We start from the raw sequence: 56,670 nt of genomic DNA on the forward strand, positions 1-56,670 counted from the left end.
GCGGCCTTGGCGCCAGCGGTTATCGACTGGCCCTGGAGGCCGCACTAGAGCAGCTTGAAACACAGGCAACGACTTGAACTACAAGCGTTAAGCGCCCCTGACCGACCCTTGGGAGTTGATGATTCATGGATATCCGTAAAGTTAAGAAACTGATCGAATTGCTGGAAGAGTCCGGCATCGACGAGCTCGAGATCAAGGAAGGCGAAGAGTCCGTACGTATCAGCCGCCACAGCAAGACGCCAGCTCAACAGTACTACGCACCGGCTCCAATGCACGCTCCGGCTCCAGCGCCTGCCGCTGCCGCCCCGGTTGCCGCCGCTCCTGCCGCTGCAGCCGCGCCTGTGCTGAACGGCACCGTTGCCCGCTCGCCGATGGTGGGTACTTTCTATCGCAAATCTTCGCCAAGCTCGCCGTCCTTCGTTGAAGTCGGCCAGACCGTGAAGAAAGGCGACACCCTGTGCATCGTTGAAGCGATGAAGATGATGAACCACATCGAAGCTGAAACCAGCGGTGTGATCGAATCCATCCTCGTCGAAGACGGCCAGCCGGTTGAGTACGACCAACCGCTGTTCACCATCGTTTGAACCGCGGAGAAACTTTGATGACTGCGAAGTTGGAAAAAGTTCTGATCGCCAACCGCGGTGAGATTGCCCTGCGGATCCTGCGTGCCTGTAAGGAAATGGGCATCAAGACTGTCGCCGTTTACTCCAAGGCCGACAAGGAGCTGATGCACCTGGGCCTGGCAGACGAATCCGTCTGCATCGGTCCGGCGTCGGCCGCCCATTCTTACCTGCACATTCCGGCAATCATCGCCGCAGCTGAAGTGACCGGTGCTACCGCCATTCACCCAGGCTACGGTTTCCTCGCGGAAAACGCTGATTTTGCTGAACAGGTCGAGAACTCCGGCTTCGCCTTCATCGGTCCGAAAGCCGACACCATTCGCCTGATGGGCGACAAGGTATCGGCCAAGCACGCGATGATCGCTGCTGGCGTTCCAACCGTTCCGGGTTCTGACGGCCCGCTGCCGGAAGACGAAGAAACCGCCCTGCGCATCGGTCGCGAAGTCGGTTACCCGGTGATCATCAAGGCCGCTGGCGGCGGCGGTGGTCGCGGCATGCGCGTTGTGCATAAAGAGGAAGACCTGATCTCCTCGGCGAAACTGACCCGTTCCGAAGCTGGCGCGGCGTTCGGCAACCCGATGGTCTATCTGGAAAAATTCCTGACCAACCCACGTCACGTGGAAGTTCAGGTGCTTTCCGATGGCCAGGGCCACGCCATCCATCTGGGCGACCGCGACTGCTCGCTGCAACGTCGTCACCAGAAGGTTCTCGAAGAAGCACCGGCACCGGGCATCGACGAGAAAGCTCGCCAGGAAGTCCTCGCACGCTGCGTTAAAGCCTGCATCGACATCAACTACCGTGGCGCGGGCACCTTCGAGTTCCTGTACGAGAACGGCGCGTTCTATTTCATCGAAATGAACACCCGCGTTCAGGTCGAGCACCCGGTTACCGAAATGGTCACTGGCATCGACATCGTCAAGGAGATGCTCAGCATCGCCGCTGGCAACAAGCTGTCGTACACCCAGGAAGACGTCGTCATCCGCGGTCACGCACTTGAATGCCGGATCAACGCCGAAGACCCGAAAACCTTCATGCCAAGCCCAGGCACGGTCAAGCACTTCCACGCTCCAGGCGGCAACGGCGTTCGCGTCGATTCGCACCTGTACAGTGGTTATGCCGTTCCGCCGAACTACGATTCGTTGATCGGCAAGCTGATCACCTACGGCGCAACCCGTGACGAAGCCCTGGCGCGCATGCGCAATGCGCTGGACGAAATCGTGGTCGACGGGATCAAGACCAACATCCCGCTGCACCGCGACCTGGTCCGCGACGAAGGCTTCTGCAAAGGTGGAATCAACATCCACTACCTGGAACACAAGCTGGCTGGCGACAAGCACTAAGCTTTAGCTGGTAATCAACCAAGCCGCCTTCGGGCGGCTTTGTTGTTTTTGATCAAAAGATCGCAGCCTTCGGCAGCTCCTACGGGAGTTCACATTCCTCTGTAAGAGCTGCCGAAGGCTCGGGCCGCGTTAGGACGATCTTTTGATTTTTTCAGATGGTCGTCATCGGCCCCGCGCTCGCGTAAACTTGCGCGCTTCTCGCAGCCCGCTAGGCTGCAATCAATATTTTTCAAAGGTGCCCGCCATGCCTTGGCTGCAAGTCCGTCTCGCCATCAGCCCAGAACAAGCCGAAACCTACGAAGACGCTTTCCTTGAAGTGGGCGCCGTGTCGGTGACCTTCATGGACGCTGAAGATCAGCCGATTTTCGAACCGGAACTCAACACCACGCCACTGTGGTCGCACACGCACCTGCTGGCCCTGTTCGAAGGCGGCACTGAAGCGGCGAGCGTGCTGGCGCATCTTGAATTGCTGACCGGCAGCCCATTGCCCGAGCATCACAGCGAAGTCATCGAAGACCAGGACTGGGAGCGCAGCTGGATGGACGGTTTCCAGCCGATGCGTTTTGGCCAGCGCCTGTGGATTGTCCCGAGCTGGCACGCCGCACCCGAGCCTGACGCGGTGAACCTGTTGCTGGATCCGGGCCTGGCGTTTGGCACCGGCACACACCCGACCACCGCACTGTGCCTGGAGTGGCTCGATGGTCAGGACCTGAAGGATTGCAACGTGCTCGACTTCGGTTGCGGCTCGGGCATCCTGGCGATCGCCGCCCTGTTGCTGGGCGCCAGGGAAGCCGTAGGCACTGACATCGACGTGCAGGCGCTGGAAGCTTCCCGGGACAATGCGGGGCGCAACAACATTGCCGAAGCGTTGTTCCCGTTGTATTTGCCAGAAGATCTGCCGCAGGTGAAGGCCGACGTATTGGTCGCCAATATCCTCGCCGGGCCGCTGGTTTCCCTGGCGCCGCAACTGTCCAGCCTGGTCAAGCCGGGTGGCCGCCTGGCGCTGTCGGGCATCCTCGCCGAGCAGGGCGAAGACGTCGCCAGGGCCTACGCCCAGGACTTCGACCTGGACCCGATCGCCAATCGCGATGGCTGGGTGCGCATCACTGGCCGTCGGCGCTAGAATGGGCGCCTGCATTCATCGGATCGCCGCATGACCGACAGCTTCGTCACCCAGTGTCCGCATTGCCAAAAGAGCTTCCGCGTCAGCCATGCCCAGTTGAGCGTGGCCCGCGGAGTGGTTCGTTGCGGGTCATGCCTGCAGGTTTTTAATGCCGCCAAGCAGCTGCTGGAGCAACACGCCGGCAAGGAGCCTGTTGCCTCCACATCCCCAGTCATCGTCGAGCCGCCAGAGCAACGGGCCATCAGCCTGAAGCAATGGACGGCCGCCGAGCTGGACCTGGACAGCATGGACCTCGACGAAGAACTCGCGCGCCTGGAGCAGCGGGAGATCCAGCCGACCACCGAATTCGGCCGGCACCGCGAAGATTCACTGAGTGCGCGACGCGACAGCGCCGATCATGAGCAAGCCCCCTGGGCCGATAGCCTGTACAGCGAATCGGCGGCCGAGCGGGCACAGGCCAGCCAGGTCGAGGAAGCGGCCGCGGTGGTGCCGTTTACTCCACTCAAGCCAGCCCGTACCGAACCCTCGCTGACCCTGGAGCTGGTCGAGCTCGACGATGAGCCGCGCCCTCCCCTGGTGCGCCAGGAACTGGTGCTGGAGCCGCCACCCGCGCCGGAACGTCTGTCCCTGTCCGCGGTGGATGACCTGGATGACGACCTGCCTTCGATCGAGCCGTTGCGTAAAAAGCGCAGCGAACCGGCAGTGCGCGCCGAGGTGCTGCAGGACCTGACCGACGACCCGCTGCAACTGGACTGGCAAAAACGTCGTTCGCCCTGGGGCCGCCGTTTCATCTGGATGCTATTGGTGGCGCTCGCCGCGCTTGCGCTGGGCGGCCAGTACGTTGCGTATCATTTCGAAGAACTCGCGCGTCAGGACCAGTACCGTCCCTGGTTCCAGCAGCTGTGCCCGCAAATCGGTTGCACCGTGCCGTCCAAGGTCGACATCGCGAAAATCAAGAGCAGCAACCTGGTCGTGCGCAGCCACCCGGAATTCAGCGGTGCCCTGGTGGTCGATGCGATCATCTACAATCGCGCGCCGTTCTCCCAGCCATTCCCCCTGCTGGAGCTGCGTTTTGCCGACCTCAACGGTCACCTGATCGCCAGGCGTCAGTTCAAACCCGGCGAATACCTCAATGGCGATCTCGAAGGCATGGCGGAAATGCCGCCGCAGACGCCCATCCACATCGCGCTGGATATTCTCGATCCAGGCTCCAAAGCGGTGAACTACAGCCTGAGTTTTCATTCGCCCGAGTGAAACGCTTCACTGATCCGCGATTGACGACGGATTTCTGACTGAGCGTGCCTGGACCAAACCGCTGGCGATAACAGAATAACTGTTCAGATTTTGTTCAATTCAGCCTTTATCCAGTCATCGAGAGCGGGTATCATGCCAACCCTTTTTCGAACTCTCATGATCCGGCCCCACAACAGGGAAGTCCTATGTCGGCGGTACGCATCGGTCCATATACATTGCACAACGGCTTGATTCTCGCCCCCATGGCGGGCGTCACAGACCAACCCTTTCGTCAGCTGTGCAAGCGACTGGGCGCCGGGCTGGTAGTTTCAGAAATGGTCACCAGCGACATGAGCTTGTGGAACACCCGCAAGTCCCGCATGCGCATGATCCACGAAGGTGATCCCGAGCCCCGCTCGGTACAGATCGCCGGTGGCGATGCGCAGATGCTGGCAGATGCGGCACGGGCCAACGTCGAACTGGGCGCACAGATTATTGACATCAACATGGGCTGCCCGGCCAAGAAGGTCTGCAACAAGGCCGCCGGCTCCGCACTGTTGAAGGATGAAGCATTGGTGACCGAGATCCTGCGGGCCGTCGTGGCCGCAGTCGATGTGCCGGTCACCCTGAAGATCCGCACCGGCTGGGACCGGGACAACAAGAACGGCCTGACGGTGGCGAAGATCGCCGAGCAGGCAGGAATCACGGCGCTGGCGGTGCATGGCCGCACCCGTGCCGACCTGTACACCGGTGAAGCCGAGTACGACACCATTGCCGCGATCAAGCAGGCGGTGTCGATCCCGGTGTTTGCCAACGGCGATATCGATTCGCCGGAAAAGGCCCGGTATGTGCTCGACGCCACCGGTGCCGATGGCCTGCTGGTAGGGCGGGCTGCCCAGGGGCGGCCATGGATTTTTCGCGAGATCGATCATTACCTGCGCACCGGTGAAAAACTTCCGGCGCTGGAACTGATCGAGGTGGAACGCATACTGCTAGAGCATTTGGCCGCGCTGCACGTTTTCTATGGAGACGTCATGGGTGTGCGCATTGCTCGCAAGCATGTGGGCTGGTATCTCGCAACCTTGCCGGGCGCCAGGGAGTTTCGCGCCCACTTCAATCGTTTGGAAGATACGGAAGCACAATGCGCCAACGTTCAGGGCTTCTTCGCCGAACGTTACAAGAGCCTGACAGGGGACGGAGAAGGGGTGGCCGCATGACGATGATGACCGAGACTTTAGTGAGTGGAACAACACCCGTGAGCGACAACGTGAATTTGAAACAGCACCTCAATACGCCTAGCGAAGAAGGCCAGACCCTTCGCGGGAGTGTCGAGAAGGCGCTGCACAATTATTTCGCCCACCTTGAGGGCGCTGCAGTCACGGATGTGTACAACCTGGTGCTCTCCGAAGTCGAGGCTCCCCTGCTCGAGTGCGTGATGAACTACGTCAAGGGCAACCAGACCAAGGCCAGCGAACTGCTCGGACTGAACCGGGGCACGCTGCGCAAGAAACTCAAGCAGTACGATTTGCTGTAAGCATTCAATCAAACCAGAAAGGCGCCCGCGTAAAAACGGTCGCCTTTTTTGCTGACTCCTTTGCTTTTGATGGAAATTGAGATGACCGACCAGACTACCCGCCTGCCGATCCGCCGCGCCTTGATCAGCGTTTCCGACAAGACCGGGATCCTCGAATTCGCCAAGGAGCTTGAAGCCTTGGGCGTCGAGATCCTCTCCACCGGCGGAACGTTCAAGCTGCTGCGCGACAACGGTGTTGCCGCAGTGGAAGTCGCGGATTACACCGGTTTCGCAGAAATGATGGACGGTCGGGTGAAAACCCTGCACCCGAAAATCCACGGCGGGATCCTCGGTCGTCGCGGCATCGATGACGCCATCATGAACGAGCACGGCATCAAGCCGATCGATCTGGTAGCCGTCAACCTGTACCCGTTCGAAGCCACCATCAACAAGCCAGGCTGCGACCTGCCGACCGCCATCGAAAACATCGACATCGGCGGCCCGACCATGGTCCGTTCCGCGGCAAAAAACCACAAAGATGTAGCGATCGTGGTGAATGCCAGCGACTACGCCAGCGTGCTCGAAGGTCTCAAGGCCGGCGGCCTGACCTACGCCCAGCGTTTCGACCTGATGCTCAAGGCCTTCGAACACACGGCCGCCTATGACGGCATGATCGCCAACTACATGGGCACCGTAAACCAGGCTGCCGATACGCTGAGCACTGAAGGTCGCAGCGAATTCCCGCGCACTTTCAACAGCCAGTTCGTCAAGGCCCAGGAAATGCGCTACGGCGAGAACCCGCACCAGAGCGCGGCGTTCTACGTGGAAGCCAAGCCTGCCGAAGTCGGCATCGCCACCGCGACCCAACTGCAAGGTAAAGAGCTGTCGTACAACAACGTGGCGGACACCGACGCCGCGCTGGAATGCGTGAAGAGTTTCGTCAAACCAGCCTGTGTGATCGTCAAGCACGCCAACCCGTGCGGCGTGGCCGTAAGCCCCGACGCCGAAGGCGGTATCCGCCAGGCCTACGAGCTGGCCTATGCCACTGATACCGAGTCTGCGTTCGGCGGCATCATTGCCTTCAACCGCGAACTGGATGCTGAAACGGCCAAGGCCATCGTCGAGCGTCAGTTCGTCGAAGTGATCATTGCCCCGTCCGTCAGCGAAGAAGCTCGCGCCATCGTCGCCGCCAAAGCCAACGTGCGCCTGCTGGCCTGTGGCGAGTGGTCGGCCGATCGCGCTGCTGCGTGGGATTACAAGCGCGTCAATGGCGGCCTGCTGGTGCAGAGCCGTGACATCGGCATGATCGGCAGCGAAGACCTGAAAGTGGTGACCAAGCGCGCACCGACCGAACAGGAAATCAACGACCTGATCTTCGCCTGGAAAGTCGCCAAGTACGTCAAATCCAACGCCATTGTGTACGCCAAGAACCGCCAGACCATCGGCGTCGGCGCTGGCCAGATGAGCCGCGTGAACTCCGCGCGAATCGCCGCGATCAAGGCTGAACACGCGGGTTTGCAAGTGCAGGGTTCGGTGATGGCATCGGACGCGTTCTTCCCGTTCCGCGATGGCCTGGACAATGCGGCCAAGGCCGGTGTCACTGCGGTGATCCAGCCAGGCGGCTCGATGCGCGACGCAGAAGTGATTGCCGCCGCTGATGAAGCCGGCATCGCCATGGTGTTCACCGGCATGCGCCACTTCCGTCACTAACCAGACAACGGCCGCACTGAAACCGGCATCTGCTGCGTTGGAGGCTACCTTGATGATGCTCATTGCCAAAAGGCAACTCCGCTCATCAAGGTAGCCTCCGCCTTGCATCTACCGGCTTCATTGCGACCTCCTGCAGCGCGAAGCGCTTCAGGTTCTAAAACAGAATTAGCTTCATCCGAGGTTTTTGAAATGAATGTTTTGATCATTGGCAGCGGTGGCCGTGAACACGCCCTGGCCTGGAAAGTGGCTCAGGATCCGCGCGTGCAGAAGGTTTTTGTTGCGCCTGGCAACGCCGGCACCGCGATTGAAGCCAAGTGCGAAAACGTTGCGATCGATGTGCTGGCCCTTGAACAGCTTGCCGACTTCGCCGAGAAAAATGTCTCACTGACTATCGTAGGCCCGGAAGTGCCACTGGTGGCCGGCGTGGTCGATCTGTTCCGCACACGCGGCCTCGACTGCTTCGGCCCGACCGCTGGCGCAGCCCAGCTGGAAGGCTCCAAGGCGTTCACCAAGGACTTCCTGGCTCGCCACAAGATCCCGACAGCCGACTATCAGAACTTCACCGAGATCGAGCCTGCCCTGGCTTACCTGCGTGAAAAAGGTGCGCCGATCGTCATCAAGGCCGACGGCCTGGCGGCCGGTAAAGGCGTGATCGTCGCCATGACCCTGGCCGAAGCCGAGGACGCCGTACGCGACATGCTCGCTGGCAATGCCTTCGGCGACGCTGGCTCCCGCGTAGTCATCGAAGAGTTCCTGGACGGTGAAGAAGCCAGCTTCATCGTCATGGTTGACGGCAAGAACGTACTGCCAATGGCCACCAGCCAGGATCACAAACGCGTCGGCGATGGCGATACCGGCCCGAACACAGGCGGCATGGGTGCCTACTCCCCTGCCCCGGTGGTCACCAGCGAAGTGCACCAACGCGTAATGGATCTGGTGATCTGGCCGACCGTTCGCGGCATGGCCGATGAAGGCAACGTTTACACGGGCTTCCTGTACGCCGGCCTGATGATAGACAAAGCCGGCAACCCTAAAGTCATCGAATTCAACTGCCGTTTCGGCGACCCTGAGACCCAGCCGGTCATGCTGCGCCTGCAGTCGAGCCTGGTGTTGCTGGTCGAAGCCGCCCTGGCGCAAGCGCTGGACAAGGTAGAAGCACAGTGGGATCCACGTCCGAGCGTCGGCATCGTGCTGGCAGCGGGCGGCTATCCTGGTGATTACGCCAAAGGCGTGGCCATCAATGGCCTGGACGCTGCCGCGGCACTGGAAGGCAAGGTCTTCCACGCCGGTACAGCGCTCAAGGATGGACAAGTGGTCACCGCCGGTGGTCGAGTGCTCTGTGCGACCGCCATGGGCGCCAGTGTCGATGCGGCTCAACAGCAGGCTTACCAGCTGGCAGCCAAAATCGATTGGGAAGGCAGCTTCTATCGCAAGGACATCGGCTACCGCGCCATTGCCCGTGAGCGTGGCGAAAATCAGGAATAGTCGATCCATTCGGTCGGGCAAGGGCCTCAAGCCCTTGCCGGACTATTCCGGCGCCGCGCATAGTTATATTCTGGCATCAACCTACGAAGGGATTTCGCCGTGCGCTGGCTCAGGATTGCCGTAAGTCTCACCGTCACTCTGCTGACCTTGCTCTGCATGCTCCCGGCCCAGGCCGCGCAAGGCAGTGGCTGGGCCGTATTGCTCGACGAGCAGGGCAACCTGCAGTTGAGCGACATCCGTTCCGCCCGTTATACCAATCAGTTCAGCCCTATCGAACTTGAACGCCTGACGGCGGCCGAGCCCGGTGGCGCGCTCTGGCTACGCTTCAGGCTGGCCCCCGGCAAACACGAGCAGGTGCTGAAGATATTCGCTCCGGACCTCGAAAACCTCAAACTCTACGTGCTGGACGGCGACAAGCTCATCGACCAGACCCAGGCCGGCGCCGATCAGCCGCAAGCTGAGCGGCGAATGGCTGGCAGTGATGTCCTGTTGCCGCTGCCACAAAGCAATAACACCCTGGATGTCTACCTGCGCCTGGTTTCCGATCACCAGATGCGCCCCTACATCACCCTGCAATCGGCTATCAGCACCGCCGCCAACCAGACCCAGACACTGATCTACGGCCTGCTGTTCGGTTGCATCGCCATGCTGATCCTGCACAACCTCATCCGTTACGCCTACACGCGATCACGCAGCAGTCTTTGGCTGGCCGGGTGCGAGGCCTTGTTGATGCTCAGCCTGGCCCTGTTGCTGAATCTTGCCGGCCCCTGGTTGCCAGCCTGGCACGCCATCCAGACGCCCGGAGCGTATCTGGCCCTGCTGCTGACCGCGCCCTGCGGACTGATGTTTGCCTATCGCTTTTTTGCCCCCCTGGGCTCGCACCCGCTCAATAAACTGCTACAGGGGGAAATGCTGTTCATCATCGCCTGCGGCCTGTTGCTGTTGTTCGTCAACACGCTGCCGCTGAACATCATTACCTATGGGCTGGTCGCCCTCGCCGGCCTGAGCATGTTGTTCGCCGGGGCCTGGCACCTGCAAAAAGGCTATCGCCCGGCGCGCTTTTTCGTGGTGGCCATGGTGGCGTTCAACCTCGGCACCTTGATCATCCTCCCGGCACTGCTGGGGCTGACACTGGTGGAACCCCAGGGCCTTATCACCACGCTGCTGGCGTTCATCTGCCTCAGTGGCCTGTTGATGAGCATCGCCCTGAGCGAGCGCCAGCGCAGCATCACCGAAAGCCGTTTCAGCATCAGCCGCGACCTGGCTGCCAGCAATGCCGAGATCAATGCCAAGGCCGAGTTCCTCGCCAAGATCAGTCACGAAATCCGTACGCCCATGAATGGTGTACTGGGCATGACCGAACTGCTGCTGGGCACCCCGCTTTCAGTCAAACAACGCGACTACGTCCAGACAATCCACAGCGCCGGCAACGAACTGCTCACACTGATCAACGAGATTCTCGACATCTCCAAACTCGAATCCGGGCAGATTGAACTGGACGATGTGCAGTTCGACCTCAACGCGCTGATCGAGGACTGCCTGAGCATCTTCCGCGCCAAGGCCGAGCAACAGAACGTCGAGCTGATCAGCTTTATCCAGCCGCAAGTCCCGCGGGTCATCAGCGGTGACCCGACGCGCCTGCGCCAGACCCTGCTGAGCTTGCTGGAAAACGCCCTGAAAAAAACCGACGAAGGCGAAATCCTGATCGTTGTGGCATTGGATGAACGCAGCGCCAAACCGCGGTTGCGCATTGCCGTGCAGGACAGTGGCGAGCCGATGGACGCCGAGGAGCGCGACGCACTGATGCACGCCGAACTCCACAGCAAGCATTTCCTGTCGGCCAACCGTGTGGGGGGCAACCTGGGTCTGGTGATCGCCCGTCAACTGATCCGGCTGATGCATGGCGAGTTCGGCATCAAGAGCGGCAACAGCCAGGGCAGCACCTTGTGGCTGACCTTGCCGCTGGATCCAGATCGCCTGGAACACCCCACCTCCGATCTCGATGGCCCTCTTCAGGGTGCGCGGGTGCTGGTCGTCGACGACAACGACACGTGCCGCAAGGTACTGGTGCAACAATGCACCGCCTGGGGCCTGAACGTCAGTGCGGTGCCGTCCGGCAAGGAAGCGCTGGCACTGTTGCGCACCAAGGCGCACCTGCGGGATTATTTCGATGTAGTGCTGCTGGACCAGAACATGCCTGGCATGACCGGCATGCAACTGGCGGCAAAGATCAAGGAAGACCCGAGCCTCAACCACGACATCCTGCTGATCATGCTGACCGGCATCAGCAACGCGCCCAGCAAGATTATCGCGCGCAATTCCGGGATCAAGCGCATCCTCGCCAAGCCGGTAGCCGGCTATACGCTCAAGACCACCCTGGCCGACGAACTTAACCAGCGTAACAAAGGCCTGGCGACCCCCTACCCGTTACCAACGGGGCCGACCCTGCCGGTCAAGGTGCCGGGGGATTTCCGTATCCTGGTGGCCGAGGACAACAGCATTTCCACCAAGGTGATTCGCGGAATGCTGGGCAAACTCAATCTGCAGCCCGACACCGCCAGCAATGGCGAAGAAGCGCTTCAGGCCATGAAGGCCCAGCGGTATGACCTGGTGCTGATGGACTGCGAAATGCCGATTCTCGACGGTTTCTCCGCCACCCAGCAACTACGCGCCTGGGAAGTCGGCAACCAGCGCGTGCGCACCCCTGTGGTCGCCCTGACGGCGCACATACTGGCCGAACACAAGGAGCGGGCGCGCCAGGCCGGCATGGATGGACACATGGCCAAGCCGGTGGAGCTCTCCCAATTGCGCGAACTGATCGAGCACTGGGTCGCCCAGCGAGATGAACAGAACCGCGCGGCGACGCAATCCAGCTGAGCCGACAGACACTGCAACGCCTGTTAGACTTCCCTTCGACTTTTCCCTGCAGTGAGCTCGCACCATGCTCCATGTGTTGTTCAGTGTGTACCTGAAGATGCTGGTGCTCTACAGCCCGTTCTTCGTACTGTCCTGCTTCATCAGCCTGACGCGCGGCTACTCGCGAAAAGAACAACGCCGCCTGGCCTGGAAAGTGGCGACCGCCACGCTGGTTTCGAGTGTGCTGCTGTACTTGTTCGGCCGGGTGATTTTCGATGTGTTCGGCATCACGGTGGATGCCTTTCGCATCGGCGCCGGCAGCGTGCTGTTCATCTCGGCATTGGGCATGGCGCAGGGCAAATCGGTGGTGCAGACTGACAACGTGCAACAGGACGTGACCATCGTCCCGCTCACCATTCCCCTGACGGTCGGCCCCGGGACTATCGGCGCGCTGTTGGTCATGGGCGTCAGCCAGCCGCATTGGGACGACAAGCTGACGGCAATCGTCAGTATCGCCCTGGCCAGTTTCACTGTGGGCGTGGTGCTTTTCCTGTCGAACCGCATCGAGAGAATCCTGGGCGACCAGGGGCTGCAGATTGTCAGCCGCTTGATGGGGTTGTTCGTGTGTGCGCTGGCGGCGCAAATCATCTTTACCGGGATCCGAGGGTACCTGGTGCCCTGAACACAGGCCCCCTCAAAACCTGGCGATTACTTGATTTCGACCAGCTTGTCTCCGTAACTGCGCGGCGTATACACCCATGACAAACCCTGGGCTCGAGGGAACACGCGAGTCGTCGAAGAACCAATCAATACCATTGTTCGCATATCAACCTGATCCGCAGTCAACTGCCCCAGGGTAGTCACCCGCAACGTTTGACCGGGCCGCCCGATATCTCGCCCCAGCACGACCGGCGTCTCGGCAATGCGGTACTGCGCCACGATCTCAAGGGCACGCCCCAGCTGCCAGGGGCGTGATCGTGAAATCGGGTTGTAAAATGCCATGGCCAGGTCGGCTTGAGCGGTCAGCGCCAGGCGCTTCTCGATGATTTCCCATGGTTTGAGATTGTCCGACAGCGACAGTACACAGAAGTCATGCCCCAGCGGAGCACCTGCCTGGGCAGCGGTAGCCAGTGACGCTGAAACGCCGGGAAGAATTTCCAGGTCAACGCTGTGCCATGCGGGGTCACGGGATTCATGCAGCGCTTCAAGCACCGCCGCGGCCATCGCAAATACCCCTGGGTCACCAGAAGACACCACGACCACGCTGCGACCTTGCGCCGCCAACTCAAAGGCATGTCGCGCTCGCTGCATTTCCTCACGGTTGTCGGTGCAGTGCAGCACTTGATCGGCGCGGAACGGCCCCGCCATGCGCACATAGGTTTCATAACCTAGAACATCATTGGCGCGGGTCAATTCCAGCTTCACTGCAGGCACCATCAAATCCGCAGCGCCCGGGCCAAGCCCGATGACGGCCAGGCGCCCCCGTGCACGACCAATGCGCGAGGGGTCCAACGGGTGTTCGGCGACGGCAACCGTGATCCCGTTATCGCCATGGACGGTCAGCGGTGGCGACGTTAGCTCGGCCAACTGCTCGCAAACAGTGTCCGCCCTGGAAAACCGCAGTGGCACATTGAGTTCGACGGCGGCGTCACGAAGCGCCTGGCTGGCCATCTGCTGTTCACTGGCCAACAAACAGGCCAGCGAGTGCACGGCAATGTTCGCGTTGTGCAGGCGCTTGCGAATGGCATCGGCCAGGTCTGCGACCTCTTCGTTCACCAGCACCAGCACGCTCTTGGGATAAATCAGCAGCTCATTGGCGGATGGCTCGCGCTCGGTACTCCCGACATGAATGGCCAGACGCGCCTGCTGATCCTGGGCCAACTGCGCTTGCGCCAGCCACGGCGCATCGCCTTCAATTCGAACCGGCTCACCGCCGAGCAAATCGGAAACAAAGCGTTTACCGAGCTCCAGATCGCCCAAGGTGTAGCCGCTGGGCGGGTTCAGCAAACAGGTGCCAAAGCGCAGTTCGCCGCTGGTAGTGATGGCCGCCGCGATCCCCAGGCTTTCAGCAATTTCGCGGGCCAATACGTTGACACCGCCCAGGCCACCCAACAGCGGCACCACGGCGCTGGCGTCTTCAGCCACGACCAGTACCGGCGGTTCCACGCCTTTTTCCAGGAGCAGCGGCGCCAGCGTACGGATCACGATACCGGCGGCGCACAGCGCAATGATCGGTGTGTTCGTCGTGTAGAGTTCGCGCAGGGTAGCGCCGAACTCCTGATACACGACGTCTGCGCCCTCGACCCTTGTGGACAGTCCGTAGATCAGGGCGCCGGGCAGGGATCGCTGAATCAGGCGTGCAGTCGCGAGGCTGCCATTACCTAGAATGACGATTGCAGGAACGGATCGACTCATCAGCCCTGCCACCTTTCACCCGGAACGATGATCAATGAGAAGTACGGCGAAGACATCGGCTCGACCTGATCCAGCGGTACTATCTTCTGGTTAGCCATGGTGGCGCGCTCAACGTACAGCGCCCGCTCTGCGAGGCCCAGCTCGCCCAGTACTTCTCGAACCTTGGGAAAGTTGCGCCCCAGTTTCATGATCACTGCCGCGTCAGCGTCGGCCAGGCGGCGCTTGAGATCTTCACGGGGCAACACGCCGGACAACACCGACAGGCTCTGATTTCGATAGACCAGAGGGGCACCGAGTACCGACGCGCCTCCCAGCATCGAGCAGACACCCGGCACCACTTCGGCTTCGTAGCGCTCGGCCAGGCGGTCGTGCAGGTACATGTACGAACCGTAGAAGAACGGGTCGCCTTCACAGATCACCGCCACATCTCGCCCGGCATCCAGGTGCTCGGCCAACTCTTGCGCAGCGGTGTCGTAGAAGTCGCTGATCACTTGCTCATAGGACAACGGTGCCGGCAATGCTTCGGTGGTCACCGGGTACACCAGCGGCAGCAGTGTTTGTGCATCCTGCAGGTGCGCCTCAATGATACCGAACGCATTGCCCTTCTTGCCCTTGGCGACGAAGTACGCGACCACAGGCGATTCGCGTAACAGGCGCAGGGCTTTGACCGTGATCAGTTCCGGATCACCCGGGCCGACGCCCAGGCCAATCAAACGTCCAGATGGCTGCATCATTCGATCTCCGTAGCCAGGGCATTGACGGCGGCGGCAGCCATGGCGCTGCCTCCCAGCCGCCCTTGCATGATCACGAACGGTACGCCTCGGCTGTCGGCGGCAAGCGCTGCCTTGGATTCGGCTGCGCCCACGAAACCTACCGGAAAGCCCAGAATCAGCGCCGGTTTCGGCGCGCCGGCATCGAGCATTTCCAGCAAGTAGAACAAGGCCGTCGGCGCGTTACCGATGACGACCACGCTGCCTTCCAGATGCGGGCGCCACAACTCGAGCGCAGCAGCGGAACGGGTGTTGCCCAACTCACGCGCCAGCTCTGGCACGCTGTCATCGCGCAACGTACAGATCACCTGATTGTTGGCCGGCAAGCGCGCGCGGGTCACGCCTTCGGACACCATCCGCGCATCACATAGAATCGGCGCTCCGGCCATCAGAGCCTCACGCCCCGCCTTGCCCGCACCTTCGGAATACTGCAGGCCGTCAATGGCCCCGACCATGCCGCAGGCGTGGATTACCCGAACCGCGAGTTTTTCCAGGTCAGCCGGGATCCGGTCGAGGTTGGCCTCGGCGCGAATGATCGCGAAGGAGTTGCGATAGATCTCCTGACCGTCGCGGATGTAATCAAGCATCAAGGGGGCTCCGTGGGCGGGCATCAAGCAATGCACGCGCCGCTTCAATAGTGAGATTGCGTGCTTGCAGCGCGCCGAAACCCGGCAGTGCTGCATCGCGAAAATAAACATCGTAGTGACCCGCACTGGTCGCCAGCAGCGTCACGGGGGCAGGGTGCGCGCAGGCGCAGGAGCGTGGGCAACCTGTCAGGTGAACCTGTTGCCCGCGCGGGCCTGGCTGCAGCGCCCCCAACAGCCGGGCATCGCCCTTGGTATCCGACAACCCTTTGGCGCAGCCGCAAGAACCGGTGCAGGCCACCAGATCGGTCAACGGCTCATTGGCGTCGACCAGGAAACCCAGGGCCTGCAATTGCCGGGTGACCCAGGGCGCATCCTCCTGGCGGATGTTGGGCAGCAGCAGGCTTTGCCAGGGCGTCAGGCGCAGGCTGGCGTCGCCGAACTGCTCAGCCAGGTCCGCGGCGCCCTTGAGCATCGACGGATCCAGCCGCCCGAGCGGCGGTGCGACGCCAACATACACAAGGCCTTCATGGCGCTGGGCAACAGTGCCCAGGTGCAATTTCGCTCCCGCCGCCGGGCGCTGCCACTCAGTCACGCCCAGTAGCGGCACCCGAGTGGCCAGCATCTGCAGCAACAGCTCTGGTGACCGTTCGGCCAGCACATGGCGCATACGGGTCTGGTCCGGCCGAGCAAGCTCAAGGAACAGATCCAGGACGGCGATCACCAGCGCATGGGCGTTCTGCAGCTGTACCGCGGCCGCCGGCAAGTCTGTGGGGCAGCCGGCAAAACCGAACGCCAGCACCACTTCTCCCGCCCGGTCAGCCGCGCTCAGCCACAGGTCGTGAGGATGCTCGAGCATGGCCAGCGCCTCACCGCCGTCCAGTTGCAGGGCGAACTTGGCCGACAGGGCATGGAAGCGTTCATGGGTTTGCAGGCTGTCGAGTATTTGCCGGGCCAGTGGACGGGTGTCGAGCAGCATTTTTCGATCGATACCGGCGCCAGGGCTAAGCATCACATTGCGCACGTCGTCGCCAGCGGCGGTGGCAGGCCCCAACCCGGCAGCCAGCAAGCTGTCGATCAGTGCGGTTTCCTGCCCGCCAATGCCGCGAATCTGCAGATTGGCCCTGTTGGTCGCTTCCATGACCCCATCGGCATACCGCTGCGCGGCCTGGGCAACAGCCTTGGCCTGAGCGCTGCGGATGGAACCGCCATCGAGTTTGATCCGGCAAATCCCCCCGTCCAGCGCCTGAACGACACGCAGCAATCCCGGGCAAGCCGAAGGACGCAAGGGACTGGAGGTCGGTCGTGATTTCACGGGTTAGCCGGCAAGGGAATTAAGCTCGGCATTATGCCTGCTTTGCCCCGCAGGATGAAAAGCCCGTACGTTTTGACGACGAAACGCGAGGAGCTTTCGAGTTGCAAAAACACCGACAGTGAAGAGCCAGGCCCTCATCCCGGCGACTGATAAGGACAACCGGTCACAGGCTACGCCGGGCTATAATGGACGGCCGCACGGGCAACTCAGGCCCGGGTTGCGGTGATGATGTGCTTGGCTTGATAAAAGAGGAACGGCATGACCCCTTGGCTGACGGTGGTAGGTATCGGTGAAGACGGCTTCAAGGGCCTTGGCAAGAATGCCCGACGCGCCCTGCTGTCTGCATCGCGGATCTTCGGCAGCCCGCGCCAGCTCGAACTGTTGCCCCTGTGTATCGTCGGCGAACGTCGTCAATGGCCGAGCCCGTTCTCGCTGGATTCACTGCTGGCCCTGCGCGGCGAACCGGTTTGCGTACTGGCCAGCGGCGACCCGATGTTCTTCGGCGTCGGGGCCAGCCTCACCCGGCAACTGTCCACTGACGAAATGCTGATCCTGCCGGCGCCGTCCTCTTGCTCCCTGGCCGCTGCGCGAATGGGCTGGGCGCTGCAGGACGTCGTCACCCTGTCCGTCGTCGCCCGGCCGGTCGCTGCGCTCAACGCACATCTGTTCAACGGCACGCGCCTGCTGGTACTCAGCAATGACGGCCAGAGCCCTGGTGCCATTGCCGCGTTGTTGCGCGAGCGCGGGTTCGGCCCGAGTCGCCTGAGCGTGCTTGAGCACCTGGGCGGTGACGCCGAACGCCGCATCAACGCAGTGGCCAATGACTGGAGCAATCCGGTCATCGCCGATCTCAACCTGGTTGCCATTGAATGCTTCGCAGAAGCCGACGCACCGCGCCTGTCGCGGTTGGCCGGTTTGCCGGACAGCGCCTTCAAGCATGATGGTCAGCTGACCAAGCGTGACGTGCGGGCGATCACCCTCGCTCGCCTGGCGCCGGTGCCGGGCGAACTGCTGTGGGACGTCGGCGCTGGCAGTGGTTCGATCGGGATCGAGTGGATGCGTGCGCACCCGAGTTGCCGCGCACTGGCGGTCGAGGCTGACGCAGGGCGCCAACTGTTGATTGAACATAATAGCGATGCCCTCGGCGTGCCCGGCTTGCAGCTGATTCGCGGCAGCGCGCCGCAGGCGCTGGATGGGCTTGAGCGCCCCGACGCCATTTTCATCGGCGGCGGCGTCACCCGCGAAGGCGTGCTGGACACCTGCTGGGCAGCGCTCAAGCCCGGCGGCCGCCTGGTGGCCAACGCAGTTACGCTGCAGAGCGAAACGACCTTGATGGCGTGGCGCGAGCAGCACGGCGGCGAGCTCACGCGAATTCACATCGCCCAGGCGCAACCCCTGGGTGACTTCGACACCTGGCGCCAGGCGCTGCCGATTACCCTGCTGGACGTGGTCAAGCCCTTCGATGCGTGATGAAACCGCGGAACAACCCGCCCCCCTGCGCAGCGGCCTGACCACCGGCAGCTGCGCCACCGCTACCAGCCTAGCGGCCGCCCGGTTGCTACTCGGCGGCCTGGGTGCGGACGCTGTGGATATTGTGCTGCCCAAGGGCAAGCAGGTGCAGATGCGCCTGGAGTTCTGCCGTTTGACCGAAGACGGCGCGGAGGCCGGCACTATCAAGGATGCCGGTGACGATCCGGACGTCACCCACGGCGCCCTGCTCTATTCACGGGTGCGCCTGGACGCCGACCCAGGCGTACGTTTCAGGGCTGGCCGTGGCGTTGGCACCGTCACACGCCCGGGGCTGGTCCTGGGTGTGGGCGAGCCGGCAATCAACCCGGTGCCGCGCAAGATGATCAGCGATCACCTGACCCAACTGGCCGCCGAATTGGGTTACGGCGGTGGGTTCGAGGTCACGGTCAATGTCGAGGGCGGCGAGGCGCTGGCATTAAAGACCATGAACCCGCGGCTGGGGATTCTCGGCGGGCTGTCGATTCTCGGCACCAGCGGTATCGTCCGGCCGTTCTCCTGCGCCGCGTACATTGCCTCTATTCATCAGGGCATCGACGTCGCCAGGACCAACGGCTACCTGCACATTGCCGCGTGCACCGGCAACGCCAGCGAAGACACCATGCGCCGGGTCTACGACTTGCCGGAAATCGCCCTGATCGAAATGGGCGACTTCGTCGGTGCTGTGCTCAAGCACCTGCGCCGGGTGCCTGTGGATAAACTGAGCCTGTGCGGTGGGTTTGGCAAAATCAGCAAGCTGGCCGCCGGGCACATGGACCTGCACAGCCGGCACTCAAGCATCGACCTGGCGCAATTGGCTGACTGGGCCGCCGCCATCGGCGCCGACGAGGCCTTGCAACAGGCGATCCGCGAGGCCAATACCAGCCAGCAAGCCCTGGCCATGGCCAGCGCAGCCGGGATCGCCCTCGGTGATCTTGTGTGCCAGCACGCACTGGATTTTGCCCGCAGCGTGGTGCCGGCCCAGGTGCAGGTCGAAGTGTTCGCCATCGACCGCCAGGGCGGCGTGGTCGGCCACGCGAGAGCCTTCCAATGAAACGCATCCTGTTGCTGGGCGGCGTCACTGAAGCATTGGCCATTGCTCGAACCCTGGCACCGCCACACATTTACAGCCTGGCCGGCGTAGGCCGCGTGCCCACGGATCTGTCATGCCAGGTGCGCGTCGGTGGCTATGGCGGTGCGGATGGCCTGGCGCAGTTCATCGGCGATCAAGGCATCGACCTGCTGCTGGACGCCACCCATCCCTACGCTGCCCAAATCAGCCAGAACGCCGCCACTGCTGCGCGCATCAGCGGCATACCCTGCTGGGCCCTCAGGCGCCCGGCATGGCAGGCCCAGGCCGGTGATGACTGGCGAGAAGTGAAGGACTGGGCAGATCTGATCAGCGCCCTGCAACCCTTCAGACGCCCACTGTTCACCCTCGGCCGCGAGCCTTTGCAACACCTGCACGAAATCCCGCCCGAACAGTTCTGGACGCTGCGTGCACTGGACGTCTACCCCGGCAACGAACGCTGCGAAGTGATCGGCGCCCGCGGGCCCTTCCTGATCGACGACGAACGCCACCTGTTCGAGCGCCGGCAGATCGACGTGCTGATCAGCAAGAACAGCGGCAGCACCGCCACCGAGCCGAAGCTGGAAGTGGCGCGGGAGCGTGGGGTGCCGGTGCTGGTGTTGAAAAGACCGGTGTTGCCGGTGGTGGACAGGGAATTTGAGTCGGTGATGCAGGTGTTGGCGGCCCTGTCGTCGTAGATGTCCCCGACATTCTTTCGAAACTCGAGGCTTTGTCGACCGGGTTTTTCGGAATAAGCCGTATATCCAGCCTATCGCGTCAATCTTATAGTTCGGCATTGAGCAGCGCTGGCAATCTGGAATTCGCGACTATCATGAAGGTTATGAAAGCCTTGGGCCTGCGCTTGCATGCCAATGCGCCCTGACTGCTGCGACACCACACCGCAGGCGGACTTTTTACTTATCGGCACTGATCAGGCTAAATAGCCGCGCCTGATCGCCCATCCACCGGATTTCCCCATGTCCCGACAACGGCTCGCAATTGCCTGGATCGCCTGCTTTGCAGTGCTGTTCAACATGCTCGCCATGCCGATGAGCGGGGCGCTGGCGCAGTCGGCTAAATCGCCGGCCGATCAGTTGTTGTGGGGCAGTTTCTGCTCTTCCAGCGGCACGAAGATGGTGGCGATTTCACTGGGTGACGTCGACCAGAAAGCCCCCTCAGGGGACGATCATTCCAACATGCAGCATTGCTGGTGCTGCTCCGGGTCTGCGCCCTTGGTGGCATTGCCCGGGCATGAGCCGCAGCTGTATTTCGCACAGTACCAGGCCAATCGCAGCCTGGCAGTCGGCATCCTGGATACACCCACACCTCGCCAGCAATGGCCTGCCTTGAACCCCCGCGCGTCCCCTCTGGTGTGATTACTTCTCGCAATTGACCTGCGTTTTGAATCGTTCTGGAGAACCGCCATGTTGAACAAACTCATCGTCCTGGCCGCCTTGGTGTTGCCTGCCTGCTTTGCCAATGCCCACGATTACAAGGCCGGGCAACTTGAAGTTGCCCACCCCTGGTCCATGGAGCTGCCACCCAATGCACCGACCGTGGCCGCGTATTTCGTGATCACCAACAAAGGCGACACCGCAGACAGGTTGGTCAGCGTCGACTCGCCGATCGCCGGCAGCGCCCAATTGCATGAACACGTGCAGCAAGGCGACCTGATGAAGATGCAGCAGGTACCCAGCGTGGCAATCCCGGCCGGTGGAGTCGTCACCTTCGCCCCCATGGCCTATCACGTCATGCTGCTGGACCTCAAAGACCGCGATCTGTTGAGAGACGGCCAGAAGTTCCCGCTGACGATGCACTTTGAAAAGTCCGGTGAAGTGACGGTCGACGTCACAGTGCAGAAGCAGGCGCCGGATGGCGCGCCAATGCACGCCCACGCCCAATAACCGACCGAGCCCGCACGCCCATGCGCCCGCTTAGCGCCAGGTTCCCAGCTACCCGCCGTCAGCCATTGCGCCTGACTCGCGGCAGCTGGGTCAGCCTGTTCGCCATGTTGATGATCTTTATCGGCCCGCTGATTTCCCAGTCGATGCCGATGGATCAGCGCGCGCCGATGCCCATGGACATGTCCACGAGCATGAGCATGGACATGTCGACGATGGAGCACGCCGAACATGGCGCGCAGGTCGACGATGAGCATTGCCCGCCGAAAACCGATCATCACGCGCTGTGGGAACGATGCGGCTACTGCAGCCTGTTGTTCAATTGCCCGGCACTGACGGGCGGCCACTCTTTCGCGGCCTTTGACACCCCCAAGACCAGCACTTTCACCACACCCGCCACACGCCTGGGCCATGCCCGGCCAACCTTCTTCCCCGGCGCCCGCACCCGCGCGCCCCCTTCCGCCGCGTAAACACCTGCCCAAACCCACACGGCTATAGGACAGCAAAGCTTCCTGTGGGAGCGGGCCTGCTCGCGAAAGCGTTGTGCCAGATGACATCCATGTGGCTGACATTCCTCTTCGCGAGCACGCCTGCTTCCACAGTTGATTCGATGCTTTGGCTGCCAGCCGTGACGTTTACGACTGTTCGACGGAAATTTTCATGTCCATGTTTTCTGCAGACACACGCCTGGGCGCCGCCCAGGTTTCTTTCGCCCTGAACCCGACCAGCGTCCGGGTCAGTCACGCCACCGCGATCCTTTGCGGCGCTTTGCTCATGCCCCTGGCGCAAGCCGATGAACACGCCGGGCACAATGAAGAATTGAGCCCCACGGTCATCACCGCCATTGCCCAGAGTTCACCGCTGACCATCGTCACCAACCCCAAGGACCCGCGCCAACCGGTGCCGGCCAGTGATGGCGGTGACTACCTCAAGACCATCCCCGGCTTCGCCCTGGTGCGCAATGGTGGCACCAACGGCGACCCGGTGCTGCGCGGCATGTTCGGTTCACGCCTGAATATCCTCACCAATGGCGGCATGATGCTCGGCGCCTGCCCCGGCCGAATGGACGCACCCACCTCCTACATTTCGCCGGAAACCTACGACAAGCTCACAGTCATCAAGGGCCCGCAAACCGTGCTCTGGGGCCCTGGCGCATCAGCCGGGACCGTCCTCTTTGACCGAGAACCGGAAAACTTCGGCGAGCTTGGTACGCGGGTAAATGCCAGCCTGCTGGCCGGTTCCAACGGTCGTTTCGACAAAGTGGTGGACGCTGCTGCCGGAGGACCGTTGGGCTATATGCGAGTGATCGGCAACACGGCCCACTCCGACGACTACCGTGACGGCAACAATGACACCGTGCCCTCGCGCTACGACAAGTGGAACGGCGACGTCGCCGTGGGCTGGACGCCAGATGCCGACACCTTGCTGGAGCTGACCGCTGGCAAGGGTGACGGTGAAGCGCGGTACGCCGGACGCGGCATGGACGGTTCCCAGTTCAAGCGCGAGAGCCTGGGCCTGCGCTTCGAAAAATCGAACATCGGCGAGGTGCTGGACAAGGTCGAGGCACAGATCTACTACAACTACGCCAACCATGTGATGGACAACTACACGCTGCGCACGCCTTCCGGCACCGGGATGATGGCCGGTCCCATGGCCTCGAACGTCGACCGCCGCACCCTCGGTGCGCGCATCAAAGGCACCTGGCGCTGGGCCGACGTGCAATTGATCAGCGGCCTCGATGCGCAGACCAATGAACACCGCCAGCGCAGCGGCATGGGCATCGATACCTACAAGGACGTGCCGTTCACCAAGGACGCCGATTTCCATAACTATGGCGTCTTCAGCGAGCTGACCTGGTTCGCCACGGACAGTGACCGGCTCATCAGCGGCGCCCGCCTGGATCGCGCCTCGGCCAGGGATTTTCGCCAGACTACCGGCTCGGGGATGATGATCCGGCCCAACCCGACCGCCAACGACACCCGCGCCGACACCCTGCCCAGCGGCTTCATCCGCTACGAGCATGACTTGGCCGACAGCCCGACCACTCTCTATGCAGGCCTGGGTCACACCCAGCGCTTCCCGGATTACTGGGAGCTGTTTTCGCCCAACTCAGGCCCGAGCGGGTCGCTCAACGCCTTTGATTCGATCAAGCCGGAAAAAACCACCCAGCTCGATTTCGGCCTGCAGTACAAGAGCGCTGAACTCGAAGCCTGGGCCTCGGGTTACGTCGGCCAGGTGCGCGACTACATCCTGTTCGATTACACCCCGGGGATGATGGGAATGACCTCGCAGGCGCAGAACATCGACGCGCGAATCATGGGCGGCGAACTCGGTGCCGCCTACAAGCTGACCGACAACTGGAAGGCTGACGCGACCCTGGCTTATGCCTGGGGCAAGAACAGCAGCGACGGCAACGCACTGCCGCAAATGCCGCCGCTCGATGCCCGTTTCGGCCTGACTTATAGCGAAGACAACTGGAGCGCCGGGGCGCTGTGGAGAGTGGTCGCCGCGCAAGACCGGATCGACCGCAACAAGGGCAACGTGGTGGGCAAGGACTTCGACAAGACCGCAGGTTTCGGGGTGTTCTCGCTCAATGGCGCCTACCGGATCAATCAGCACTGGAAGGTCAGCACCGGCGTGGACAACCTGTTCGGCAAGGCTTACGCCGAGCACCTGAACCTGGCCGGCAACGCAGGCTTTGGCTACCCGGCCAACGACCCGCAAGCCATCAAGGAACCGGGGCGAACGCTCTGGACCAAGATTGATATGAGTTTCTAACAAGAAAAGTCAAAAGATCGCAGGCTACGCCAGCGCCTACATCGCATGCACCCTGTAGGAGCGCTGTAGGAGCTGTCGAGTGAAACGAGGCTGCGATCTTTTTACGGGACAATCGATTCGCCAAGCGGAGCACCCACCATGCAACAGCCCAAAGTGAATTTCTACAACCTGGCCTGGCGCTGGCATTTCTACGCCGGTCTGTTCGTCGCGCCATTCATGGTCATGCTGGCCCTGACCGGGGTCATCTACCTGTTCAAGCCACAGCTTGACCCGTTGATGTACGGCAGCCTGCTGAATGTCCCGGCCGGCCATCACAGCCTGCCGGCCGACGAGCTGCTCAAACGGGTGAAAATTGCCTATCCACAAGGTCAGGTCACGCAGTACCTGCCACCGGTCAATGCCGAACGCAGTGCCCAGTTTGTGGTGACCCAGGCCGACCAGGAACTGAACGTCTTTATCGATCCTTATCACGGCGACATCCTCGGCGAGCAAGACGCCAAGATGAACCTGCAAGCCGTGGCCCGGGCGATTCACGGCGAGCTGATGATCGGCACGGTGGGTGATCGCCTGGTCGAACTGGCCGCCGGTTGGGGCATTGTGCTGGTGGTGTCCGGCGTCTTCCTCTGGTGGCCACGGGGCCAGGCAGCCGGCATCCTCTGGCCGCGCCTGAGCAGCCGCGGCCGAGTGCTGTGGCGCGACCTGCACGCGGTCACCGGTTTCTGGGGCGCGACCTTTCTGCTGGTGATGTTGCTCAGCGGCATGACCTGGACCGGGTTCTGGGGCAAGCAATATGCGGGGGTCTGGAACGTCTTTCCGGACGCGATGTGGAATGCCATGCCCAAGTCCGACGTCGAGGCGCGCAGTCTCAATACCGCCACTCGCCAGACTGTCCCATGGGCCATGGAAAACACGCCGATGCCGATGTCCGGCGATCATGCCGAACACATGAACCACGGCGATAAATCTGCCGGCCCGGCCGCACCGATCATCAGCCTGCAAGACGTGCAAAACGTCGCCGAACAACGCAAGGTCGAGCCCGGCTACAGCATCACCCTGCCCACCACCGACACCGGTGTGTTCACGATCGCCGTGTTCGCCGACGACCCGCGCAACGATGCCACCCTGCATGTCGATCAATACACCGGCAAGGTGCTCGCCGATGTGCGCTGGGAAGACTACGGCAATGTCGCCCGCGCCACGGAAGTCGGCGTGATGTTGCATGAAGGCAAGATGTTCGGGGTCATCAATCAGATTATCGTGCTGCTGATCTGCCTGATGATTCTGCTGAGCGCGGTCAGTGGCGTGGTGATTTGGTGGAAACGTCGCCCGCAAGGCAAGCTCGGCGTGCCACCGCTGCGCCACGACCTGCCGAAATGGAAAACCGCGATGGTCATCATGCTCGCACTGGCGGTGGCATTTCCGTTGGTGGGGGCCTCGTTGGTCGTTGTCTGGGTTTTGGACCGTGTGCTGTTTTCGCGATTCAACCGGCAGCCTGAATCGGCTTCTACTTCCTGAATCCGGCTTCCTCTGCAGGAGCGGGCTCGCTTGCGATCAACGTCGTGACGCTGCGGTCAGACAGAAACCAGCGTTATCGTTGACGTCCATCGCGAGCGAGCTTGCTCCGACAGGTAGGGGCGGCGCTCCTGCCCTGTTGTGGCGCACCCCGGCGCACCAACGCCCCGACCTCGACCCTTCCTGGTGCGCCGCCCAGCCGCGCACCCTGTCTAAACCGACACTTTCCTGCCTTATGCCGACCAGGCACAGCCCTTGCTAAAGACTCTTCAGTAGCCCGCATCTGCCAACCAAGAAAAATATCTAATGTTCATGGAGATTGCACAATGAAGCGTCGTAGCTTGATCAAGGCTTTCACACTCACGGCAAGCATCGCCGCAATGGGCATGACCTGGACTATCCAGGCCGCCGAGACCATCAAGATCGGGATTCTGCACTCGCTGTCCGGCACCATGGCAATCTCCGAAACTTCGCTCAAAGACATGGCGTTGATGACCATCGACGAGATCAACGCCAAGGGCGGCGTGAACGGCAAGATGCTCGAACCGGTAGTGGTCGACCCTGCGTCGAACTGGCCGCTGTTCGCCGAGAAGGGCCGCCAGTTGCTGACACAGGACAAGGTCGCCGTGGTCTTCGGTTGCTGGACTTCGGTGTCGCGCAAATCAGTGTTGCCGGTATTCGAGGAGCTCAATGGCCTGCTGTTCTACCCGGTGCAATACGAAGGCGAAGAAATGTCGCCGAACGTGTTCTACACCGGCGCAGCGCCGAACCAGCAGGCGATCCCTGCGGTGGAATACCTGATGAGCGAGGAAGGCGGCAGTGCCAAGCGCTACTTCCTGCTGGGCACCGACTACGTCTACCCGCGCACCACCAACAAGATCCTGCGTTCTTTCCTGCACTCCAAAGGCGTGGCGGACAAGGATATCGAAGAGGTCTACACCCCGTTCGGCCACAGCGACTACCAAACCATCGTTGCCAACATCAAGAAATTCTCGGCAGGCGGCAAGACGGCGGTGATCTCTACCGTCAACGGCGACTCCAACGTGCCGTTCTACAAAGAGCTGGCCAACCAGGGCCTGAAGGCTACCGACGTTCCGGTCGTAGCGTTCTCGGTCGGTGAAGAGGAACTGCGCGGCATCGACACCAAACCGCTGGTGGGTAACCTCGCAGCCTGGAACTACTTCGAGTCGGTGGAAAACCCGGCGAACAAGAAATTCGTTGCCGACTGGAAAGCCTACGCGAAGAAACACAACCTGCCGGGCGCCGACAAAGCGGTCACCAACGACCCTATGGAAGCCACCTACGTGGGCATTCACATGTGGGCCCAGGCAGCTGAAAAAGCCAAGTCCACCGACGTCGACAAAGTCCGCGAAGCCCTGGCCGGCCAGACCTTTGCCGCGCCGTCCGGCTACACGCTGACCATGGACAAGACCAACCACCACCTGCACAAGCCGGTGATGATCGGCGAGATTCAGGCGGACGGTCAGTTCAACGTGGTCTGGCAGACCGAAGGCCCGATCCGTGCCCAGCCTTGGAGCCCGTTCATTTCGGGTAACGACAAGAAGCCGGATTATGCGGTGAAGAGCAACTAAGCCATTGGACGTCGGGGCCCGCACTCGGGCCCGACACAAATCCCTGTGGGAGCGAGCCTGCTCGCGAAGGCGGCGGCACATTCGACATCTATGTGGCTGACACACCGCATTTGCGAGCAGGCTCGCTCCCACAATGTCCGCGCAAGGCGACTCTCTATGCCCACCGCCCTTTATCGCTTGATCCTGGCCATCGCGCTGTTGCTGCCGATGGCCACTTTTGCCGGCGACGCCGAAGACTTCGTCGCCGCCAATCCGGTTCAACAAGCCAAGCTTCTGGAAGCCTGGGCCGCGCAGCCCGACCCGGCGCGTGTCGAGCTGATCAACGCCTTGCAACAAGGGCAGTTGACCGTCGACGGCCAGCCGAAAACCCTGCGTCTGAACAACCGCCTGCGGGGTCTGATCGACACCGCACTGGCCAGCCACCAACTGCTCGCCGCCGATGCCAAACTGCGTCTGGCCGCCGCACAACAATTGCAGAAAAGCGCCAAACCGGCGCAACTGAAATTCCTCGACCAGCAACTCGCCGCAGAACCGGACGAAAACGTCCACGCGGCCCTGAGCCTGGCCCTGGCCAATCTGCAGCTGGTCGACACCGACCCAGCCGTGCGCCTGGCGGCCGTGCGCCTGCTTGGGGAAACCGGCGACCCGCTGGCCCGCACCCGCCTTGAAAGCCTGCTGGAACCGGGCGTCGAGGCCGACGCCGGGGTGCGTACCGCCGCCGAAACCAGCCTGGCCCAAGTGAAACGCAAACTGCTGATCGGCGAGGTCCTCGGCCAGGCGTTCAGCGGCATGTCCCTGGGCTCGATTCTGCTGCTTGCCGCCCTCGGCCTGGCGATTACCTTCGGCTTGCTCGGGGTGATCAACATGGCCCATGGCGAGATGCTGATGCTCGGCGCGTACTCCACCTATGTGGTGCAGCTGATGTTCCAGCGCTACGCCCCGCAAGCCATCGAGTTCTACCCGCTGATTGCCCTGCCGGTGGCGTTTTTTGTCACCGCAGCAATTGGCATGGCACTGGAGCGAACAGTGATCCGCCACCTCTATGGGCGCCCACTGGAAACCCTGCTCGCCACCTGGGGCATCAGCCTGATGCTGATCCAGTTGGTGCGGCTGGTGTTTGGCGCACAGAACGTCGAGGTGGCCAACCCGGCCTGGTTGTCCGGCGGCATTCAGGTGCTGCCAAACCTGGTGCTGCCCTACAACCGCATCGTCATCATCGCGTTTGCGCTGTTCGTGGTCGTGCTGACCTGGCTGCTGCTGAACAAGACGCGCCTGGGGTTGAACGTGCGCGCCGTCACGCAAAATCGCAACATGGCCGCCTGCTGCGGAGTGCCGACCGGTCGCGTCGACATGCTCGCGTTCGGGCTCGGCTCCGGTATCGCCGGGCTCGGCGGCGTGGCCCTGAGCCAGATCGGCAACGTCGGCCCTGACCTTGGCCAGAGCTACATCATCGACTCGTTCCTGGTGGTGGTGCTCGGCGGCGTAGGTCAACTGGCCGGGAGCGTCTTTGCCGCATTCGGCCTGGGCATTGCCAACAAGATTCTCGAACCACAAATCGGAGCCGTACTCGGCAAGATCCTGATCCTCGCGCTGATCATTCTGTTTATCCAGAAACGTCCGCAAGGCCTCTTTGCACTGAAAGGACGGGTGATCGACTGATGAACCAGCCCCTGATGCTCACGGCTACACAAAAGGCCGGCCCCAAGGTCACGATCGCCGTCGGTGCGGTGATTCTCGTGCTGCTGCTGGCACTGCCGTTGCTTTCGCTGTTGCCACCGGACAGTACGTTCCACGTCTCCGCCTACACCCTGACCCTGGTGGGCAAGATCCTGTGCTACGCCATCGTTGCCCTGGCCCTGGATCTGGTCTGGGGTTACGCCGGCCTGTTGTCCCTGGGCCACGGCCTGTTCTTCGCCCTCGGCGGTTATGCGATGGGCATGTACCTGATGCGCCAGGCCTCGGGCGATGGCTTGCCGGCCTTCATGACGTTCCTGTCGTGGACCGAATTGCCATGGTACTGGGCCGGCACCAGCAGTTTTCTCTGGGCCATGTGCCTGGTGGTGCTGGCGCCGGGACTGCTCGCGCTGGTGTTCGGCTTCTTCGCCTTCCGCTCGCGCATCAAGGGCGTGTATTTCTCGATCATGACCCAAGCGCTGACGTTCGCCGGGATGCTGCTGTTCTTCCGCAATGAAACCGGGTTCGGTGGCAACAACGGCTTCACCAACTTCCGCACCATTCTCGGCTTTGGCATCACCGAACCCGGTACCCGCGCAGTGCTGTTTATTGCCACGGTGCTGTTACTGGTGGCCAGCCTGTACATCGGCTGGCGCCTGGCGCAAAGCAAATTTGGCCGGGTGCTGACCGCGCTGCGCGACGCAGAAAACCGCCTGATGTTCTGCGGCTACGACCCACGCGGCTTCAAGCTGTTTGTGTGGGTGTTGAGTGCAGTGTTGTGCGGCCTGGCCGGTGCGCTGTATGTACCGCAAGTCGGCATCATCAACCCGAGTGAAATGTCGCCGACCAACTCCATCGAAGCCGCTGTCTGGGTAGCGCTGGGTGGGCGCGGCACGCTGATCGGGCCGCTGCTGGGCGCCGGCGTGGTGAATGGCATGAAGAGCTGGTTCACCGTGGCCTTCCCCGAGTACTGGCTGTTTTTCCTCGGCGCACTGTTCATTGTCGTGACGCTGTACCTGCCCAAGGGTGTGATCGGCTTGCTGAAGAAAAGGGGCGAACAATGAGAATCACACCGACGGCGCAATTCATGCTCGAACCCGCCTTCTTCCCACCGGAACCGAACAAGGATGCCGGCAGCAGCCGGGACGCCATCGGCCTCGGCCAGCGCGTGACACCCGGCCTGAACACCCGTCACGGCACCATCCTGACCCTGGAAGACATCAGCGTCAGCTTCGATGGCTTCCGGGCGCTGAACAACCTGAACCTGTACATCGGCGTCGGCGAGTTGCGCTGCATCATCGGACCCAACGGTGCGGGCAAGACCACCTTGATGGACGTGATCACCGGCAAGACACGCCCCAGCCATGGCAAGGCGTGGTTCGGTGAAACCCTTGACCTGACGCAGATGAGCGAAGTGCAGATCGCCCAGGCGGGCATCGGTCGCAAGTTTCAGAAACCGACAGTGTTCGAGGCGTTGAGCGTCTTTGAAAACCTTGAACTGGCGCAGAAAACCGACAAGTCGGTGTGGGCCAGCCTGCGGGCTCGCCTGAGCGGTGAACAGAAGGATCGCATCAGCGAGGTGCTGGACACCATTCGCCTGACCAGTTCGGTCAATCGTCCGGCGGGCCTGCTGTCCCATGGTCAGAAGCAGTTCCTGGAAATCGGCATGTTGCTGATGCAGGACCCGCAGCTGCTGCTGCTCGACGAACCGGTGGCGGGCATGACCGATGCCGAGACCGAATTCACCGCTGAGCTGTTCAAGCGTCTGGCCGGAAAGCATTCGCTGATGGTGGTTGAGCACGACATGGGTTTTGTCGGCTCGATTGCCGACCACGTGACGGTGCTGCACCAGGGTAGCGTGCTGGCCGAAGGGTCGCTTGCGCAGGTGCAGGAAAATGAGCGGGTGATCGAGGTTTATCTCGGACGCTGATGCACTTCGTAGGAGCGAGCTTGCTCGCGATGGAGATCAACGATTACGCGGGCTGCCTGAATGAACGCTTCGATCTCGGGATCATCGCGAGCAAGCTCGCTCCTACAAGGGTTTTGAGGAGAATTTGGAATGCTGCAAGTCGACAAGCTGCACCAGTACTACGGTGGTAGCCACATCCTGCGCGGCCTGACGTTTGACGTGAAAATCGGCGAAGTCACCTGCCTGCTCGGGCGCAACGGCGTGGGCAAGACCACCTTGCTCAAATGCCTGATGGGCCTGCTGCCGGCCAAGGACGGCGCGGTCAACTGGGAAGGTAAACCGATCACCACGTTCAAACCCCACCAGCGGGTACACGCCGGAATCGCCTACGTTCCCCAGGGTCGGGAAATTTTCGGCCGACTGACCGTCGAAGAAAACCTGCTGATGGGTCTGTCACGCTTTCCCGGCAGCGAAGCGAAGGAAGTCCCGGCGTTCATTTACGAGCTGTTCCCGGTGTTGCTGCAAATGAAGCAGCGGCGCGGTGGCGATTTGTCCGGCGGCCAGCAGCAACAGCTGGCCATCGGTCGCGCATTGGCCAGTCGCCCACGCTTGCTGATCCTCGATGAGCCCACCGAAGGTATCCAGCCTTCGGTGATCAAGGAAATCGGCGCGGTCATCAAGAAGCTTGCCGCCCGCGGGGACATGGCGATTTTGCTGGTCGAGCAGTTCTACGATTTTGCTGCCGAACTCGCCGATCAGTACCTGGTGATGTCCCGCGGCGAGATCGTGCAGCAGGGGCGCGGCGAAAACATGGAAGCCGAAGGTGTGCGCGGCCTGGTAACCATCTAATCTGCAGCGTCCAGACGATCATTGGTACTTATGAACTTACCTGTTTCCCCTGCCCTGTTTACCCCGAGCTGGCACGCCGAGCTGGAACTGGGCTATGCCAGATTTGGCGACAGCACGCGCCCGGTACAGCGCCGCCACATGGGCCCGTTGCGGGTGCAAAAACACCTGTATGCCGAAGGCCCCGAAGTGTGCCAGCACATCATCGTGCACCCGCCAGGAGGTATTGCCGGCGGGGATAGACTGGACATCAGCGCCAGCGTGGGTCGCGATGCCTGGGCGCAAATCACCAGCCCCGGCGCGGCCAAATGGTATCGCGCCGCAGGGCCCGCCTATCAGCAACTCGACTTGAAAGTCAGCGCAGGCGCGACACTGGAGTGGTTGCCCCAGGAGACCATCATTTTCAGCGCCGCGCAGGCAGAGCTCAGCACGTCCATCGACCTGGAAGGCGATGCGCGCCTGTTCTACTGGGACGTCGTGGCATTGGGACGGCCGGCCAGTGGCGAGCGCTTTGACCTGGGGCATTTCCAGGCGCAACTCGACATCCGTCGCGACGGCCAGTTGCTCTGGCACGAACGCCAGCGCATTGTCGGGGATGACGGCTTGCTTGACTCGCCTATCGGGCTGGACGGGCGACCGGTGTTTGCGACGCTGCTGGTAACGGGTGAGATCGACAATGACTTGCTAGAAAAATGCCGCTCTCTACCCAACGACGTCCGCGGGGATTTAACCCAGTTACCGGGACTTCTGGTCGCCCGATGCCTGGCCAGCGAAGCCCTGTTGGCCCGCAGCTGGATGATTGATTTATGGCGATTGCTCAGGCCGGCGTTGTTAGGCCGCGAAGCGCTGCCACCGAGAATATGGAGCACCTGAACACGTCATTTGCAGGAGCCGGCTTGCCGGCGATGGCGGCCGGTCAGGCGCCTGATGGGGTGAATGTGCCGACGCCATCGCTGGCAAGCCAGCTCCCACAAGATTACGTGTGAACAGATCCGAATTTTTTACTGCCCAAGATGGATTCCAACAATGGACCTGACCCCACGCGAAAAAGACAAGCTGCTGATCTTCACCGCCGGCCTGGTGGCCGAGCGACGTTTGGCACGCGGCGTGAAACTCAATTACCCGGAAGCCATGGCCTACATCTCCGCCGCGCTGCTCGAAGGCGCGCGCGACGGTCAGACCGTGGCGCAGCTCATGCATTTCGGCACAACACTGCTCAGTCGCGAACAAGTGATGGAAGGCATCCCGGAAATGATCCCGGAAATCCAGGTGGAGGCAACGTTTCCCGACGGCACCAAACTGGTGACCGTTCACCAACCCATCGCCTGAGGACGCGTCATGAACTTCCACATCCGCGATGCCGTCCACGCCGACCTGCCCGCGATCCGCGATATCTACAACGATGCCGTACTGAACACCACGGCCATCTGGAACGAGCAGGCGGTCGACCTGGGAAACCGCCAGGCCTGGTTCAGCGCCCGGCAGTCACAGGGTTATCCGATTCTGGTCATCGTCGACGGCGACAACACTGTACTGGGCTACGCTTCATTCGGTGACTGGCGGCCGTTCGACGGTTTCCGCCACACGGTGGAACACTCGGTGTATGTGCGCAGCGACCAGCGTGGCAACGGCCTAGGCCCGCAACTGATGGCCGTGCTGATCGAGCGCGCCAAAGGCTGTGACAAGCACATCATGGTGGCCGCCATCGAAAGCGGTAACGCCGCTTCCATTCGTCTGCATGAGCGCGCCGGTTTTATCACCACCGGCCAGATGCCCCAGGTCGGCACCAAGTTCGGCCGCTGGCTGGACCTGACCTTCATGCAACTGACGCTCAATCCTGGCGCGCAACCGCCGATCGCCAGCAAGGAGTAACGCCCCGATGAACGCCGCTCAACTGCGCCGCGTCAATGTTGAAAGCTTCGCGCACTATCGCCAGGGACTGATCGATCTGCTGCTCGATGCAGTGGGTTATGGCGCCAGTGTCGGATTCATGGCGAACCTGGACGCGGTGCAGGCCCGCGCCTATTTCGACGAAGTCCAGGACGACCTGAACAAGGGCAATGTACTGCTCTGGGTAGTGGTCAAGGACGAACAGGTGCAAGCCAGCGTACAGCTGACCCTGTGCCAGAAAGCCAATGGCCTGAACCGTGCCGAAGTGCAAAAACTGCTGGTGCGCGAGCACGCGCGACGTCGTGGCCTGGGGCAACAGTTGATGACCGCCCTGGAGACCGCCGCACTGCAGCACAAGCGCGGCATGCTGTACCTCGATACCGAGGCCGGCTCACCGGCCGAAGACTTCTACAAGGCGCTGGGCTACACCCGTGCCGGCCAGATCCCCGACTACGCCTGCGACCCGAGCGGCCAGTACAAGCCGACCGCCCTCTACTACAAGATTCTGCAAGGAGCCCATTGATGATTCCCGGTGAATACCAGATCCAGCCCGGCGACATCGAACTCAACACAGGCCGCCGCACGATCAGCCTGAAAGTGGCCAATAGCGGCGACCGGCCAATTCAGGTTGGCTCGCATTACCATTTTTTTGAAACCAACGACGCGCTCACCTTCGACCGTGCGGCCAGTCGCGGCATGCGCCTGAACATCCCTGCCGGCACTGCCGTGCGTTTCGAACCGGGGCAGAGTCGGGAGGTCGAGCTGGTCGACCTGGCGGGAAATCGCCGGGTGTTCGGGTTTGCCGGGCGGATCATGGGTGACCTTTGAGCAATGCGGTGCTTGCAATGGCCCCATCGCGGGCAAGCCTTGCTCCCACAGGTGAGCCTAAAACACAATTGAACCCCAAGGCATGCGCATGAAAATTTCCAAACAAGCCTACGCCGACATGTTCGGCCCCACCGTTGGTGACAAGGTCCGCCTGGCGGACACCGAACTGTGGATTGAAGTGGAAAAAGACTTCACCACCTACGGCGAAGAAGTAAAGTTCGGCGGCGGCAAAGTCATCCGCGACGGGCAGGGCCAGAGCCAGCTCTTGGCCGCTGAGGTCGCCGACACTGTGATTACCAATGCACTGATCATCGACCATTGGGGCATCGTCAAAGCCGATGTCGGCCTCAAGGATGGACGCATCGCCGGCATCGGCAAAGCGGGCAACCCGGACGTGCAACCCGACGTGACCATTGCCATCGGCGCCAGCACCGAAATCATCGCCGGCGAAGGCATGATCCTCACCGCTGGCGGCATCGACACCCACATCCACTTCATCTGCCCGCAGCAGATCGAAGAGGCGTTGATGAGTGGTGTTACCACCATGATCGGCGGTGGCACTGGCCCGGCCACCGGCACCAACGCCACCACCTGCACCTCCGGGCCGTGGCACCTGGCACGGATGCTTCAGGCAGCGGACGCGTTCCCGATGAACATCGGCCTCACCGGCAAGGGCAACGCCAGCCTGCCGGAGCCGCTGATCGAACAGGTCAAGGCCGGCGCCATCGGCCTCAAGCTGCATGAAGACTGGGGCACCACGCCGGCGAGCATCGACAACTGCCTCAACGTCGCCGACCAGTACGACGTGCAGGTGGCGATCCATACCGACACGCTCAACGAGTCGGGCTTCGTCGAAACCACACTTGCCGCGTTCAAGGGGCGCACTATCCACACCTACCACACCGAAGGCGCGGGTGGCGGTCACGCACCAGACATCATCAAGGCCTGCGGCTTTGCCAACGTGTTGCCTAGCTCGACCAACCCGACCCGGCCGTTCACCCGCAACACCATCGACGAACACCTGGACATGCTGATGGTCTGCCACCACCTGGACCCCGGCATCGCCGAAGACGTGGCCTTCGCCGAAAGCCGCATCCGCCGCGAAACCATTGCCGCCGAAGACATCCTCCACGACCTCGGAGCGTTCTCGATGATCAGCTCCGACAGCCAGGCCATGGGGCGAGTCGGTGAAGTGATCACCCGAACCTGGCAGACCGCCGACAAGATGAAAAAGCAACGCGGCGCGCTGCCCGGGGATGGTCCCGGCAACGATAACTTCCGCGCCAAGCGCTACATCGCCAAGTACACCATCAACCCGGCGATCACTCACGGCGTCAGCCATGAAGTGGGCTCGATCGAAGTGGGTAAATGGGCCGACCTGGTGCTCTGGCGGCCAGCTTTTTTCGGGGTCAAGCCGACGCTGATCCTCAAAGGCGGTGCGATCGCGGCCAGCCTGATGGGCGACGCCAATGCGTCGATACCCACACCGCAACCGGTGCACTACCGCCCGATGTTCGCCAGCTATGGCGGCTCGCTGCACGCCACCAGCCTGACTTTTATCAGCCAGGCAGCGCACGACGCCGGCCTACCCGAGGCGCTTGGCTTGAAGAAGAAAATCGCCGTGGTCAAAGGCTGCCGTGAGGTGCAGAAAACCGACCTGATCCACAATGATTATCTGCCGACCATCGACGTCGATCCGCAGACCTATCAAGTCAAGGCCGACGGTGTGTTGCTGTGGTGTGAACCAGCGGATGTGCTGCCGATGGCGCAGCGCTATTTCCTGTTCTGACCCCACGTTGAGCAGGCAGGAATCCGGCATGCCAGGTTCCTGCCTGCAGCAACGGCCGATCAGGTGGCCGTTTTAAAGGTGAAAAGGATCTCCAACCGCTGCAGTGACCGCAGAACATTTCCTGATCGAGGCTCTCGCCGCGTAATGGTAGTTTTTAGTGCCCGCCAAAGGGGCTAAGATGCGCCAGACTTCTCCCTCAGGAATCTGGCCATGCGCCTACCCGAATTCATCAGGCAACACGTAGACCGTATCGTCGATGAATGGGAGCAGTTCGCCAGCACCATCACCCCCGCTGCCGAGCACATGGACAGCGTCGCTTTGCGCGACCATGCCCGGGTCATCCTGCTGGCCGCAGCGCGGGATATGACCACCGCACAAAGTGCCAGCGAGCAAATGGCCAAGGCCAAAGGCGAGGGACCCGAGAAAACCCCAAGCCTGGATGAGGCCGGAGCCAGCCACGGTGAGCTGCGGCACACGGTGGGTTTTGACCTGGTGCAGATGACCAGCGAATTCCGTCACCTGCGCGCCTGCGTGATCCGGCTGTGGGTCGGGAGCCTGGACTCACCGGACCTCGCCTACTTCCAGGACATGATCCGTTTCAACGAAGCCATTGACGAAGCCCTGGCGGAGTCCACGGCCGCCTATGCCGAACAGGTCGACCGCTCCAGGGACATCTTCCTGGCGATACTTGGCCATGACCTGCGCGCACCCTTGCAGGCGGTGAGCATGTCCACGGAATTGTTACTGCGCAAGGTCAAGCTTGAGGGCGATGCCCTGGCCTGCGCCCACAACATCAAGCGTGGCGCCCGGCACATGGCCGTGATGGTCAGCGATCTGCTCGAACTGGTACGCAGCCGCCTGGGCAAGAGCCTGCCGATCGAACCTGCGCCGATGGACCTGGCCGATGCCGCCCACGCGGCCATTGGCGAGGCGTGCGCCGGCAACCCGGAGTGCGACCCGAAACTGGTCATCTCGGGCAACACCCAGGGCAACTGGGATCGCGGACGGCTTGATCAACTGTTGCAGAACCTGATCGGCAACGCCCTGCAACACGGCCTGAACAAACGGGATGTCACCATCACCCTGGCCGGCGAACCCGAGGCGGTGTGCCTGACGGTGCATAACTTCGGCAAACCGATTTCTGAAGAGGCCATCGGCACCATCTTCGACCCACTGGTACGCAGCGCCGACGAAGAACTGGGCCAGCCGTCCACCAGCCTTGGTTTGGGGCTTTTTATCGTCAATGAAGTGGTGCAAGCCCATTCCGGTACGATCGAGGTGAGTTCCAACGAAACTGACGGCACGCTGTTCACGGTAGTGTTGCCCCGCAACATTTGAGGGCTTGCCAGCGTTACGCCAGAACGGGATGCCCTCAAGCGTCCCTGTGCCCAAGCCGGCTACCTACTCAACCACCAACCGCCCCAACCGCTGCTTCAACATCCGGTTTTCCGCCCGAAGCTGCTGCACCTGCTCCAGCAACTCCAGCGCCAGGGCAACCCCTTCCCATCCCAGCTCCAGATCGCGCCGCAGCTTGGCGGCGCGTTTGGCCAGGGCCAGTTCGTAGTCGTTGAATCGCCAATCCTTGGGCACCGAGCCCTGAGGTTCGAGGATGCCGTGCTCGACGATTTCGATCACGTAGAAGTCCGATAAGTCGGTCGCTTCGCAGAATTCGGCCAGGTCCAGATGAACGATCAGGGGGTTGCTCATGATGGGCTACTCCGTCTGTTGACTCAGAAGTTCTCTCTTGGGTTGAACGCAGCTTTCTCTGCCAGTTCCTGCCACAGCGCCTTGACCTCGTCGCTGGCGGCTTTGGGCATCACGGCCTTGAGCTGGATAAACAGGTAGCCGCGTTCGCCGGCCTTGTTCAGCAGGCCGTGGCCCTTGGCGCGCATGCGCTGGCCGTTCTGGCTGCCTGCCGGGACCTTGAGGTTGATCTTGCCGGTGAGGGTCGGCACTGCGACCTCGGTGCCCAGCGCCAACTCCCACGGGGCCAGGGGCAACGTGATGATCAGGTTTTCGCCCTCGACATCGTACTTGGGGTGCGGGGCGAAACGGATGATCAGGTACAGGTCGCCATTGGCGCCGCCACCCACACCCGGTGCGCCCTGGCCCTTGAGCCGGATGCGCTCGCCGTCGGTCACGCCGGCCGGGATCTTCACGTTCAGGCTCTTGCTGGTGTTACTGACGTGCTGGCCGGCAGCGTTGTACTGCGGCACCTGGAAACTGACCTTCTTCGATTCGTTCGAGAGGGTCTCTTCCAGAAAAACCGGTAATTCCATTTCCACGTCTTGCCCTCGACGCCCGGCACTGCGGCCCGGCTGTGCACCACCAAAACCGGGACCACGGTTGCCGAAGATCGAACTGAAGAAGTCCGAAAAATCGCCCGTGTCCTGACCACCTCCAAAGCCGCCATCCCCACGCCCCTGCCAACCTGGCGGGCCCTGGAATGGCTGGCCATGCTGGCCGTACTTGCGCAAGTCATCATATTCGGCGCGTTTGTCGGCGCTTTTCAGCGCTTCATAGGCCTCCGAGGCGTCTTTGAATTTGGCCTCGGCGTCCTTTTCCTTACTGACATCGGGGTGATATTTGCGCGCCAGCTTGCGATAGGCCCCCTTGATGGCCTTATCGTCAGCTGTCGGCTCCACACCGAGAATCTTGTAATAGTCTTTGAAGTCCATCTAAGGATCACCATCCGTTATCAAATTCGTTCTGCCACCCGCAGCATGCGCCGCAGGCTCGATGCAGACAAGTTTGGGGCAAAGGATAGTCTTTCAAGACGCTATTCGCTTCGATTTAGCGGATAGTCGGCCTTCGAATCTGTGCCGCAGTGACATACACTGCGCGGCCGTTTTTTAACCGGAACTCGAAAGACATGAAAAACGCATCTCCAGCTCGTGCCTGTGGTATCGACTTTGGCACGTCCAACTCCACCGTCGGCTGGATTCGGCCCGGCATGGAAACGCTGATCGCGCTGGAGGACGACAAGATCACCCTGCCATCGGTGGTCTTCTTCAATATGGAAGAACGCCGCCCGGTGTACGGCCGCCTGGCCCTGCACGAGTACCTGGAAGGCTACGAAGGCCGGCTGATGCGCTCGCTCAAGAGCCTGCTGGGCTCCAAACTGATCAAGCACGACACCAGCGTCCTCGGCACCGCGATGCCGTTCAAGGACCTGCTCGGGCTGTTTATCGGCCAGTTGAAAAAGCGTGCCGAAACCGCCGCAGGCCGTGAGTTCGAGGAAGTGGTGCTGGGCCGTCCGGTGTTCTTCGTCGATGACGATGAAATGGCCGACCAGGAAGCTGAAAACACCCTGGTCGACGTGGCCCGGGCCATTGGCTTCAAGGATGTGTCGTTCCAGTACGAGCCGATTGCCGCCGCGTTCGACTATGAGTCGACCATCGAGAAAGAAGAGCTGGTGCTGATCGTCGACATCGGCGGTGGTACCTCGGACTTCTCGCTGGTGCGCCTGTCGCCCGACCGTCGCCACAACGACAACCGCCACGATGACATTCTCGCCACCGGCGGCGTGCACATCGGCGGTACCGATTTCGACAAGCAGCTCAGCCTGCAAGGCCTGATGCCGCTGTTCGGCTACGGCAGCCGGATGAAGAGCGGCGCCTACATGCCCACCAGCCACCACATGAACCTGGCGACCTGGCACACCATCAACTCGGTGTACTCGCAGAAGTCCACCCTGGCCCTGGGCAGCATGCGCTATGACATCGAGGACACCGGCGGCATTGACCGCCTGTTCAAGTTGATCGACCAGCGCGCCGGGCACTGGCTGGCCATGGAAGTGGAAGAAACCAAGATCCAGCTGACCCATGCCGAGCACCGTCATGTTCCGCTGGACCGCATTGAGCCGGGTTTGAGCGTGGAATTGACCCGGGCGCTGTTCGAATCAGCCATCGAAGCGCTGCTGGAACGCGTGCGCAACAGCGTGACCCAGATGCTCAACGACGCCAACGTGCGAGTTGATCAAGTGGATACGGTGTTCTTTACCGGGGGTTCTAGCGGGATCCCGGCGTTGCGCACCAGCGTCTCGGACATGCTGCCCAATGCCCGGCACGTCGAAGGGAATATCTTTGGCAGCATTGGTAGCGGGTTGGCGATTGAGGCCAGCAAGCGTTACGGCAGCATGGACTGATCAAAAACCGAGTCGCCTGCATCGCGGGCAAGCCACCCTCCCACAGGTTTTGTGCCTTACCTGAAACCTGTGGGAGCCGACTTGTGCGCGATGGCGTCAGATCAGGCAACACATCCCTACCTGGTCAAACCATCCCCACCTGCTTCAACTCACTCTTCAGATACGCGTAGTAAATCGGCCCCGCCACCACCCCCGGCAGGCCGAATGCGGCCTCGAACACCAGCATCGCCAAGAGCAACTCCCACGACTTGGCGCTGATCTGCCCACCGACGATGCGGGCGTTGAGGAAGTATTCGAGCTTGTGGATAACGATCAGGTAACCCAGCGCCGCCAATGCCACCCAGATCGACAGTGACAAGCCGACGATGGTGATCAGGGTGTTGGACATCAGGTTGCCAATCACCGGCAACAAGCCCAGCAGGAAGGTCAGGACGATCAGGGTTTTGGTCAATGGCAGCTGGATGCCGAACATCGGCAGCACCACCGCCAGGAAGATTCCGGTGAAGAAGGTGTTGAGCAGGGAAATCTTGATCTGCGCGAAGACGATATTGCGGAATGCCTGCACCAGCAGGTGCAGCCGATCAAACAGCGCGGCGGCCAGCGGCTTGCGTTTGGTCAGGTCCGGAATCCGCTGCAGGGCGATGATCGCGCCCAGCACCATACCGATCAGCAGCGTCACGAACATGTGCGCCGCATCCTTGCCAACCAGCTGCAAATCGCTCAGGTGTTTGCTCATCCACTCGCCGATTGCCACGCGGAATTCGGCAGCACTGGCCGGCAAATAGACATCGATGAACGGCGGCAACTGCCCGCGGGCGCGATCGACCACGCCCATGAACTTGTCGAGAGAGGCACCGGGGTTCTCCGCCTCGTGCAACAGGAAGCTGATCGCACCGGCAAAAATCAATGCCAGCACACTGACCACCAGCGTGCCCAGCAACGCCACCGCCAACCAGCGGGCGCGTCGACCTTCGATCAGCCGCTGCAGCTGCGGGGTCAGCATGTTGACCAGTTCAAACACCAGTAACCCGGCCAGCAGGCTTGGCAGCAGGCGCAGGGGAATCACCAACAGCAAGCCACCAAAGATGATGACCCAACTGATGACCAGCAAGACTTGGCGTTGAGAAAACGTTGGCATACAGCCTCAAAACGAACGGCGTAAAAAGGATTGGCAGTCTGCCAGCGTTCCGAACCCAGCACTAGGAAATGTGGGGGAGACTTTTGTCGGGGCTGTGTGGGGCCTGCGGGCCTCGGCGCGGGCAAGTCGAACGTCGCACCGCCGGCTCCGACTACGATCTCCAGTGTCTGCAAATCCGGCGAACACGCAGCGCTCCTGCGGGAACAAGACCTGCCCGCGACGAGGCCATCACCCACAGCGCATTATTTTTTCTTCAGGCACTCGCTCATGAAGGCCTTGCGCGCATCGCCTTTGAGCGCCTGGGTGGCCGCCGTGGCGTTGCAGGTTTTCATCTTTTCCTGCTGCGGGGTCAGCGCCTTGCCGTCATCGTTGGCCGCCGGCGCCGCCTTCAGGCAGGTGCTCATGAAGGCCTTGCGCTCATCCCCCTTCAAGCTCTTGGCCGTAGCGTCGGCGTTGCAAGTGGTCATTTTGTTCTGTTGGGCCGTGGCCGCGAAACCCTGAGAGCAGAGCAGCAAGCCGATCATCAATACGGGGGCACGCAACATCTTCATGGAGTTTTCTCCTGGTCGCCGCAGGGAGGAACGCGGCCTTGTGCTGGAGTGTAGACAACACCTGTTACACCTTCCTGCTTTCACGTTGTGGTGGCCATTTTGCGCCCCAGGCCCGACGGCATGGATATGCGCTGCGCAGGCGGGGATAATCCCCCCTCATTAATGTTCTGGTTGTTCCTGATGCAATACGCTTACCCCCTGCTCGCGATCTTTATCTGGGCGGGCAACACCGTCATCAACAAACTCGCCGTAGGGGCGATATTTCCGGCCGAGATCGGCTTCTACCGCTGGCTGCTGGCCGGTGTCCTGTTCACTCCATTCATGCTTAAACCGGTCATCGCCCACTGGCCGCTGATCCGTCCGAACCTGGGGCGAATCTTCGTGCTCGGGGTGCTGGGCATGGCTGTTTATCAGAGCCTGGCGTATTTCGCCGCCACGCTGACGTCGGCTACCAACATGGGGATCATCCTGTCGCTGATGCCGTTGATGTCGCTGGCCATGGCGATCGCCAGCCTGGGCCAGCGCCTGACTGCGGGGGCGCTGGCCGGTGCCGTGCTGTCGTTTGCCGGCGTGCTGTTCGTGGTGTCCTCCGGCAGTCTCGGGGTATTGCTGGAGCACGGAGTGAACCTGGGTGATGCAATGATGCTGGTGGCCACCCTGGCTTACGCGATCTACAGCACGCTGCTGAAGAAGTGGCAACTGCGCTTGCCGCCGCTGGTGCTGCTGTATTTGCAGGTGCTGGTGGCGATAGTCGTGTTGTTGCCGCTGTTTATTGCCTCGCCGAAAATCGGCCCGACGCTGCAGAATATCCCGCTGGTGCTGTACGCCTGCCTGCTGGCTTCGATGCTGGCCCCTTTGGCCTGGATGCAGGCCGTAGTACGCCTGGGGCCGAGCCGGACCACCTTGTTTTTCAATTTGCTGCCGTTGATTACCGCGCTGATTGCCGCCGTGGTGCTGCATGAGCAGTTGGCGCTGTATCACTTGGTGGGTGGGGTTTTAACGTTGGGTGGGGTGATTCTCTCGGAGCGCTGGACGACTGTTTTGGGGCGCAAAATCAGCGTTGCCTGATGGAAAAAGATCGCAGCCTTCGGACGATCTTTTGATCTTGGTCTTACAAGCCCGCCGCTTTCAGCCGCGCCGCATGTTCGACGAACAGGCGGATCGGTTCGGCGCCCTTGCCCACCAGTCCCAGCGACTGATTGACGATGTCAAAGTGATCCAGCGGATAGTTGTCGCCAATCACCGTGCCCAGGTGCGAGCTGTAGCGTCCGACCATGCCGTCGCAATGCCCGGCTTCACGGACGAAGGTCCTGGCGAATAACCGGCAGCTGCGGTTCGTCCCGTCAATCAGATTGCGCCCACGATCGGTCTTACCCGGTTGCAGGGTGCCCGACCACGAGTAGTACCGCACCCCATTCACCAGTTCCGGGCCCTGGCCACCCCAAGTCAGCGGCAAGCCCTGGGGATACCGTTGATTGAACAGCGCCACACCCTCCGTGGTCAGCGACTGGTGGGAAGCCGGGATATCGACCGGCAACTTCGGCCCGCGATAGCCCGTTTCAAGCAGGCTCATCACGGCACCAATCAACCGCAGCAACACGCTGAGCACTCGCCCCTTGGCGCTCTGCGCCGGATAGTGCCTTTCCAGGTAGTCCGCCAGTTCAGAGCCATGATTGGGCCCCGCCACCGAAGTCACCGACGCCACCCGGTCGGGACGCATGGCAGCGGCATAGCGCGCGGTCAGCGAGCCCTGGCTGTGGCCGATCAGGTTGACCTTCTCTGCCCCTGTTTCCCGCAGAATCTCGTCAATTCGGGCCAGCAACTGTTCACCACGAACTTCGCTGGAATTGAGGGGAGAGACCTGCACCGCGAACACGGTTGCACCACCGCGGCGCAACGCCGAGATGATCCCGTACCAGTAGGGATAAAGCAGCAACCGCACAAACCCGAGCATTCCCGGGACCAGCACCAATGGATAGCGCGGGGCTGAATCTTGCGACATGGGCGGACTTCCTTGTGAGGGACAGGTAGGGCAAGCGCGATGCAAGACCTCAGCCAAGCATCACTGCAACAGATGACAACTCGACGACCGAGACCTGGCAGTAAGCAAGCGGCATCCATCGGTGCGCACCGCCCTTTTCGTGGCGACAGGACGAAGTGCGAATGTCGGGCCTGATGCCACGTCAGAGCGCATCGGACGGACAGCCGACAATCCCGTAAAACTTTTCACCGCACTCATTACTCACACTTTAAGTAGCGATCACGTCCCCCAGAGCCGTGACGCCAACCGGATTAGCCTCCAGGAGAACGAGATGAGCGACATGCATTTGTCTGATGTAACCACCCTGCGCGCCCGCGCCCGGCAGAACGTCGAAAACGGTGCGGTGACCGAAAGCTACAGCGCCAACCTCGACGAAGTGCTGCGCCTGCTCAACGAGTCGCTGGCCACTGAACTGGTGTGCGTGTTGCGTTACAAGCGCCACTACTTCATGGCCAACGGCTTGAAAGCCCACGTTGCGGCCGAGGAGTTTCTCGAACACGCCAAACAGGAAGGCCAGCACGCCGACAGGCTTGCCGAGCGCATTGTGCAACTGGGTGGCGAACCGGAATTCAACCCTGACATGCTGTCCCGCAATTCTCATGCGCAATACGTCGCTGGCAACTCACTGAAAGAGATGGTCTATGAAGACCTGGTGGCCGAGCGAATTGCGATAGATAGCTACAGGGAAATCATTCAATACATTGGAGAGAAAGACCCGACTACCCGGCGTATTTTCGAAGACATCCTGGCTCAGGAAGAAGAGCACGCGGATGACATGGCCGATATTTTGAAGGACCTCTAACCCCACGAGCCTTATCGCCCCCAAGCGACGATAAGGCTCGCCCTTCCTCAACACCAGCCTAGTTCTTTACAGTTTTCGGCGCCTTGCCCGCCTTCATCTGCTCAAGCAGTGGCGCGCACTGATTCGGCTCACCCCCGCTAGGTGCAATCAGTGCCAGCAAGCCGGCGGCCGGGGCGGCTATCACACCCAGGGCCACCATGCCGGCACCACGCAATAACAGTGGTACCGCCTTCACACCCGCATCCGGCTTTATGAACTTGCCCCGCACGTACAGGGGAGATCGCAGGGAGATCAAGCGCCAGCCCTTGGATTCCGGGGTAATCGCCAGGTCCAGTTGCTCGGTCGCCATGTTTGCCGTGCCATCGATATAGATGATCGCGTTCTCGGTATCAAATACAAACAGGCGCGTCGTCGCCAGGCCCGTCTTGATATCGAAGTCGGCAGCCGCGCAGTTGATCTTCACCTCTTTGTCACCAAAGATCTTGCCGACTATATAGTTACCCACATTCAATCCGGCCAGTTCCATCAGCTCACGACTGATCGCACCATCGTTGATCAGCATCTTCAGATTGCCGTTGGAGGTCGCGAGGAGTTTGGCGACCGAATTGCCCCGCCCGGTGATGTCGGCATCGCCATTAAGCTCGCCGAAACTGGTTTTCATCGGTTCGAAGGTCGGGAACAGCTCCTTGAGCTTGAAGCCCCGCGCGGTCAGCTTTGCCTGGCCCTCCAGGGGCTCGGTACGGCCGTTCAGGCGAATCTGCGCATCCAGCTTGCCGCCCGCCACGCCGAAACGCAGGGGTTCCAGGCTGAGCACTCCGTCGGTAAGCACCAGGTGGGTGTACAGGTCGTTAAAGGGCAGTTTTTCGCTGTGGACGATGCGCTTGCCGGTGAATTCGACATCCGCGTCCATGTCGCGCCAGCGTTCAGTCTTGAACTCCTCGACCGGCAGCACCTTGTCGGTCGGCTGCTTGCTTTCGCCACCACGTGCTTTCTGTTTGGCGTTGGAATCCGCACCAATCAGCGGCGCGAGGTCGGCAAACAGCAATTGGTTGGAAACCAGTGCGCCGCTGAGTTTGGGCCGTGGCTTACCGGCCAGGTAGGCCAGGCTGCCGTGAATATCGCTTTCGCCAATCTTGCCGTTGAATTCTTCATAGCGGAACAGCGCACCGCCAGGCTCATGCAGCTTGGCGATCAAATGGCCGTCCGTAGCATAAGGCGGGGTGTCCGGAAGTGTGACGCCCGTCAGTGGATACAGGTTGCCCAGGCTCGCGCCCGCCAGCTTCAGGCGTAGATCCAGTGCGCCAAGGTTAAGCGGATCGGTCAGGGTGCCGGCGAGTTCCACCCGGGTGTCGGCAATATTGACCTTGGCCTGCAGTGGAAACGGTCTGTCTGAGTCCTGCAACGCCAGCAAGCCGCCGATCTTGCCTTCGCCGTTGAGCTTTTGCTGGTGATATTGACCCTTTACCTTGATACCAAACGCGTAATCCTGCGGCGCAGCGCCCTTGTCCTGCGCAGTCTTTGCCGCCTTTTCGCCGACGATATCGCTGAACGGGATTGGCTTGCCAAGTGGGTCGATCAGCACATCAAGTTGGGTTTTCAGGCTCTGGTCATCGAGGGTAACGTGGCCCTTGTCGAAACCAATGGCGCCAATGTCCACCACCCAACTGGACGGTTCGGCATCGGGATCCTTGGGATCGAACTGGAACGTCCAGTTCGCACGACCGTCGGCCAGGCGCTGCAGATCGGCATTGGGCCCGGTCAGGTCAATTCTCGGGATGACCACACGCTGCGCCAGCAAGGCCAGGGGCGAAATGCGCAACTCCACGCGCTTGAGCGTGACCATCTGGGGCTGCTTCGACCACTCGGGGTTGCCCAGGCTCAGGTCCTCGGCCACCACATGCGGCCAGGGCACCCACGCGCGCCAGCCGCCTTCCTCGGGCTCGCGCTGCCAGACCACAGCCAGGTTGCCGTTGATGGCGAACGGACGGTGCAACTCCTCGGACACCTTGGCATTGAGCGGGGGTTTAATGCGGTTCCAATCGAAGAACACGATGATCAAAACCAGCACCGCCAGCAGGACTAACAAGCTGGCGAGGGTCCAGGCAATTACTTTTCGAGTGCGCGTCATTGCACAGGGCTCCTTGATACGACTGAGCGCCCTGACCGCGACGCACGTTTTGAAATGCAGGCCAGAACCGGCCTGTCATGAGATCTACGACTGAAAAATGGCCCGCAGGTTTAACCGAAATCCCGATTAATCCTCAAATAATCGTCCCGGGACAGACTGCCCACTCGATAAGGCGTTACCGACACCGCACTTTTACGTCGCACGTGTGAGTCGAAAATACCCACCCCGGTGCGAAAACACCCGCCGGAAACGCCCGGTCTAGAGCCATTTCGCAGAACAATCAATTCCGTTGATTATTACCATTGCGTTTATGAACTTTTATATCGACTTATCGAGAGTAGCATTGACCTCGTACCCACTTTATCGCCCCCCCAAGGAGCAACCCATCATGAAACGCCAATTACTGCTAAGCCTTACCCTTTCCATGCTGGCCAGCACCGCTTTCGCTCTGCCAGCTGCTGACCAGGCTACCCCACAAGTCAAAGACAGCCGCTCGGTATTCAGCCAAACCATCGCTGCCGACGGTTCGGATCGCACTCCACAAGGCCAGACCCTGGCTGAAGGCGGTAACGATCGTTTGAAAGAAAAAGGCCTGATCACCCAGGACGGCTCGGACCGCACTCCACAAGGCCAGACCCTGGCTGCTGATGGTTCGGATCGTACGCCACAAGGCCAAACCCTGGCTGCTGACGGTTCCGATCGTACGCCACAAGGTCAAACCCTGGCTGCTGACGGTTCCGATCGCACTCCACAAGGTCAAACCCTGGCTGCCGACGGTTCCGATCGTACCCCACAAGGCCAGACGCTTGCCGAAGGTGGTGGTGACCGTGTCATCGAACGCAACAGCGCCTTGAGCTGAGCCCATGGCGGCCCTGAAAAAAAGCCCAGTCTGTCGATTGGGCTTTTGACTTTCTGAAAGTAGCAAATCCCCCGCTTTACCCCTCGATAGTCGTTCGACGCAGGCAAAGCCGATTTGCTAGAGTGCGTCGCTGTCCCTGTCCAGAAATCACCCTGCCGATGCTGCCCCGCGCCGAACAGAAACAACAAACCCGTAGTGCCTTGATGGACGCTGCCCGCCACCTGATGGAATGCGGCCGCGGATTCGGCAGCCTGAGCCTGCGCGAAGTGGCCAAGACCGCCGGCATTGTGCCAACCGGGTTTTATCGGCATTTCGCCGACATGGATGAATTGGGCCTGGTACTGGTCAGCGAAGTCGGCCAGACCTTCCGCGAAACCATCCGCTTGGTGCGCCACAATGAGTTTGTCATGGGCGGCATTATCGATGCGTCGGTGCGCATATTTCTCGACGTAGTTTCAGCCAATCGCTCGCAATTCCTGTTTCTGGCGCGCGAGCAGTATGGCGGTTCGCTACCGGTGCGCCAGGCCATTGGCCGCTTGCGTGAAGACATCAGCTCAGACCTGGCGTCAGATCTGTCCCTGATGCCGAAACTGCAGCATCTGGACCTCGCCGGCCTGAATGTCATGGCCGACCTGATCGTCAAAAGCGTATTTGCCACTTTGCCGGACATCATCGACCCGCCGGCCCAAGCCCTGCCTGATCACCTAACGCCGCAGGCAAAAATTACCCAGCAATTGCGTTTCATTTTTATCGGCCTCAAGCACTGGCAAGGGCTTGGCAGCACCGAATAGGTGACTTAGGCAAATCGCCACAACATGGTGCGGCACCAAAATGCAGCGCACCAATATCAGGCAAAACAGTCGACTAGTTAAGATATTTACTACGTTTCCGACAGCTATTTCCTACACGCCGCCGATCTGGCAAGCGCCTTGCTCTAGCATGACTATCGTTCATTGCTGGAAGCTTTCCGATGCTGGTGATTCATCGCAGGATCGACCCTCAACCCGTCTGGGCCGCCGAGTTGCACCTGACCTTCGAAGCCCGGAGCAAAAGCCGTTTGCGCTGTTTCAGTGCCGAACAGGAAGACGTCGGGTTGTTTTTGGAACGCGGTCAGCCGCCGCTGTATGACGGCGAATGCCTGCAGGCTGAAGACGGCCGCGTCGTGCGCGTCTGCGCCCGTCCCGAACAACTGCTGCACGTCACCTGCGCCAACGCCTTCGAACTGACCCGTGCCGCCTACCACCTCGGCAATCGCCACGTTGCCCTGCAGGTCGGCGACGGTTGGCTGCGTCTGCTCGACGACTACGTGCTCAAAGCCATGCTTGAACAGCTGGATGCCAATGTCGAAAACATCGAAGCGCCGTTCCAGCCGGAACACGGCGCCTACGGCGGCGGCCATCACCACTCGCGCCACGGTGATGAAGATTTCAACTACCCGCCGAAACTGCACCAGTTCGGCGTGCGTTTATGAATCCGGCCTGGGCGCTGCTGCGCCTGGCCAGTCCGCAATTGCCGATTGGCGGCTACAGCTATTCCCAGGGACTGGAAATGGCGGTGGACAATGGCCGGGTCCATGACCCGGACAGCGCCCGCCAATGGATCAGCGACCAGTTGCTGCTCAACCTGGCTCGTTTTGAAGCGCCGCTGCTACTGGCCCATTGCGAGGCGGCCGCCGCCGACAACTGGGACGAATTGCTGCAACGCTGCGAGGAACACCGCGCCAGCCGCGAAACCCGCGAGTTGCATCAGGAAAGTCGGCAGATGGGTTATTCCCTGCAGCAGTTGCTCAATGGCTTGCCCGAGCTTGATCCACCGGCACGGGCCTTTCTTGCACAGCGCCCGGAACCCCACCTGGCCCTGGGCTGGGCCTTGGCCGCTCGCGCCTGGCAGATCAGCCCGCAGGACGCTTTGGCCGCCTGGCTGTGGAGCTGGCTGGAAAACCAATTGGCGGTGTTGATGAAAACCCTGCCGCTCGGCCAGCAAGCCGCGCAACGCCTGACCAGCCAGCTGCTGCCGTTGCTGCAAGAAGCGCAGCAACACGCAACCCGAATCACCCCCGAACACGTTGGCAGTGCCGCTTTCGGCCTGTCCCTGGCGTGTATGGCCCACGAGCGCCAGTACAGCCGTCTATTCCGTTCCTAGGAGAATCACATGAATACACAACCCTTGCGCGTAGGCATTGGCGGCCCGGTCGGCTCCGGCAAAACGGCCCTGACCCTGGCCCTGTGCCTGGCCCTGCGTGATCGCTACAACCTCGCAGTGGTGACCAACGATATCTATACCCGCGAAGATGCCGATTTCCTGGTGCGCAACGAAGCCTTGGCCCCGGAACGCATCATTGGCGTGGAAACCGGCGGCTGCCCGCACACCGCAATCCGCGAGGACGCTTCGATCAATCTTGAGGCGGTGGATCAGTTGAACCGGCGTTTCCCGGGCCTGGATCTGATCCTGGTGGAGTCCGGCGGCGACAACCTTTCGGCAACCTTCAGCCCCGAGCTGTCCGACCTGACCATCTACGTGATCGACGTATCGGCCGGCGACAAGCTGCCACGCAAGGGCGGGCCGGGGATCTGTAAGTCCGACTTGCTGGTGATCAACAAGATCGATCTCGCGCCATTGGTAGGCGCGTCCTTGACGTTGATGGACAGCGATACCACACGCATGCGTAACGGCAAGCCGTTCGTCTTCAGCAACCAGAAAACCGGCCAGGGCCTGGAAGAAATCATCGCTTTCATCGAGCGTCAGGGCCTGCTGACCGCCGCCTGACCCTTTCACATTTTCAACAAGGAAGCTCTACATGACACTCAAACGCATTCTCGGCGCCATCGCGCTGCTGCTGACCCCGGCTGTCGCCTTTGCCCACCCGGGCCATGGCGACAATGGATGGATCGCGGGTATCAGCCACCCGATCGGTGGCCTTGATCACTTGCTGGCGATGGTTGCTGTGGGTTTGTGGGCGGCGCAGCAGCAAGGCGCCGCGCGCTGGGCACTGCCTTGCACTTTCGTTGGCACCATGTTGCTTGGCGGGGTATTGGGGTTTGAAGGACTGAATATGCCTGTGCTGGAAAGCGGGATCGCGACGTCGGTGCTGGCCCTGGGTCTGGCAGTGGCCTTGGCGGTACGTCCACCTTTGGCCCTGGCGGTCGGGGCAACGGCTTTGTTTGCACTGTTTCATGGCGTGGCCCATGGCCTGGAACTGCCCGACATGTCCAGCCCATGGACTTACGCGGCCGGATTTGTCCTGGCGACGGCGGCATTGCATGCCGCAGGTTATGCGGTGGTTCGAGTGTTGCCGCAGGCAGCGGCGCCACTGGTCAGGCTGGCAGGTGCGGCCTCGGCGGTGACCGGGGCCTGGTTGCTGGCGGGCTGAGTTCTGTATGGCCTGGGCAGGCCTCATCGCGAGCAAGCTCGGCTCCCACAGGGTTTGCTGGAGACGGACAATGGGGTTCCAGGCCGGATCCCCTAGGGGGTTGTGAATACCCCTAACCGGATTCCGGCCCTGGTTCTGTGGGAGCCGGGCTTGCCCGCGATGGCGGCCTGACAGACACCGCATCTCTCAGGCCTGCTAACATGTCGCGCAATCGCCCCTGCCGTGACGACGCCAGCCAATGCAGCCTGTTTCCCGCTCCGCCTCCCAGCCAGAATTGACCGCCCTGTTCGCCTCGGTGCAGCAGCATTTCCAGGAAGTGATCGTGCCACTGTGGCAAGGCCCCGGCTGGAACGCTGAACTGGCCCTGCCCTACGAGGCACTGGATGCCGAACACTCGCCACTGCCACCGCAGCGTTATCGGGCGATGGCGTGCGCGCGGCAGCTGTATGTGTTTTCCAGCCTGATCGGCCAGGTGCCTGCCGCCGAAGAACGCAGCGCGCAGCTGTTCAGTTCTCTGCAACGACACTTCCACGACGCCGAACACGGTGGCTGGTTCTACAGCATCGACGCGCTGGGCGCGCCACTGGACCAGCGCAAAGACCTCTACACCCACGCGTTCATCCTGTTCGCCTGTGCACACTACTGGGACAAGGTGCGCGAGCCTTCAGTCGGGCACCTGCTCGATACCGCGCTGGAGGTGATTGCGCAGCGCTTCGCAACAGGCGACGGCCTGTACGAGGCGTGTCTGGAGCGCGACTGGTCATCGCTGCAAACCGGGCCCTTGCAGAATCCCCTGATGCACTTGGCAGAAGCCTTCCTGGCGACGCTGGCGGCACGCCAGGACGACGCTGTGCAAAGCATGCTGGTGACGTTATGCACAGCCATGCAGCAACGTTTCATCGATCCGCAGCAAGGCGTACTGATGGAAAAGCCGCTGGGCGCTGTGGATAACTGGTATGAACCGGGGCACCAGTTTGAATGGTACTTCCTGCTCGAATCGTCACCGCGGCTGCGCGGCTCGCAGCTGCACGGCTCACTGGAGCGGGCGTTCGCCTTCACCGAACAATCGGGGGTGGATCCACACTCAGGCGCCGTCAAGGCCATGCTCGACCTTAACGGCAAGGCCAGGGACGCCACCCAGCGCATCTGGGCCCAGGCGGAATACCTGCGTGCGCTGACCTTGAGGCCAGACGCCGAAGCCGCAGTGCAGCGTCAACTCCTGGCCTTGCAGCAGAACTTCCTGCATGCCGGAGGCTGGCATGAGTGTCGTGATGAACTGGGCCAGGTGAGCCGCAAGGATATGCCTTCAACCACGCCCTATCATCTGGCGACCTGTTATCGCGGGCTGGCGGACTATCTGGGCTAATCCGGCAGCCGTCATCGCGAGCAAGCTTTGCTCCTGCAGGTGACAGCCTTCACTGCGAGCAAGCTTTCTCCCGTGGGAGCAAAGCTTGCTCGCGATGGCCATCACTCAGGATCAAGCCTTGCCGCCATCACGATGAATGGCAAACCCAGCCCAGGTCTGGCTCACCGGCATCAGCTCAAGACTATTGATGTTGATGTGCGCCGGCGCATTAAGCACCCAGAAAATAGTATCGGCGATGTCCTGCGGTTGAATCGCCTCGGCGCCGGCGTAGGTCGCGTTGTAGCGCTCCTGGTCACCCGCGAAACGCACCAGCGAAAACTCGCTTTCGCACATGCCCGGCTCGATGTTGCTCACGCGCACGCCAGTGCCCTGGAGGTCGCAGCGCAGGCTCAGCGAGAACTGTTTGACGAAGGCCTTGGTTGCGCCATACACGTGGCTGCCCGGATACGGGTAGTTACCGGCAACGGAGCCCACGTTGATGATGCCAGCACCACGACCGTGAGCGATCAGGCGCGGTAACAGCAGGCGGGTGCTGTACATCAAGCCCTTGACGTTGGTGTCGACCATGGTGTCCCAGTCATCGAGATCACACTTGGGCGCAGGATCGACCCCTAAAGCCAGGCCCGCATTGTTGATCAGGCCGCGCAATGTGGCGAAAGACGGCGGCAAGTTGGCAATCGCGTCCTCCATGGCCTGGCGATCCCGCACATCCAGCACCAGGCCGTGTACCTCGGTCTGCTTGGACAATTCGGCACATAGGGCGTTGAGGCGTTCCTCACGACGGCCGGTCAGCACCAGTTTCCAGCCCGCCTCGGCAAAACGACGGGCACAGGCTTCACCAAAACCGGAAGTAGCGCCGGTGATAAACAGGGTGTCGGACATCGTGTTCTCCTAGCTTCGGCTGACGAACAGCCATTGGAATAGATAATCAGCCGGCAGCATGCCCTGCCTTGCAGGCACCGGCAACATCGAGCCACTGTACAAAAAACGACCAACCAGCGCCAAGCCATGGCCTGCCTGGCTTGCAGCCATGTACGCGCACGTTATCCACAGGCAGGTCCACAGTTAACGGGGGCAAGTCAAAAAGCCGCAAGCCGCTGTGTACAAGGCTTTGCGGGCAGATCGCAAAGTTTTTAGCTTGACCCTCGACCACGGGCGTTGTAGCCCATGGCATTTTGCACGATCCAGCTGCGTAATAGACGATGGCTCCAAGCCAGTAACTACGGCCCTCAGCCGAGTCTTTCCAGAGTTTAACCACAGACTTATCCACAGGGTGACCGGCTTGGATTTAGACCCATTCAACGTCCAACAAAATGGTTGACAAAGCCGGCCAATCCACCGCCAAAAATGCCTGATCAAATAACAACCACCTTGCTACAGGCCTTGATTACCGTGGCTCTCAGCCAGCTACTCCCACGTTATTCACAGCCAGTTCCACAGCAAACGGGGACAAGTCAAAACCGTGACAAAACAACTATTTGCAGCGGCTTTATGTCGCGGTTTAAGAGCTCGTGAATATTGTTTTCCACAATTTCGAAATACCGCGCACCCTGCACCTGCGCGAGCGAGCCTGCTCGCGATAGCGGTCGTCCTGCGGGACATTTTTCGACTGACATTCCCCTGTCGCGAGCAGGCGCACTCCCACAGGGTCCGGCAGCAGTGAAGATAAAAAAGCCCCGACGATCGCTCGTCGGGGCTGTTGATATCTCGGCAATGAATCAATGCCCGCCCAGATAAGCGTTGCGCACCTCCTCGTTCACCAGCAGCTCCTTGCCGGTGCCTGTGAGGCGGATCTCACCGTTGACCATCACGTACGCCCGGTCCGACAGCTTCAACGCATGGTTGGCGTTCTGCTCGACCAGGAAAATGGTCATGCCGGTACTCGCCAACTCTCGCAAGGTCGAGAAGATCTGCTTCACCACAATCGGCGCCAGGCCCAGGCTCGGCTCATCCAGCAGCAGCAACTTCGGCCGGCTCATCAACGCCCGGGCGATGGCGAGCATTTGCTGCTCGCCGCCGGACATGGTCATGGCCCGCTGGGTACGCCGCTCTTCGAGCCGCGGAAACAGCTCGAACATGCGCTGCATGTCTTCTTTGGCGTACTTGTCGCCAATCGGAATGGTGCCCATCAGCAGGTTTTCCTCGACGGTCATGTCGGGGAACACCCGCCGGCCTTCCGGCGACTGCGCAATGCCGTGGGACGCAATGTAGTGGGACGACTTATGGGTGATGTCGACGCCCTGGTAGATGATCTGTCCGTCAGCCGCACGGGGCTGGCCGAAGATTGACATCAGCAGGGTCGACTTGCCGGCACCGTTGGAGCCGATGAGGCTGACGGTTTCACCTTCGTTGATGTGCAGCGAGACTTTTTTCAGGGCCTGGATCGGCCCGTAGAACACGTCCAGCTCCTTTAGCTCGAGGATCGGTTGAGTCATACCAACTCCTCTTCATCAGCGCCCAGGTAGGCCGCAATCACTTTCGGATCGTTGCGAATCGCTTCCGGTCCGCCTTCGGCAATGACGATGCCGTGGTCCAGCACCACAATGTGGTCGGAAATGCTCATTACCATGCCCATGTCGTGTTCGATCAGCACCACGGTCAGATCATGCTCGTCGCGCAGCAGCCGGATCATCGCGCTCAGCGCTTCGGTTTCCTGAGGGTTGAGGCCGGCGGCCGGTTCGTCGAGGCAGATGATCTGCGGCCGCGTGCACATGGCCCGGGCAATTTCCAGACGGCGTTGCTGGCCATAGGACAACTCGCCGGCCAGGCGGTTGGCGCAATCCACCAGGTCCACGACCTCCAGCCAGTAGAACGCATGGTCCAGGGCATCACTTTCCGCCTTGCGGTAACCCTTGGTGTTCAGGATGCCGGCCAGCATATTGCGGTTGACCCACATGTGCTGGGCCACCAGGAGGTTTTCCAGCACCGACATTTCCTTGAACAGGCGAATGTTCTGGAAAGTGCGCGCCAGGCCGGCACGGTTCACCAAGTGGGTGCCGCCGAACATCTTGTAGTACATGCGGCTGAGGAAAGATTTCGGCGACACGAAATCGGTCGGTTTGAAAGACTCCCCAAGCAGCTGGATGACGTTGGTGCGTTCACCCCGCACATTGAGCTCGATTTTGCCGCCAGACGCCTTGTAGAAGCCGGTAAGGCAGTTGAACACCGTCGTCTTGCCTGCGCCGTTGGGGCCGATCAGGGCGAAGATCGAGTTGCGGTGCACTTTGAGGCTGACATCGCTCAACGCCTTGATGCCGCCAAAGTGCATCATCAGTTTTTCGACCGAGAGGACGACTTCGCTCATGGCGCTACTCCTTTACGCGGGGTCACACCGGTACGGCTGATCCGGATCAGGCCGCGCGGTCGCCAGATCATCATCAACACCATCAGGATGCCGAACAGCAGCACCCGGTACTCTGCGAACCCACGCAGCAGCTCCGGCGCAACGGTCAGCACGAAGGCTGCAATCACCACGCCGATGGTCGAGCCCATCCCACCCAGGACCACGATGGCCAGGATCAGCGCCGATTCGAAGAAGGTGAACGAGGTCGGGTTGACGAAGCCTTGGTAAGTGGCAAAGAACACCCCGGCCAGACCCGCAGTCGACGCACCGATGGTAAACGCCGAGAGCTTGACCAGTACGTGGTTCAGGCCCATGGACCGGCAGGCGATTTCATCTTCGCGCAAGGCTTCCCAGGCACGGCCGACAGGCATCTTGACCAGCCGATGCTTGATGTACAGCACGGCCAGGACCACCAGGAACAACACCGCATAGATGAAGTAGTACTTCACGTCCGGGTTGTAGGCGATGCCGAAGAACTCGTGGAAAGGCACCCCGCCATCTTTGGCGCGCTTGCCGAACTCCAGGCCGAAGAACGTCGGCAGAGGTGCAGCCATGCCGTTCGGGCCACCGGTCAACGACAGCCAGTTGTTGAGGACCAGCCGGATGATTTCACCAAAACCCAGGGTCACGATCGCCAGGTAGTCGCCGTGCAGGCGCAATACCGGGA

The 56,670-nt window shown here is 61.2% G+C and carries 56 protein-coding genes (2 of these 56 cut by a window edge); 42 read left to right on the forward strand and 14 right to left on the reverse strand.

Annotation, left to right across the window (positions count from 1 at the left end; translation table 11 throughout):
• The 11 genes from aroQ to IMW75_RS04450 all read left to right on the forward strand — a co-directional run.
• Positions 1-77, forward strand: partial view of a type II 3-dehydroquinate dehydratase gene (aroQ, locus tag IMW75_RS04400; protein WP_205891975.1) — the 3' portion only. 376 nt of this gene lie to the left of the window's left edge; 77 of the gene's 453 nt are visible here — the last part of the coding sequence; its start codon lies beyond the left edge, outside the window; it ends in the stop codon at positions 75-77.
• Positions 78-125: 48 nt separating this feature from the next.
• The gene (gene accB, locus IMW75_RS04405; RefSeq protein WP_045060331.1) at positions 126-584 is read left to right on the forward strand and encodes an acetyl-CoA carboxylase biotin carboxyl carrier protein; all 459 of its coding nucleotides are present in this window, start codon (positions 126-128) and stop codon (positions 582-584) included.
• A gap of 17 nt (positions 585-601) precedes the next feature.
• Complete coding sequence (gene accC, locus IMW75_RS04410; protein ID WP_045060332.1) at positions 602-1,960, forward strand: acetyl-CoA carboxylase biotin carboxylase subunit; 1,359 nt, start codon at positions 602-604, stop codon at positions 1,958-1,960.
• A 244-nt stretch (positions 1,961-2,204) separates the two neighbouring features.
• Positions 2,205-3,083, forward strand: coding sequence for a 50S ribosomal protein L11 methyltransferase (prmA, locus tag IMW75_RS04415; protein ID WP_122841618.1), 879 nt, complete (start codon positions 2,205-2,207; stop codon positions 3,081-3,083).
• A gap of 30 nt (positions 3,084-3,113) precedes the next feature.
• On the forward strand, positions 3,114-4,337 hold the full coding sequence (locus IMW75_RS04420) for a DUF3426 domain-containing protein (protein WP_205891976.1): 1,224 nt from the start codon (positions 3,114-3,116) through the stop codon (positions 4,335-4,337).
• A 185-nt stretch (positions 4,338-4,522) separates the two neighbouring features.
• Positions 4,523-5,533, forward strand: coding sequence for a tRNA dihydrouridine synthase DusB (dusB, locus tag IMW75_RS04425; RefSeq protein WP_045060335.1), 1,011 nt, complete (start codon positions 4,523-4,525; stop codon positions 5,531-5,533).
• A complete protein-coding gene (gene fis / locus IMW75_RS04430; protein WP_007907419.1) occupies positions 5,530-5,850 on the forward strand; it encodes a DNA-binding transcriptional regulator Fis in 321 nt (106 codons plus the stop codon). The genes dusB and fis overlap by 4 nt, the downstream gene beginning before the upstream one ends.
• Positions 5,851-5,931: 81 nt before the next feature.
• Positions 5,932-7,539 carry a bifunctional phosphoribosylaminoimidazolecarboxamide formyltransferase/IMP cyclohydrolase gene (purH, locus tag IMW75_RS04435; protein WP_045060336.1) on the forward strand — a complete coding sequence of 536 codons (1,608 nt, stop codon included), beginning with the start codon at positions 5,932-5,934 and terminating at the stop codon, positions 7,537-7,539.
• A gap of 189 nt (positions 7,540-7,728) precedes the next feature.
• Positions 7,729-9,024, forward strand: a complete 1,296-nt coding sequence (gene purD, locus IMW75_RS04440) for a phosphoribosylamine--glycine ligase (protein ID WP_205891977.1) — start codon at positions 7,729-7,731, stop codon at positions 9,022-9,024.
• A 99-nt stretch (positions 9,025-9,123) separates the two neighbouring features.
• Positions 9,124-11,901, forward strand: a complete 2,778-nt coding sequence (locus IMW75_RS04445; protein WP_045060338.1) for a hybrid sensor histidine kinase/response regulator — start codon at positions 9,124-9,126, stop codon at positions 11,899-11,901.
• A gap of 64 nt (positions 11,902-11,965) precedes the next feature.
• Positions 11,966-12,562 carry a MarC family protein gene (locus IMW75_RS04450; RefSeq protein ID WP_045060339.1) on the forward strand — a complete coding sequence of 199 codons (597 nt, stop codon included), beginning with the start codon at positions 11,966-11,968 and terminating at the stop codon, positions 12,560-12,562.
• Between the two features lie 26 nt (positions 12,563-12,588).
• On the opposite strand, the gene cobJ is transcribed toward IMW75_RS04450, so the two are convergent.
• Genes cobJ through cobG form a run of 4 tightly spaced genes read right to left on the reverse strand, consistent with a single transcriptional unit; the run spans position 12,589 to position 16,964 of the window.
• Complete coding sequence (gene cobJ, locus IMW75_RS04455) at positions 12,589-14,295, reverse strand: precorrin-3B C(17)-methyltransferase (protein WP_205891978.1); 1,707 nt, start codon at positions 14,293-14,295, stop codon at positions 12,589-12,591.
• Positions 14,295-15,029, reverse strand: coding sequence for a precorrin-2 C(20)-methyltransferase (locus IMW75_RS04460; RefSeq protein ID WP_045060341.1), 735 nt, complete (start codon positions 15,027-15,029; stop codon positions 14,295-14,297). Before IMW75_RS04460 ends, cobJ begins: the two co-directional genes overlap by 1 nt.
• Positions 15,026-15,652 (reverse strand): precorrin-8X methylmutase, encoded by a 627-nt coding sequence (locus tag IMW75_RS04465; RefSeq protein ID WP_205891979.1) that lies wholly within the window; start codon positions 15,650-15,652, stop codon positions 15,026-15,028. Before IMW75_RS04465 ends, IMW75_RS04460 begins: the two co-directional genes overlap by 4 nt.
• Positions 15,645-16,964, reverse strand: a complete 1,320-nt coding sequence (gene cobG, locus IMW75_RS04470; RefSeq protein WP_205891980.1) for a precorrin-3B synthase — start codon at positions 16,962-16,964, stop codon at positions 15,645-15,647. The genes IMW75_RS04465 and cobG overlap by 8 nt, the downstream gene beginning before the upstream one ends.
• A gap of 258 nt (positions 16,965-17,222) precedes the next feature.
• Between cobG and cbiE the strand changes: the two genes are divergently transcribed.
• The 21 genes from cbiE to IMW75_RS04570 all read left to right on the forward strand — a co-directional run bounded on the left by cbiE (position 17,223) and on the right by IMW75_RS04570 (position 37,596).
• The gene (gene cbiE, locus IMW75_RS04475) at positions 17,223-18,434 is read left to right on the forward strand and encodes a precorrin-6y C5,15-methyltransferase (decarboxylating) subunit CbiE (RefSeq protein WP_205891981.1); all 1,212 of its coding nucleotides are present in this window, start codon (positions 17,223-17,225) and stop codon (positions 18,432-18,434) included.
• Complete coding sequence (locus tag IMW75_RS04480; RefSeq protein WP_205891982.1) at positions 18,427-19,524, forward strand: cobalt-precorrin-5B (C(1))-methyltransferase; 1,098 nt, start codon at positions 18,427-18,429, stop codon at positions 19,522-19,524. Before cbiE ends, IMW75_RS04480 begins: the two co-directional genes overlap by 8 nt.
• Positions 19,521-20,237 (forward strand): cobalt-precorrin-6A reductase, encoded by a 717-nt coding sequence (locus IMW75_RS04485; protein WP_205891983.1) that lies wholly within the window; start codon positions 19,521-19,523, stop codon positions 20,235-20,237. The genes IMW75_RS04480 and IMW75_RS04485 overlap by 4 nt, the downstream gene beginning before the upstream one ends.
• Before the next feature lie 32 nt (positions 20,238-20,269).
• Positions 20,270-20,422 carry a helix-turn-helix domain-containing protein gene (locus tag IMW75_RS26830; protein WP_414704638.1) on the forward strand — a complete coding sequence of 51 codons (153 nt, stop codon included), beginning with the start codon at positions 20,270-20,272 and terminating at the stop codon, positions 20,420-20,422.
• Positions 20,423-20,516: 94 nt separating this feature from the next.
• The gene (locus IMW75_RS04490; RefSeq protein ID WP_045060347.1) at positions 20,517-20,915 is read left to right on the forward strand and encodes a DUF2946 domain-containing protein; all 399 of its coding nucleotides are present in this window, start codon (positions 20,517-20,519) and stop codon (positions 20,913-20,915) included.
• A 48-nt stretch (positions 20,916-20,963) separates the two neighbouring features.
• Positions 20,964-21,443: a copper chaperone PCu(A)C gene (locus IMW75_RS04495; RefSeq protein WP_205891984.1), complete on the forward strand. Its 480-nt coding sequence runs from the start codon at positions 20,964-20,966 to the stop codon at positions 21,441-21,443.
• A gap of 20 nt (positions 21,444-21,463) precedes the next feature.
• Complete coding sequence (locus tag IMW75_RS04500) at positions 21,464-21,910, forward strand: DUF2946 domain-containing protein (RefSeq protein WP_205891985.1); 447 nt, start codon at positions 21,464-21,466, stop codon at positions 21,908-21,910.
• A gap of 190 nt (positions 21,911-22,100) precedes the next feature.
• Positions 22,101-24,218: a TonB-dependent copper receptor gene (locus IMW75_RS04505; protein ID WP_205891986.1), complete on the forward strand. Its 2,118-nt coding sequence runs from the start codon at positions 22,101-22,103 to the stop codon at positions 24,216-24,218.
• A 138-nt stretch (positions 24,219-24,356) separates the two neighbouring features.
• Positions 24,357-25,733, forward strand: coding sequence for a PepSY-associated TM helix domain-containing protein (locus IMW75_RS04510; RefSeq protein WP_205891987.1), 1,377 nt, complete (start codon positions 24,357-24,359; stop codon positions 25,731-25,733).
• 323 nt (positions 25,734-26,056) lie between these two features.
• Positions 26,057-27,322 carry an urea ABC transporter substrate-binding protein gene (gene urtA / locus IMW75_RS04515; protein ID WP_205891988.1) on the forward strand — a complete coding sequence of 422 codons (1,266 nt, stop codon included), beginning with the start codon at positions 26,057-26,059 and terminating at the stop codon, positions 27,320-27,322.
• A 156-nt stretch (positions 27,323-27,478) separates the two neighbouring features.
• Positions 27,479-28,981, forward strand: coding sequence for an urea ABC transporter permease subunit UrtB (urtB, locus tag IMW75_RS04520; RefSeq protein WP_205891989.1), 1,503 nt, complete (start codon positions 27,479-27,481; stop codon positions 28,979-28,981).
• A complete protein-coding gene (gene urtC, locus IMW75_RS04525) occupies positions 28,981-30,060 on the forward strand; it encodes an urea ABC transporter permease subunit UrtC (protein ID WP_045060354.1) in 1,080 nt (359 codons plus the stop codon). Before urtB ends, urtC begins: the two co-directional genes overlap by 1 nt.
• Positions 30,057-30,926: an urea ABC transporter ATP-binding protein UrtD gene (gene urtD, locus IMW75_RS04530; RefSeq protein WP_045060355.1), complete on the forward strand. Its 870-nt coding sequence runs from the start codon at positions 30,057-30,059 to the stop codon at positions 30,924-30,926. Before urtC ends, urtD begins: the two co-directional genes overlap by 4 nt.
• A 129-nt stretch (positions 30,927-31,055) precedes the next feature.
• Positions 31,056-31,754, forward strand: coding sequence for an urea ABC transporter ATP-binding subunit UrtE (gene urtE / locus IMW75_RS04535; protein WP_045060356.1), 699 nt, complete (start codon positions 31,056-31,058; stop codon positions 31,752-31,754).
• 30 nt (positions 31,755-31,784) lie between these two features.
• Positions 31,785-32,624 (forward strand): urease accessory protein UreD, encoded by an 840-nt coding sequence (locus IMW75_RS04540; RefSeq protein ID WP_045060357.1) that lies wholly within the window; start codon positions 31,785-31,787, stop codon positions 32,622-32,624.
• A gap of 153 nt (positions 32,625-32,777) precedes the next feature.
• Positions 32,778-33,080: an urease subunit gamma gene (locus IMW75_RS04545; RefSeq protein ID WP_045060358.1), complete on the forward strand. Its 303-nt coding sequence runs from the start codon at positions 32,778-32,780 to the stop codon at positions 33,078-33,080.
• A gap of 9 nt (positions 33,081-33,089) precedes the next feature.
• Positions 33,090-33,623 carry a GNAT family N-acetyltransferase gene (locus IMW75_RS04550; RefSeq protein WP_045060359.1) on the forward strand — a complete coding sequence of 178 codons (534 nt, stop codon included), beginning with the start codon at positions 33,090-33,092 and terminating at the stop codon, positions 33,621-33,623.
• 7 nt (positions 33,624-33,630) lie between these two features.
• Positions 33,631-34,164, forward strand: coding sequence for a GNAT family N-acetyltransferase (locus IMW75_RS04555; protein ID WP_205891990.1), 534 nt, complete (start codon positions 33,631-33,633; stop codon positions 34,162-34,164).
• On the forward strand, positions 34,164-34,469 hold the full coding sequence (locus IMW75_RS04560) for an urease subunit beta (RefSeq protein ID WP_045060361.1): 306 nt from the start codon (positions 34,164-34,166) through the stop codon (positions 34,467-34,469). Before IMW75_RS04555 ends, IMW75_RS04560 begins: the two co-directional genes overlap by 1 nt.
• A gap of 88 nt (positions 34,470-34,557) precedes the next feature.
• Positions 34,558-36,258, forward strand: a complete 1,701-nt coding sequence (gene ureC / locus IMW75_RS04565; protein WP_045060368.1) for an urease subunit alpha — start codon at positions 34,558-34,560, stop codon at positions 36,256-36,258.
• Between the two features lie 210 nt (positions 36,259-36,468).
• The gene (locus IMW75_RS04570) at positions 36,469-37,596 is read left to right on the forward strand and encodes a sensor histidine kinase (protein WP_205891991.1); all 1,128 of its coding nucleotides are present in this window, start codon (positions 36,469-36,471) and stop codon (positions 37,594-37,596) included.
• A 63-nt stretch (positions 37,597-37,659) separates the two neighbouring features.
• On the opposite strand, the gene IMW75_RS04575 is transcribed toward IMW75_RS04570, so the two are convergent.
• Positions 37,660-37,965: a chaperone modulator CbpM gene (locus IMW75_RS04575; protein ID WP_205891992.1), complete on the reverse strand. Its 306-nt coding sequence runs from the start codon at positions 37,963-37,965 to the stop codon at positions 37,660-37,662.
• 23 nt (positions 37,966-37,988) lie between these two features.
• Complete coding sequence (locus IMW75_RS04580; protein ID WP_205891993.1) at positions 37,989-38,936, reverse strand: DnaJ C-terminal domain-containing protein; 948 nt, start codon at positions 38,934-38,936, stop codon at positions 37,989-37,991.
• 194 nt (positions 38,937-39,130) lie between these two features.
• Here IMW75_RS04580 and IMW75_RS04585 point away from each other — a divergent pair, with 194 nt between their 5' ends.
• Complete coding sequence (locus IMW75_RS04585; RefSeq protein ID WP_045060365.1) at positions 39,131-40,405, forward strand: Hsp70 family protein; 1,275 nt, start codon at positions 39,131-39,133, stop codon at positions 40,403-40,405.
• Positions 40,406-40,529: 124 nt separating this feature from the next.
• On the opposite strand, the gene IMW75_RS04590 is transcribed toward IMW75_RS04585, so the two are convergent.
• Both IMW75_RS04590 and IMW75_RS04595 read right to left on the reverse strand, forming a co-directional pair.
• Complete coding sequence (locus IMW75_RS04590; RefSeq protein WP_045060366.1) at positions 40,530-41,543, reverse strand: AI-2E family transporter; 1,014 nt, start codon at positions 41,541-41,543, stop codon at positions 40,530-40,532.
• Positions 41,544-41,785: 242 nt separating this feature from the next.
• On the reverse strand, positions 41,786-42,094 hold the full coding sequence (locus IMW75_RS04595; RefSeq protein ID WP_045060367.1) for a PsiF family protein: 309 nt from the start codon (positions 42,092-42,094) through the stop codon (positions 41,786-41,788).
• A 180-nt stretch (positions 42,095-42,274) separates the two neighbouring features.
• Here IMW75_RS04595 and IMW75_RS04600 point away from each other — a divergent pair, with 180 nt between their 5' ends.
• Entirely contained in the window at positions 42,275-43,162 is an 888-nt protein-coding gene (locus tag IMW75_RS04600) for a DMT family transporter (protein ID WP_205891994.1), read from the forward strand.
• 43 nt (positions 43,163-43,205) lie between these two features.
• Here the strand turns inward: IMW75_RS04600 and IMW75_RS04605 are convergent, their stop codons facing one another.
• The gene (locus IMW75_RS04605) at positions 43,206-44,096 is read right to left on the reverse strand and encodes a lipase family alpha/beta hydrolase (RefSeq protein ID WP_205891995.1); all 891 of its coding nucleotides are present in this window, start codon (positions 44,094-44,096) and stop codon (positions 43,206-43,208) included.
• A gap of 310 nt (positions 44,097-44,406) precedes the next feature.
• Here IMW75_RS04605 and IMW75_RS04610 point away from each other — a divergent pair, with 310 nt between their 5' ends.
• Positions 44,407-44,937: a ferritin-like domain-containing protein gene (locus tag IMW75_RS04610; protein WP_205891996.1), complete on the forward strand. Its 531-nt coding sequence runs from the start codon at positions 44,407-44,409 to the stop codon at positions 44,935-44,937.
• 58 nt (positions 44,938-44,995) lie between these two features.
• Here IMW75_RS04610 and IMW75_RS04615 read toward each other — a convergent pair whose 3' ends face one another.
• Positions 44,996-47,065 (reverse strand): AsmA family protein, encoded by a 2,070-nt coding sequence (locus tag IMW75_RS04615; RefSeq protein ID WP_205891997.1) that lies wholly within the window; start codon positions 47,063-47,065, stop codon positions 44,996-44,998.
• A 388-nt stretch (positions 47,066-47,453) separates the two neighbouring features.
• Here IMW75_RS04615 and IMW75_RS04620 point away from each other — a divergent pair, with 388 nt between their 5' ends.
• From IMW75_RS04620 to IMW75_RS04650, 7 genes are all read left to right on the forward strand, one after another.
• Entirely contained in the window at positions 47,454-47,924 is a 471-nt protein-coding gene (locus tag IMW75_RS04620) for a hypothetical protein (RefSeq protein WP_122841588.1), read from the forward strand.
• A gap of 158 nt (positions 47,925-48,082) precedes the next feature.
• Entirely contained in the window at positions 48,083-48,715 is a 633-nt protein-coding gene (locus IMW75_RS04625; protein ID WP_205891998.1) for a TetR family transcriptional regulator, read from the forward strand.
• A gap of 179 nt (positions 48,716-48,894) precedes the next feature.
• The gene (gene ureE / locus IMW75_RS04630; RefSeq protein ID WP_205891999.1) at positions 48,895-49,395 is read left to right on the forward strand and encodes an urease accessory protein UreE; all 501 of its coding nucleotides are present in this window, start codon (positions 48,895-48,897) and stop codon (positions 49,393-49,395) included.
• Positions 49,392-50,066: an urease accessory protein UreF gene (locus IMW75_RS04635; protein WP_205892000.1), complete on the forward strand. Its 675-nt coding sequence runs from the start codon at positions 49,392-49,394 to the stop codon at positions 50,064-50,066. The genes ureE and IMW75_RS04635 overlap by 4 nt, the downstream gene beginning before the upstream one ends.
• Before the next feature lie 9 nt (positions 50,067-50,075).
• Complete coding sequence (gene ureG, locus IMW75_RS04640; RefSeq protein ID WP_047536839.1) at positions 50,076-50,690, forward strand: urease accessory protein UreG; 615 nt, start codon at positions 50,076-50,078, stop codon at positions 50,688-50,690.
• Between the two features lie 31 nt (positions 50,691-50,721).
• Complete coding sequence (locus IMW75_RS04645; protein WP_205892001.1) at positions 50,722-51,294, forward strand: HupE/UreJ family protein; 573 nt, start codon at positions 50,722-50,724, stop codon at positions 51,292-51,294.
• A 238-nt stretch (positions 51,295-51,532) separates the two neighbouring features.
• Positions 51,533-52,660 (forward strand): AGE family epimerase/isomerase, encoded by a 1,128-nt coding sequence (locus IMW75_RS04650; RefSeq protein ID WP_205892002.1) that lies wholly within the window; start codon positions 51,533-51,535, stop codon positions 52,658-52,660.
• Positions 52,661-52,771: 111 nt separating this feature from the next.
• Here the strand turns inward: IMW75_RS04650 and IMW75_RS04655 are convergent, their stop codons facing one another.
• The 4 genes from IMW75_RS04655 to livM all read right to left on the reverse strand — a co-directional run.
• Entirely contained in the window at positions 52,772-53,542 is a 771-nt protein-coding gene (locus IMW75_RS04655) for an SDR family oxidoreductase (RefSeq protein ID WP_045058941.1), read from the reverse strand.
• An 836-nt stretch (positions 53,543-54,378) separates the two neighbouring features.
• The gene (locus tag IMW75_RS04660; protein ID WP_122841576.1) at positions 54,379-55,095 is read right to left on the reverse strand and encodes an ABC transporter ATP-binding protein; all 717 of its coding nucleotides are present in this window, start codon (positions 55,093-55,095) and stop codon (positions 54,379-54,381) included.
• Complete coding sequence (locus IMW75_RS04665) at positions 55,092-55,964, reverse strand: ABC transporter ATP-binding protein (RefSeq protein WP_045058939.1); 873 nt, start codon at positions 55,962-55,964, stop codon at positions 55,092-55,094. Before IMW75_RS04665 ends, IMW75_RS04660 begins: the two co-directional genes overlap by 4 nt.
• Positions 55,961-56,670, reverse strand: the 3' portion of a protein-coding gene (gene livM, locus IMW75_RS04670; protein WP_045058938.1) for a high-affinity branched-chain amino acid ABC transporter permease LivM. The gene runs 574 nt beyond the window's last position; 710 of the gene's 1,284 nt are visible here — the last part of the coding sequence; the start codon falls outside the window, past its right edge; its stop codon occupies positions 55,961-55,963. Before livM ends, IMW75_RS04665 begins: the two co-directional genes overlap by 4 nt.

The organism is Pseudomonas gregormendelii, from assembly GCF_017114825.1.
Classification (GTDB): Bacteria; Pseudomonadota; Gammaproteobacteria; order Pseudomonadales; family Pseudomonadaceae; genus Aquipseudomonas; species Aquipseudomonas gregormendelii.

Bases quoted from the DNA above. Each gene is read 5' to 3' on its own strand.
- accB (WP_045060331.1), top strand. From the start codon at position 126: ATGGATATCCGTAAAGTTAAGAAACTGATCGAATTGCTGGAAGAGTCC.
- accC (WP_045060332.1), top strand. From the start codon at position 602: ATGACTGCGAAGTTGGAAAAAGTTCTGATCGCCAACCGCGGTGAGATT.
- prmA (WP_122841618.1), top strand. From the start codon at position 2,205: ATGCCTTGGCTGCAAGTCCGTCTCGCCATCAGCCCAGAACAAGCCGAA.
- IMW75_RS04420 (WP_205891976.1), top strand. From the start codon at position 3,114: ATGACCGACAGCTTCGTCACCCAGTGTCCGCATTGCCAAAAGAGCTTC.
- dusB (WP_045060335.1), top strand. From the start codon at position 4,523: ATGTCGGCGGTACGCATCGGTCCATATACATTGCACAACGGCTTGATT.
- fis (WP_007907419.1), top strand. From the start codon at position 5,530: ATGACGATGATGACCGAGACTTTAGTGAGTGGAACAACACCCGTGAGC.
- purH (WP_045060336.1), top strand. From the start codon at position 5,932: ATGACCGACCAGACTACCCGCCTGCCGATCCGCCGCGCCTTGATCAGC.
- purD (WP_205891977.1), top strand. From the start codon at position 7,729: ATGAATGTTTTGATCATTGGCAGCGGTGGCCGTGAACACGCCCTGGCC.
- IMW75_RS04450 (WP_045060339.1), top strand. From the start codon at position 11,966: ATGCTCCATGTGTTGTTCAGTGTGTACCTGAAGATGCTGGTGCTCTAC.
- cobJ (WP_205891978.1), bottom strand. From the start codon at position 14,295: ATGAGTCGATCCGTTCCTGCAATCGTCATTCTAGGTAATGGCAGCCTC.
- IMW75_RS04460 (WP_045060341.1), bottom strand. From the start codon at position 15,029: ATGATGCAGCCATCTGGACGTTTGATTGGCCTGGGCGTCGGCCCGGGT.
- IMW75_RS04465 (WP_205891979.1), bottom strand. From the start codon at position 15,652: ATGCTTGATTACATCCGCGACGGTCAGGAGATCTATCGCAACTCCTTC.
- cbiE (WP_205891981.1), top strand. From the start codon at position 17,223: ATGACCCCTTGGCTGACGGTGGTAGGTATCGGTGAAGACGGCTTCAAG.
- IMW75_RS04480 (WP_205891982.1), top strand. From the start codon at position 18,427: ATGCGTGATGAAACCGCGGAACAACCCGCCCCCCTGCGCAGCGGCCTG.
- IMW75_RS04485 (WP_205891983.1), top strand. From the start codon at position 19,521: ATGAAACGCATCCTGTTGCTGGGCGGCGTCACTGAAGCATTGGCCATT.
- IMW75_RS04490 (WP_045060347.1), top strand. From the start codon at position 20,517: ATGTCCCGACAACGGCTCGCAATTGCCTGGATCGCCTGCTTTGCAGTG.
- IMW75_RS04495 (WP_205891984.1), top strand. From the start codon at position 20,964: ATGTTGAACAAACTCATCGTCCTGGCCGCCTTGGTGTTGCCTGCCTGC.
- IMW75_RS04500 (WP_205891985.1), top strand. From the start codon at position 21,464: ATGCGCCCGCTTAGCGCCAGGTTCCCAGCTACCCGCCGTCAGCCATTG.
- IMW75_RS04505 (WP_205891986.1), top strand. From the start codon at position 22,101: ATGTCCATGTTTTCTGCAGACACACGCCTGGGCGCCGCCCAGGTTTCT.
- IMW75_RS04510 (WP_205891987.1), top strand. From the start codon at position 24,357: ATGCAACAGCCCAAAGTGAATTTCTACAACCTGGCCTGGCGCTGGCAT.
- urtA (WP_205891988.1), top strand. From the start codon at position 26,057: ATGAAGCGTCGTAGCTTGATCAAGGCTTTCACACTCACGGCAAGCATC.
- urtB (WP_205891989.1), top strand. From the start codon at position 27,479: ATGCCCACCGCCCTTTATCGCTTGATCCTGGCCATCGCGCTGTTGCTG.
- urtC (WP_045060354.1), top strand. From the start codon at position 28,981: ATGAACCAGCCCCTGATGCTCACGGCTACACAAAAGGCCGGCCCCAAG.
- urtD (WP_045060355.1), top strand. From the start codon at position 30,057: ATGAGAATCACACCGACGGCGCAATTCATGCTCGAACCCGCCTTCTTC.
- urtE (WP_045060356.1), top strand. From the start codon at position 31,056: ATGCTGCAAGTCGACAAGCTGCACCAGTACTACGGTGGTAGCCACATC.
- IMW75_RS04540 (WP_045060357.1), top strand. From the start codon at position 31,785: ATGAACTTACCTGTTTCCCCTGCCCTGTTTACCCCGAGCTGGCACGCC.
- IMW75_RS04545 (WP_045060358.1), top strand. From the start codon at position 32,778: ATGGACCTGACCCCACGCGAAAAAGACAAGCTGCTGATCTTCACCGCC.
- IMW75_RS04550 (WP_045060359.1), top strand. From the start codon at position 33,090: ATGAACTTCCACATCCGCGATGCCGTCCACGCCGACCTGCCCGCGATC.
- IMW75_RS04555 (WP_205891990.1), top strand. From the start codon at position 33,631: ATGAACGCCGCTCAACTGCGCCGCGTCAATGTTGAAAGCTTCGCGCAC.
- IMW75_RS04560 (WP_045060361.1), top strand. From the start codon at position 34,164: ATGATTCCCGGTGAATACCAGATCCAGCCCGGCGACATCGAACTCAAC.
- ureC (WP_045060368.1), top strand. From the start codon at position 34,558: ATGAAAATTTCCAAACAAGCCTACGCCGACATGTTCGGCCCCACCGTT.
- IMW75_RS04570 (WP_205891991.1), top strand. From the start codon at position 36,469: ATGCGCCTACCCGAATTCATCAGGCAACACGTAGACCGTATCGTCGAT.
- IMW75_RS04575 (WP_205891992.1), bottom strand. From the start codon at position 37,965: ATGAGCAACCCCCTGATCGTTCATCTGGACCTGGCCGAATTCTGCGAA.
- IMW75_RS04580 (WP_205891993.1), bottom strand. From the start codon at position 38,936: ATGGACTTCAAAGACTATTACAAGATTCTCGGTGTGGAGCCGACAGCT.
- IMW75_RS04585 (WP_045060365.1), top strand. From the start codon at position 39,131: ATGAAAAACGCATCTCCAGCTCGTGCCTGTGGTATCGACTTTGGCACG.
- IMW75_RS04590 (WP_045060366.1), bottom strand. From the start codon at position 41,543: ATGCCAACGTTTTCTCAACGCCAAGTCTTGCTGGTCATCAGTTGGGTC.
- IMW75_RS04595 (WP_045060367.1), bottom strand. From the start codon at position 42,094: ATGAAGATGTTGCGTGCCCCCGTATTGATGATCGGCTTGCTGCTCTGC.
- IMW75_RS04600 (WP_205891994.1), top strand. From the start codon at position 42,275: ATGCAATACGCTTACCCCCTGCTCGCGATCTTTATCTGGGCGGGCAAC.
- IMW75_RS04605 (WP_205891995.1), bottom strand. From the start codon at position 44,096: ATGTCGCAAGATTCAGCCCCGCGCTATCCATTGGTGCTGGTCCCGGGA.
- IMW75_RS04610 (WP_205891996.1), top strand. From the start codon at position 44,407: ATGAGCGACATGCATTTGTCTGATGTAACCACCCTGCGCGCCCGCGCC.
- IMW75_RS04615 (WP_205891997.1), bottom strand. From the start codon at position 47,065: ATGACGCGCACTCGAAAAGTAATTGCCTGGACCCTCGCCAGCTTGTTA.
- IMW75_RS04620 (WP_122841588.1), top strand. From the start codon at position 47,454: ATGAAACGCCAATTACTGCTAAGCCTTACCCTTTCCATGCTGGCCAGC.
- IMW75_RS04625 (WP_205891998.1), top strand. From the start codon at position 48,083: ATGCTGCCCCGCGCCGAACAGAAACAACAAACCCGTAGTGCCTTGATG.
- ureE (WP_205891999.1), top strand. From the start codon at position 48,895: ATGCTGGTGATTCATCGCAGGATCGACCCTCAACCCGTCTGGGCCGCC.
- IMW75_RS04635 (WP_205892000.1), top strand. From the start codon at position 49,392: ATGAATCCGGCCTGGGCGCTGCTGCGCCTGGCCAGTCCGCAATTGCCG.
- ureG (WP_047536839.1), top strand. From the start codon at position 50,076: ATGAATACACAACCCTTGCGCGTAGGCATTGGCGGCCCGGTCGGCTCC.
- IMW75_RS04645 (WP_205892001.1), top strand. From the start codon at position 50,722: ATGACACTCAAACGCATTCTCGGCGCCATCGCGCTGCTGCTGACCCCG.
- IMW75_RS04650 (WP_205892002.1), top strand. From the start codon at position 51,533: ATGCAGCCTGTTTCCCGCTCCGCCTCCCAGCCAGAATTGACCGCCCTG.
- IMW75_RS04655 (WP_045058941.1), bottom strand. From the start codon at position 53,542: ATGTCCGACACCCTGTTTATCACCGGCGCTACTTCCGGTTTTGGTGAA.
- IMW75_RS04660 (WP_122841576.1), bottom strand. From the start codon at position 55,095: ATGACTCAACCGATCCTCGAGCTAAAGGAGCTGGACGTGTTCTACGGG.
- IMW75_RS04665 (WP_045058939.1), bottom strand. From the start codon at position 55,964: ATGAGCGAAGTCGTCCTCTCGGTCGAAAAACTGATGATGCACTTTGGC.